The following is a 57671-nucleotide window of genomic DNA, read 5'->3' on the forward strand; positions in this document are numbered from 1 at the left end:
GACGCTCCTCTGGGCTGGAAGTGCAGAAACTGCGGCTACATCCACGAGGGACCGGAAGCTCCGGAAGTATGTCCCTGCTGCGCACATCCGAAAGCTTATTTCGAGCGCAAGGTTGAGAATTACTAAGATCTATATGGGTTGAAAGCCTTTGGGAGGCTGTCCTGAATGTGAATTCGGGGCAGCCTTTTTTTGTTTTCCCCCTCCTCTCATCTTCTCCCCCTGTCCATGTTCTACAAAAATGTCAGTTAAATTAGTTGATTTTACCGGTAGAAATTTGTTTTTATCTTTGCTAGTATATTAGTAGTTAGTAACTAGTATCCAATCAGAAAGGGGATAACATGGGAATATACGACGACATTCTGGACAGCGTCCGGCTTCCCCGCATGTACCGGGTTTCTCAGGAATTCGCCCGCGACCGCGTGACGGATATCGCCGGAACCATCCGGCGGGAAATCTCGCAAATCCCGGACATCGGCCGTGTGAGAGGCAAACAGGTGGCTCTGGCGGTGGGAAGCCGCGGCATCGCGAATTTGCCGGAAATTGTAAAAACCGTGATCGACGTTCTCAGCGAACACGGGGCCTCCCTCTTTATCGTGCCCGCCATGGGCAGCCACGGCGGGGCCATAGCCCAAAACCAGAAGATCATCCTGGAACACCTGGGCATCAGCGAGCAGGCCATGGGCGTCCCAATCCGCGCCACCATGGACACCGACTGCATCGGGCACACGCCGGAGGGCGTGCCCGTCTACTTCGACCACTATGCCAACTGTGCGGATTTCACGGTCAGCATCGCCCGGATCAAACCGCACAGCAGCTTCCGCGGCAAATATGAGAGCGGAATGGTAAAAATGAGCGTAATCGGTCTTGGCAAGCAGAGAGGCGCGGACTACTGCCACATCAAAGGCATGGCGAATATGGGCGCCAATCTGGAGAAAATCGGGCGCGTCCACATGGAACGGTCCAACCTGCTCTTCTGCCTGGGGCTGATGGAAAATGCCTACGACCAGACCTGTATGATCCGCGCCTTCCCGAGAGACAATATCCTGCGGGAGGAACCGGCCCTGCTGGAGAAGGCCAAAACCTACCTCCCCCGCATTCCGTTCGGCAATCTGGACCTCCTTGTGGTGGACGAAATCGGGAAAAACATCACCGGCACCGGCATGGACTGCAATATCGTCCAGCGTTTCACCTCCGAGCACATGATTGCCCGCCCCTTCACCAAACGGCTGGTGGTTCTGGATTTGACAGAGGAGTCCGACGGAAATGGCTCCGGAATCGGCCTGGCCGACATCGCCTGTCGCAGAGCCTTTGAAAAAATGTCCATGTCCAAGACCTATCCCAACGGTCTGACAGCCAGAACGACTCTGGGCTGCAAGATCCCGATCATTATGGACAATGATTTTGACACCATACGGGCCGGAATCAAGACCGCACCGGATGCGGATTATGAAAATCTGCGCATCGTGCGGATCAAAAACACGCTGCGGCTCGATGAAATGGAGATTTCCGAAGCCCTTGTGCGGGAAGCTCAGGCTATGGAACACATTTCCGGCGATTGGTCCGGTTCACCCTGGCGCTTCAGCGCGGACGGCATCTTGCTGGGAAGGGAGGACGAAACCAACGTATGAGCACGCTATTTACCAACTATGAGCGCATCATTGCCAATGGCGATCATAAGCTCAGAGCCGACGCGCTGGAAATTGCGGAAGCCGGAATCCGCAGGGTGATCCCCTATGAGGCGGTCCGCAGGCTGATCTCCTGTGATGATTCCTGTATCCGCGTGGGCAGTCTGACGATTCCCTGGGACCGCGTGAATCATATTTATGTCGTGGGCGCAGGAAAGGGTTCCTTTCCCATCGCACAGGCTCTGGACGAAATCTTCGGGGAGAACATCAAAGCCGGCACCGTCATTGTAAAAGACGGAGAAAAACGCCGTCTCCCCCATATCGAGATTTTCGAGTCCAGCCATCCCATCCCGGATGCCCGCAGCATCGAGGCAGCGGATAAGCTGATGCGCATCCTGTCGGAGGCGGGCGAAGGCGACCTGGTCTTCGCCGCTGTCACCGGTGGCTCCTCCGCCCTGGTCAACAAGCCGGCCGGAGGGATTACCCTGGAAAATCTCAGGCAGGTCAACCTGGACCTGCTCAACAGCGGAGCGGAGATCGGCAAGATCAATATGGTCCGCAAGCACATCTGCCTGATGAAGGGCGGACGTCTGGTCCAGTACGGCCAGCCAGCCATGGTCGTGACGCTGACCTTTGACACGGCCCCGCCGGATATGCCGTGGCCGGATATGTGCCTGCCGGACCCCACCACCTTCGCGGATGCCATCCAGGTGCTGAAGGACTATGAGCTGTGGGATCAGACCCCCCAGCCGGTCCGCAGCTACCTTCTTTACGGTCTGGAACACCCGGAGCTGGAAACCGTCAAAAGCCTGGACGGAATGCGGCAGGAAATATTTTCCGTAGCCGATCCCCAGCTGGCCTGCCAGGCGGCGGCCCAGGCGGCCCAGGCTCTGGGCTACACGCCCCATGTGATCTCTACCACAATGGAGGGCGAAGCCAAGGACGTCGGCATCGTGATGGCGGGCATCACCGACGAGGTTCTCACCTCCAAACGCCCCTTCCAGCCGCCGTGCGCACTGATCTCAGGGGGTGAAACCACCGTAACTATTCAGGAAAGCTGCGGAAGCGGAGGCCCGAATCAGGAAACGGTCCTGGGCTTTGCGGGGAAAATCCGCCATCGGGCGGGCTATGCCTTTGTCAGTCTGGACACGGACGGTACGGACGGTCCCTGCGACCGGGCGGGCGGAATCGTGGACGGTGCCACTGTGCGCCGGATACGGGAACAGAAAATCCACCTTGCCAAGGTACTTCACGACCACAATTCAGGCGAAATGCTGGAACATCTGGGCGACGACCTGATCACCGGGCATACCGGAACCAATGTTATGAACCTGCGGATTGTTTTAATCGGAAAGGAGGAGGGAAATGGATCGGATCGCAGCGATTAAGGGCCGGGAAATCCTAAACGCCAAGGGCCGTCCCACCGTGGAAGCCCAACTGATCACGGAGCGCGGAATCCGCGTTACGGCTTCCGTCCCCAGCGGCACGTCCCGGGGGAAGTACGAGGCCTTTGAGCTGTACGACGGCGAACCCCGCCACAATGGCCGCGGAGCCAGGAAGGCGGCGGAAAATATCTCCACGGAAATCTGCCGCGCACTGGCCGGAATGGACGTGGCGGACCAGGAGGCCATCGACCGGACGCTGTGCCGTCTGGACGGCACGCCGGACAAACACCGGCTTGGCGGAAACGCCCTTTTGGCCGCCTCAGTGGCCGCCGCCAAAGCCGGTGCCGCTTCCACCAATCAACCGGTCTACCGCTATCTGGGTCAAAAAGACATCCGGCCTGCGCTGCCGGATATCCTGGCCACGGTGATAGCGGGCGGCGTATTCTCCACCTCCGGGATGGAGTTTGAGGATTACATGGCGGTCTTTCACGGATTTTCCTCCTTTCCGGAGGAGTTGGACGCCCTGTGCGAGCTGCGCTTCTCCCTGGAAAAGGCGCTGCGCGGGCGTTACGGGGATTTCCCGGAGGACGGAGGCGCTCTGGCCGCTCCCTGCGCCTCCTCCCGTGAAGCCTTCCGCTGGATTCTGGACACCGCTGAGAGTCTGGGATACGCCGGAAACGTCAGTCTGGGACTGGATGTGGCGGCCAGCGAGCTGTGGGAGCCTGACCGGGGCATATACCGGATGGGGGAGGACCGCTGTCTCAGCACTTCCCAAATGATCTCCTACTACAGCGGTCTGTGCGGCGAATTTCCCCTGACTCTGATCGAGGACGGGCTGGATCAGGATGATTTCAACGGATTTGCAGAGCTGTCCGGCGCGCTTCCCGGTGTGCAGATCGTGGGGGACGATCTGTTTGCAACCAATCCGGAGCGCCTGCGCAAGGGGATTGAGCGCCGCAGCGCCAACGCGGTTCTCCTGAAAATCAACCAGATCGGCACGGTGACGGAAGCCATTAAAACCGCCCGTACCGCTTCGGAAAACGGGATGGATGTCATCGTCTCCCTCCGCTCGGGTGAAACCGCAGACGACTTTATCGCGGATCTGGCGGTGGCCGTGGGCGCCCGCCAAATCAAGCTCGGATCTCCGGTACGGATGGAACGAAACGTGAAATATAACCGGCTGCTGGAAATCTGGCAGGAACTCGGTATGTAACCAAATCAAGGGCATAATCGCTTGTGGAATAAAATCCGATATGATAAAGTTGTTATTATCAAATAATAAGTAGGAGAAGCGATCCATGTTGGAGAAAAAGACAATCAGCGATTATGTTTACGATAAGATATTGGAAGGTATTGTTCAGCTAACATACGCCCCCGGTGAGAAGATATCCGAGACGCAGCTGGCAGCTGCCCTGGATGTGAGCCGGGCTCCCATCAAAAGTGCGCTGGCGAAACTGGAAAAAGAGGGATTCGTCAGCATTAAACCACAGTACGGCACATTCGTGAGTAAGATTTCCGTGGAACGTGCCAGAAGTATCTGTGATATCAGGGAAATTCTGGAAGTTGAAGCGGTCCGCAGAGCGGTTGTCTCCATGACGGAGGAACAGCTGGACAAGCTTCAGGACCTGTTCGACCAAATGGACGCGTTCCGGGATGAAAAAGCGGAAAAACGCCAGTTCATCTACGACGCGGATGTGGCGCTCCACAATGAGATCTACCGCGCCAGCGGCAACGTGATCATTGCGGAAATCATGCAGCGGTACATGCCGGAAATCCAGCGGATCCAGCGGGTCAACATGACTTGGGCGGACCGTCAGGTCCCCACCCAGGGCGAGATGAAGAAGATTCTGAAGGCACTGAAAGCACGTGATGAAGAGCAGGCGGCGGCAGCGATGAAAGAGCATATCTCCAATATCCGAAAGACAATTCAGACGATATGATTGGAGGAAGAGTTTATGCGGAACAGAGTGTTATACGGTGTGCTGAGCGTGGTGCTGGCTGCGGGTCTTTTGACCGGATGTGCAGGTGGAAAAAAGGAATTTCCCAATAAAGAGATTACGGTGGTGGTGCCCTGGAATCCAGGAGGAACCAACGATCTGATGGCCCGTGCGCTGCAGCCCGTTTTCAAGGAGAAATTCAATGTAGAGCTGGTCGTGAAAAACTCTCCCGGCGGCGGCAGCGCGGTGGGAATCACGGAAGTTCTCACCGCCAAGCCGGACGGCTACACCGTGGGTCTTGCCTCCAGCTCCTTCCTGGCGCTGGTTGCCCAGGGTAAGGCGGAGGCGGATCTGGACAAGGTGGAGAATATCTGCCTTGTGGCCGAGGAGCCGGTGGTGCTGGTGGCAAAGAGCGGCGGAAAATACGCCGACGCCCAGAGCCTGATCGACGCGGCCAAAGCAAACCCCGGGGAAATCTCCGTCGGCATTCCCGGATCCAATAACGTAAACCAGGCCTACGTCACACTTTTAGGCCAGGCCGCGGGCACGGACTTTTTATTCATGCCTTTTGACGGCGGCTCCCGGGTGATCACGGAAATCCTGGGCGGACATGTGGACGCTGGCGTTTTAAAGCCCAGCGAGGTGATCGCTCAGGTGAAATCCAACGACCTTATGGTACTGGGCGTTTTCAACAAGGACGGACTGGCCGCCATGCCGGATGTTCCCACCTTTGAATCTCTGGGGTATGACGTGTTTACGCTGGGAGATATCCGTCAGGCCTCCTATATTATGGCCCCCGCGGGTCTGGATGCCGGAGCTAAGGAAAAGCTGGCCTCCATGTTCAAGGAAGCGCTGGAAAGCGACGATTTCAAGGCCTTTGCCGAGGAGAGCGGCCTGGTGTCCCGGCCGATTACCGGCGAGGAGCTGGACGTGTTCCTGGATGACGTGTACGTGGGACTTGAAAATGCCAGCAAAGAAATCTGGGCGCAGTAACCGGCCGGACGGAGGAGACACATGAAAAAAGAGGAACGTTTTTTTGAACGGATTGTGTTACTTCTGCTCCTGGCGGGCGCCGCGTTCCTTTACTACACCGCCGGCCTGTCGAAATCCGTAGCTACAGGCGCAGACATGGCATCCATGGATTTCCCCAAGGGTATCCTTCTGGTGCTGATGGTGTTCTGCGCCGGAAAGCTGATGGCCGGCCTGGCGGTGCAGTTAAAACAGAACGGAGGCCGGACCACGCCTGCTCAGGCGGACCAACCGGCTCCGGAGTCCCAAGCGGCGGATTTTTCCTCCGCCGGAAAGCGCGACCCACGGACCGTCCTGACCATGGCAGCAATCGTGATCTATGCATTTTTCTGGAGAATTCTGGGATTCTGTATCAGCAGCTTTCTGTTTTTCTTTGCGGAATCCATTTTGTTGAAACGCGACACCCCAAGGCTGAGGGCGGTTCTCATATCAGCCTTTGTCACCCTGGCAATCTACGTTATTTTCGGCATGGCCTTCGGAGTGGACTTTCCGGAACCGCTGCTGGAACTTGTCATCGGATAACAGGAGGGACCTATGGACACAATTCTTATGATGTTTCAAAGCTCGGCCGCCACATTTTTTAATCCGATGATTCTGCTGATCGTCGCCGCAGGAACCTTCCTTGGCCTGGTGTTCGGAGCGCTGCCGGGACTGTCCGCCACCATGGGTGTGGCGTTATTGATCCCGCTGACCTTTACCATGGACACCACCAGCGCATTCGGCATGATGCTGGGCACCTATATCGGTGGAATGGCCGGGGGAGCCGTATCCGCCACGCTGTTAAATATCCCCGGCACTCCCTCTGCGGTTGTCACCTGCCTGGACGGCTATCCCATGGCCAAACAGGGCCGGGGCGCCGAGGCACTGGGTTGGGCGGCTTTCGCCTCCGGCTTCGGCAGTATTGTGAGCTGGTTTCTGCTGGTGACGCTCTCCCCGGTCCTGGCCGGGCTGTGTACCAGCTTCGGACCGCCGGAGTATGCCGCCCTGGCATTTTTCGGGCTGACCATCATCGCGGCCGTGTCAGGCAAATCCCTGATCAAAGGGCTGATCGCCGGAATCGTGGGCGTGATTCTCTCCTTTGTGGGCACGGATCCGATTTGGGGCGACCTGCGCTTCACCTTCGGCAATATCAACCTGATGACAGGAGTCAGCACCATCCCCGCCATGATCGGGCTTTATTCAATCCCGCAGATTATTATCAGCTGCACGGGGAAAGGAAATCCGCATGTGGACGCCCGGGAATTGAAACTTAAAAATTTTCTTCCAAGTTTTAAAAAGATATGGGAACAGAAGTGGAATATTATCCGTTCCAGCATCATCGGAACGGGTATCGGAATCATCCCCGCAACCGGCGGGAATATCGCTTCTTTTATCGCCTATGACCAGACAAAACGCTTTTCAAAGCACCCGGATGAGTTTGGAAACGGGGCCTACGAGGGAGTCATCGCCTCGGAAGCGGCCAACAACGGCGTCTGCGGCGGCGCCCTGATCCCCATGATGACCCTCGGAATCCCCGGCGACAGCGTTACCGCCGCACTTATGGGCGGGCTGATCATCCACGGCCTGCGGCCCGGCCCGGCTCTGTTTGCGGATTCCCCCCAGGTGGTGTCGGAAATCTTCGCAACGGTGCTTATGGCCACAATTCTTATGGTACTGATTCAGTGCGTTGGAATCAAACTGTTTGTGCGCATTCTCAACGTGCCGGTGCACTACTTAAACGCGGCCCTGGTAATCCTCTCCCTGGTGGGTTCCTTCGCTCTGAGAAGTAATTTCTTCGACGTGATTTTGACCCTGGTGATCGGGTTGTTCGGCTATCTTATGATCCGCGGCGGTTTTCCCACCGCTCCCATCGTGCTGGGCCTGGTATTGGGTTCCATGTTCGAGGGAGAATTCCGCCGGGCCTTAAAGCTCAGCCACGGCAGCATGACAATTTTCTTTAAACGCCCGGTGTCCTGCGTTTTTATTCTCATCGGACTGGCGGTGATCGGAAATGCCTGCTTGAAGGCGTGGAAGAAGAAGCCGGAAACGTGATTTTGAAACAGGCGCTTGATGGCACTCATACTAAAAGCAGCTTACCGGACTGGTGAGCTGCTTTTTCATTAAATGTAATAGGCAGATGACGATTGTTGGCACGTTTTTACGAGCGCGCCAGCCGCTTTGTTGCTGCATTTATTCGCGTAACATGATATAATAAAACGTATCTCTTATGGCCAACCTGCGGTTGCCGACAAAGTATGATCAGGAAAACACCTAAAACCAGGGGGCGCAGCAATGTTATTGGAAAGAATCTTTCATTTACTCGTTTCCGAGGAAAAACTGGAGCGGGCGATCTACAAAATAAACAATGGCGGAGATATGGAGGACATCGACACCATCGTCAACGCCTATTTCCGGCTGGCGAAGAAAATGTACCGCAAAAACCTGCATTTTTTCCGAAAGCCCAAAACCGTGGAGCTGACGGATTCCTCCATGGTGATCCGCATCGACGGGGAAACCTACGACTTTGGCTTCATTCCCCACAATGACCTGAGGGGCACCGGCTGGAAAATGGACATCGAGGTGCTTTACAGCACAGACAAAATGCGCGGGATTGTGCAGGAACGGCTGTCGGATAAGGTTGCACGGGAATGGTAGTCGCCCGCCTTCATCACATGGGCTTTAGATTTTTTTCTAGCCGGTCCGTCATCCAGGCCAGGCGTTTGGCGCGCCCCGCCTCGGTCTTGGCGTCAAAATACGCCCTGGTGTAGGTTTTCCGAACAGAGGGCGGCATCGCAAGAAAATTGGCGTGGGCCTGTTCATTTCCGCTCAGGAGAGCCGCCACGGTTTCAATCTGCTCCGGCGTCACGGCCGGGGAACTGGCCGGGTTGTCCCACTGGCCGTTTTTCTTAGCTTCCCGAATTTTCTCCCTGCCGAAATCCGTCATCAGGCCGCTTTGTTCCAGCTTCTCTGTCAGCGCTTTGTTCTTTTCCGACCACTTGCTGCCGGCTCTGCGCGCGGAGAAGTATTTCATGTAGGACTGGTCGTCGATCCGCTTCATCACCCCGTCGATCCATCCAAAGCAGAGCGCTTCCTCCAGGGCCTCGCCGGCTTTGAGCGTCCTGATTTCCTCCGTCTTGCCAAACAGCAGCCAGACGCCGCCGCTGGACGTGCAGTTGTCCGCCAGCCAGGCGCGGAACTCGCTGCGGGTTTCAAATTGTAATGGATCGTTCATCTCTTGACCTCCATTCCGAATGGGCGGGATCGCGTTTCATCTCCCTGAGTTTCAGAAAAGCAGTTTTGTCTGTGGCTATTTTGCCGCCGGCAAAGCTGCTTTTCCGCGTTTTCCTGTCCTGCAGGTTTATTTCTCGTAATACTTAATCAGTGCCTGTGTTCCTAAGTCTCCAAGCCCTTCCGTTTCCAGATCCCGGTACATGTCCAGCACATAATCCAGCACGCCCAGCTTTGCGCCGGCGGCCTCGGCCTCCTCGGAAGCCAGCTTCATATCTTTGATGAAGTGCTTGATGAAGAACCCGGGGTCGTAATCGTCCTTGAGAATTCTGGAGGCAACGTTGCTCAACTGAGCGCTGCCCGCCGCTCCGGTGCTGATGGAGTCCAACATCACCTGGGGATCCAGGCCCACGGCCTTGGCGTAGGCAATGGCTTCGCAGGCGCCGCTGAGCGCGCCGGCGATGGCGATCTGGTTGCACATCTTGGTGTGCTGCCCGTTGCCCGCCTTACCCTCGTAGCGGATATTTTTACCCATGGCTTCAAACACCGGCAGGCAGGTCTCAAAGGCCTCCTGGTCGCCTCCCACCAGAATGGTCAGGGTGCCCGCTTTCGCTCCGGTATCTCCGCCGGTTACCGGGGCGTCCAGCGCCTTTAAGCCCTTTTTGCGGGCGTTCTCGTAGATACGAACCGCCAGCTTGGGGCTGGTGGTGGTCATGTCGATGACGCAGGTTCCCGGGTCCGCGTGGGCAATGACGCCGCCCTCGCCGAAATAGACTTCCTCCACGTCCTTGGGATATCCCACGATGGAAATCACCACGTCCCGTCCGGCCGCGCACTGGGCCACGGTGTCGCACCACAGCGCGCCCTCCGCCACAACATCCTCGGCCTTGGACTTGGTACGGTTGTAAACCGCCACCTCATATCCCGCTTTCATCAGGTTTCTGACCATGGATTTCCCCATAATGCCGATGCCGATAAATCCAATCTTTTTCATGTATGCCTTCCCCTCTTTCTGAATATTTCTAAGGCGCCGCCGATGCGGCGGCTCCCGGATCGCTTCCCCGCCTGATTGGCGGTTCCTGTATGGTCTCCCCGCTCATATAAACGGTTCCCGCAGGATCAGCGCTTTTCGATCTCCATCACCATATCCACCCGGCGCTGATGGCGTCCGCCCTCAAACGCGGCGTCCAGCCAGGCCTCGGTGATCATCTTGGCAAGCTCGCTGCCCACCACGCGGGAGCCGAAGGCAAGCACGTTGGAGTTGTTGTGCTGCCTGGAGAGCTTGGCTGTGTAGGGCTCGCTGCAAACGCAGGCGCGGATGCCCTTTACCTTGTTGCAGGCCAGGGAAATTCCCACCCCGGTTCCGCAGATGGCGATGCCCAGATCCGCTTCCCCGTCCGCCACGGCCCGGCCTACCTTCTCACCGTAAACCGGATAATCGCAGCTCTCCGACGCGTTGGTTCCCAGGTCAATCACCTCGTAACCCTTGCCTTCCACAAACTCTTTAATGATATTTTTCAGTTCAATTCCTGTGTGATCATTGCCCATCGCAATCTTCATGACACAATCTCCCTTTATCCTTATATGATAGTCTGCCGCGGTCCCGCACAGCCTGTCACGGCTGTCACGCGCGCGGTATGTCCGTGTTTATTATAAAGCATGGGGCGTTTTGAGACAAGCCCTTCTTATTCTACAAATGCCAAAAGCCGCAGATTCGCCGCATTCCGCGGCAGCTCTGCGGCTTATTTCACATTTCAGCTTATTCCAGCTTCGTTACATTCCATATTCCTCGAATACTACTCGGTCATTTCCTTAATCTGACGGTACACCTGGCCCTCGCTCAGTCCGTACTCTTCCAGCAGGTCGGCGGGCTTGCCGGACTGGCCGAAGCGGTCCTGAACGCCGATCTTGCAAAACTTCACCGGGCAGCCGTTTTCCAGAAGCACGCTGCCCACGGCGTCGCCCAGTCCGCCGATCACGCTGTGCTCCTCCACGGTCACGATTTTCCCGCACTTGGCCGCGTACTTTAAAATGCAGTCACGGTCAATGGGTTTGATGGTGTGCATGTTGATCACGGCAACGGAAACGCCCTCGGCCTCCAGCTTTTTCGCGCACTCCAGCGCCGTGTTCACCATGATTCCGCAGGCAAATACCGCCACGCCGTTTCCATCCCGCAGCACGTTGGCCTTTCCGATCTCAAAGGGCATCTCCTCCTCGAATACCGGGGAAGGCAGGCGGGCCAGGCGCAGGTAAGCGGGTCCCTGCATATCGGCCAGAGCCATCACGGCCCGGCGGGTCTCGCTGGCGTCACAGGGCACCACCACGGTCATGCCCGGGATCACACGCATAAGCGCCAGATCCTCGATGGCCTGGTGGCTTCCGCCGTCCTCGCCCAGGGTGACGCCCGCGTGGGTCATGCCGAATTTTACGTTAAAATTCGGGTACGCGCAGCCGTTTCTCACCTGATCGTAAGCCCGGCCCGCGCCGAACACCGCAAAGGTGCTGGCAAAGGGAACGTATCCCATGGTGGACAGACCGGCCGCCATGTCCACCATGTTCGCCTCCGCAATACCCGCGTTGAAAAAACGCTCCGGGAATTTGTCCGCAAATGTAGCTGTCATGGTGGCGTGGGCCAGATCCGCGTCCAGCACCACCACCTTCTGATTCTTCTCTCCCAGTTCCGCCAGCGCCTCACCGTAGGCGACGCGGATTGCTTTCAGTTCGCTCATGACTCTTCCTCCAATTCCTTTAATGCCTGACGGCGCTCCTCCTCGCTGGGAGCTTTGCCGTGCCATCCCACCTGATTCTCCATAAAGGACACGCCCTTGCCCTTTACCGTGTGGGCGATGATGCATTTGGGCTTTCCTTCCTGCGCCGCCGCGTCAAGGGCAACCGAAACCTGTCCCAGATCATTTCCGTCAATTTCCAGAACCTGGAATCCGAACGCTGTGAACTTGGCCTTTAAGTCGCCCAGGCTCATAACCTGGTTGTTGGTGCCGTCGATCTGCAGCCCGTTGTTGTCGATGATCACGGTCAGATTGTCCAGGCCGTAGTGAGCCGCCGCCATGGAAGCCTCCCAAACCTGGCCTTCCTGGAGCTCGCCGTCTCCCAGAAGCGTATATACCTTCACATCGCTGTGATCCAGTTTTTTCGCGCCCAGAGCCATGCCCACTGCAATGGAGATGCCCTGTCCCAGGGAGCCAGTGGAGGCGTCCACGCCCGGGCATTTCTTAGCGTCCGGGTGGCCCTGGAGAAAGCTGTGAAGCTGGCGGAAGTTCTTAAATTCCGCCTTGTCGAAAAATCCCCGCTCGCCTAATACCGCGTAGTAACAGGGCGCCGCGTGGCCCTTGGACAGCACGAAGCGGTCCCGGTCCTCCTTCTTCGGATTCTGCGGGTCAATGTTCATTTTGTCGAAAAATAATGTTGTGATAATCTCCACGGCGGACAGTGAGCCGCCCGGATGGCCGGATGCCGCGTCGGCGGTCATATTGATAATATCACGGCGCACTGTGCGGCAGACTTTTTCCAGACTTGCAATTTCCATCATGATTCCTCCATTATGGTCAGCTAAGATTTTGTGTTTCCATCGTCATCATACAATAATACAATCTGATCACAGGATAGCAGAGCATTGTGCAAATGTCAATGATCAATCCCCATAAAAAGAAAACTTTATTGCAGGTTGACAAAAATCCGCTTTGGTATTAGGATAAAAAACATGATTGGTATGACAAATTGCGAGTATGTATAAAGGGGGATTCCCATGGAGTCAGTAAAGCGGATGCCCATCGTCCAACAGGTTGTGGACAAATTAAAGGAATATCTGTTTTCCGGCGAGATCGCAGTGGGCGACAAGCTGCCGGTGGAAAAAGAGCTCTGTGAGCAGTTGGGTGTGGGAAGAGGCACCGTGCGGGAGGCGTTCCGCATATTGGAAGCCACCGGTTATGTGGAGCTGAGACCGGGCAAGGGCGCGTTTGCCGCCAGAACGTCCGAGATCGAGCTGGGCGACGTCATGCAGTGGTTCACCGAGCACGAGGTGGAGACCAAGGATTTTCTGGAGGTCCGCATGGCCATTGAACCGCTGTCCGTTCGCCTGGCCATCGAGCGCTGTTCCGACGAGGACGTGGCGCAGCTGGAACACATCCACAGAAAGTTTACCGCCGCGGTCAACAGCCACGATGTCCCGGCTATCAGCATCAACGACGAGAAGTTCCACTCCGCTATCGTGGAGTTCAGCCGCAACCAGCTGCTGATCAGCATCAGCAAACAGGTGGAAAAGCATGTAAAGAACTTCCGGAGCAAGACCTTCTACATCCCGCAGAACGCGGCCAACGCCATCGAGCCCCACCAGAATATCCTGGACGCCTTCAAGCGGCGGGATGCGGCAGCAGGCGAGCGCAGCATGGAAGAACATTTAAATCTTGTGGTAAAGGATCTGGAAAAATCCACAATAAGATAACGGAAATCCCGCACATTATTTGTCAAAAAGTAATGTGCGGGATATTTTTTGCCTAAAAATTTTAACACTTTCTTAATACCGTACAAATTATAGGTGCTGTTTTTGTGCATATTGCCCAAATTTTTTATAATTTTCGTGCATGGACATTCAAGGTCAAAATGTTATAATACCTGTAATGCATTAAGACATCATACAATCATACAATACAGCAATGGCTGCACATCGTATGAAACAGGAGGAGAAAAAAATGAAAAAAATGTTATCCATGGTACTGTCCGCCTCTATGGTATTGTCCCTGGCGGCCTGCGGCGGCTCAGGGAAAACGGAGACAACAGCAGCTCCCACCACACCGGCTGCAACCGCAGCAGCACAGGACGAGAGCGCCGGCGAGACCGGTTCCCAGGCAGCTGTCTCCGGTTTGGACGCCCTGGCCCCGGTCACCCTGACCATCTATTCGCCGGGCAACGAGAATTCCGTGCCCACCAAGACGATTCTGGAGTACAAAAAGCTGGTTGAGGAAGCTTCCGGCGGCAAGATCACCCTGGATGCCCACCACTCCGGAGAGCTGGGCAACGATGCCGAGGCCCTTCAGTCAGCTCGTATGGGAACCATCGATATCATCTTTGCGGGAACCTCCGGTTTCACAGAGTTTTACGATAAGGCGAAAATCCTGGATCTGCCCTTCCTGTTTGACAGCGCCGAGCAGGCTTACGAGGTAGTAAACGGCGAGATCGGCGAAAAGATCTTCGCGGATCTGCCCTCCTCCGGACTGATCTATCTCTCCGAGGGCGACAACGGCATGCGCCAAATTTCCACCACCAACCGCGCCGTTCATACGGCCGCCGATGTGGAAGGGTTAAAGCTGCGCGTACCCACCAGCCAGATGTATCTGGACTGCTGGGAAGCCCTGGGCGCCAACCCGGTGGCCCTGGCCCTGAACGAACTGGCCATCGCCCTGTCCAACGGCACCGCTGAGGGCCAGGATAACGCCACCTACCATCTGGTTGCCAACGCCACCTACGACGATATTAAATACTTCAGCTTTATCAACTACATGTGGATGGGCTGCACCATGGCCGCCAATGCAGATTCCTGGGAGAAGCTTCCCGCCGAGTATCAGGCGATCCTGAAAGACCAGGCGAAAATTGCCGCCAAATACTCCTTCGACACCATCGCCGAGGACAACCAGGCGGCTACCGAGACGCTGAAGGCCGCGGGTGTGGAATTTGATGAGAACCCGGATATCCAGAGTTTTAAGGACAAGCTGGGCGGGAACGATTATTACCTGCGCTATGAAAATGAACCGTGGTACAGCCAGGAAATTCTGGATGAAATCTTAGCAAAATAAGGATCTGCCAAGGGATTGAACCGATCCAAACCATCAACCAAAGAGGGCTGCAATCCCGCCAGGATTGCAGCCCACCTAAAGAATAAGGGGAGAATACAGTGAAAATCTACAAACAAATCACAGATATTTTTGTGAAGATTGTGTCTGTCATCCTAATGTGCCTTATTGCGAGCCTTGTGGGCGTCATGCTGTATGAGCTGAGCCTGCGCAACTTTTTGAACAAATCCTTCCGCGCCTCTACGGAACTGTGCGGCTTTCTGTTTATGTGGATGGCGTTTTTGGGCGTGATCGTGCTGTACGATCAGGACCGTCTGATCACCCTGGACATGCTGTACGTGCGCGCCACCCCGAAGGTTCAGACCATCTTCTGGATGATTAACAAAATTTTCAGCCTGGGCTTGGGAATCATTATGATCGTCGCCTATCAGGGCATGTACAAAATCAACAGCACCAGCTACTTTTCAACCATGCAGTTTGTGTCCAAAGCCTGGCATTTCCTGCCCATGGCCATCGCGGGCGGTTTTATCGTCGTTAAGACCGCCTACCAGCTTATGGATCGGATTGTAGTCCCACACGGAACCAACACAAACTAAGGGAGGAAGTGTACAATGGCAATCTTTTTCATCACTTTTGTGATTCTTCTGCTGGTCGGTGTCCCGATCAGTATTTCCATCGGCGCCAGCGCCGTGCTGGGCTGCCTGGTTTTGGACTACCCCATGATGGTCATCGGCCAGAAAATGGTCACCGGCATCGACTCCTATCTTCTGATCGCCATTCCGCTGTTCATCCTGGCCGGCAACCTGATGAACGCAGGCAAGATCACGGACAAAATCTTCAGCTTTGCCAAGGAGCTGGTGGGCTGGATTCCCGGCGGTCTTGGGCACGCCAATGTTGTGGCCAGCATCATTTTTGCGGGCATGTCCGGCAGCGCCGCGGCGGATGCAGGCGGCCTGGGCACCATCGAGATGGAAGCCATGACGAAAAACGGTTATGACGAGGACTTTTCCGGTGCGGTGACGGCGGCCTCCTCGGTCATCGGCCCCATTTTCCCGCCCAGCATCCCCCTGATCATTTACGGTGCGACGGCCAGCGTCAGCGTGGCCAAGCTGTTCATGGGCGGCGTGCTGCCCGGTCTGCTGATGGGTGTAGCCCTGATGGTTCTGGTATTTCTCTTTGCCATCAAATATAAGTTTGAGCGCCATCCCTTCCGGCTGGCGGCTCTGGTCCGGCAGTTTTTCGGCTCCATCTTGTCTCTGATCACGCCGCTCATCATTTTAGCGGGATTCACTACCGGCTGGTTCACACCTACCGAGGCTTCCAGCATCGCGGTGGCTTACTCCCTGATCATTGCGCTGATCGTTTACCGCACCATGGACTGGAAAACCTTCACGGACTGCCTGCTGGAATCCGCCATCACCTCGGCCAACACGCTGTTCATCATCGGCACCTCCACGCTGTTTACATACGTGCTGGTGAAAGAGGGAGCCTCCGCTGAAATTGCCAGCTTTATTCTGGGAATCAGCCAGAATCCGGCGGTGATTCTGTTCATCATCAACGTGGTGCTGCTGATCCTTGGCATGTTTATGGAGCCGGGCGCGATCCTGACCCTGATGCTGCCGGTTCTCCTGCCCATTGTCAAGGACTTAAACATCGACCTGGTGCACTTCGGCGTGGTCATGGTATTAAACCTGATGATCGGCCAGGTGACCCCGCCCTTCGGCGTCTGTCTGTTTATCATCTCCGACGTGGCCAAAATCAAGCTGGACCGGCTGTACAAATCCATCCTGCCGTTTTTGATTCCTCTGGTCGTGGTGCTGCTCATGTGTACCTATATTCCCGGTATTGTCACATGGCTGCCCAACATGCTGGTGAAATGACGTTTTGATCTCAAATTTTAAGGCTTCCATATATTTTTGAGAAGCGCTTCGGCGGCGAAAGCGGACGGCCATCCACGGCGTCCGCTTTTTTTCTGGCCTTTATCCCCAATCCCATCCCCTTCATGTTCCTCCGCAGCCGCGGCGGCAACCCATACCAATTTTAAAAATTCTACAACCCGGTGTGCAAAACTCCCTGCAATTATTATTCAAAACGTTGTAACCAGGATTTTTTTGCCACCTTATGCCCCCATTCTTCTCCCATCTTCCACAAATAACCTCCAGCCTTTTTATGCAATCCTCACAAAATCTTCACAACTTTTTTATACCATTCGTGCATAGACATTGCGGCTTAAAATGTTATAATTGTGTTAACGCAAGACGTCATACAATCATACAATATCACAAATGTAACGTCACTCAGGAGGGTAAAAAATGAAAAAAATGTTATCACTGGCACTGTCCGCTTCCATGGTACTGTCCCTGGCAGCCTGCGGCGGATCCGGCAAAACAGAAACTACCGCAGCTCCCGCTCCCGCGGCTACCGAGGCCGCCAGCGAAGCCGCTACCGAGGCTGGCTCTGAGGCCGCTTCCGAGGCCGGCACCGAGGCCGCCGCTTCCGCACTGGACGCGCTGGACCCCGTAACGCTGACCATCTACTCCCCGGGCAACGAGAATTCCGTTCCCACCAAGACCATTCTGGAATACAAGAAGCTGGTTGAGGAGGCTTCCGGCGGCAAGATCACTCTTGACGCCCACCACTCCGGCGAGCTTGGAAACGACGCCGAGGCTCTGCAGTCCGCCCGTATGGGAACCATCGATATCATCTTTGCCGGAACCTCCGGTTTCACAGAGTTCTACGACAAGGCGAAGATCCTGGATCTGCCCTTCCTGTTCGACAGCGCTGAGCAGGCTTACGAGGTTGTAAACGGCGAGATCGGCGAGAAGATTTTCGCAGACCTGCCCTCCACCGGGCTGATCTATCTGGCGGAAGGCGACAACGGCATGCGCCACATCTCCACCACCAACCGTCCCGTACATACGGCGGCAGACGTGGAAGGCTTAAAGCTGCGCGTTCCCACCAGCCAGATGTACCTGGATTGCTGGGAGGCCCTGGGCGCCAACCCCGTAGCCCTGGCTTTAAACGAGCTGGCAATCGCCCTGTCCAACGGCACCGCTGAGGGCCAGGACAACGCCACCTACCACCTGGTAGCCAACGCCACCTACGACGATATCAAGTATTTCAGCTTTATCAACTACATGTGGATGGGCTGCACCATGGCCGCCAACTCCGATTCCTGGGACAAGCTTCCGGCTGAGTATCAGGAGATCTTAAAAGAGCAGGCCAAGGCTGCCGCGAAGTATTCCTTCGACACCATCGCTGAGGACAACAAGGCCGCTACCGAGACTCTGAAGGCCGCAGGCGTTGAGTTCGACGAGAATCCGGACATCCAGAGCTTCATCGACAAGCTGGGCGGAAACGACTACTACTTACGCTACAAAGACGAGCCTTGGTACAACCAGGAGATCCTGGATGAAATCTTAGCAAAATAAAGAGACTCTTCAAGCAGGGGGCTGCATTCCCGCCGGGATTGCAGCCCCTCTAAACGATAAGGGAGTGATACCGTGAAAGTTTATAAGCAAATCACCGACATCTTTGTAAAAATCGTATCCGCCGCCCTGATGGTCCTGGTGGCCGGTATAGTGGGCATCATGCTCTACGAGCTGTGCCTGCGCAATTTCTTCAACAAGTCCTTCCGCTCCTCCACCGAGCTGTGCGGCTTCCTGTTCATGTGGATGGCGTTTCTGGGCGTCGTGGTACTCTACGACAAGGACCGGCTGATCACCCTGGACATGCTGTACGTGCGGGCCAATCCCAAGGTGCAGACCACCTTCTGGTTCATCAACAAGCTGTTCAGCTTCGGCCTGGGCATCATCATGATCGTAGCTTACAAGGGCATGTACAAGATCAACAGCACCAGCTACTTCTCCACCATGCAGTTTCTGTCCAAAGCCTGGCATTTCCTGCCCATGGCCATCGCGGGCGGATTCATTGTCGTAAAGACCGTCTACCAGGTCCTTGACCGGATTCAGACGCTGCGCGGCAAGGCAGTACATTAAAGGAGGGCCCCAAGTATGGCAATATTTTTTATCACCTTCGTTATATTGCTGCTGATCGGCGTGCCGATCAGTATCTCCATCGGCGCCAGCGCGGTTCTGGGCTGCCTGGTTTTAGACTACCCCATGATGGTCATCGGCCAGAAAATGGTCACCGGTATCGATTCCTACCTGCTCATCGCCATCCCGCTGTTCATCCTGGCCGGCAACCTGATGAACGCAGGTAAGATCACGGACAAAATCTTCAGCTTCGCCAAGGAGCTGGTGGGCTGGATTCCCGGAGGTCTGGGACACGCCAACATCGTGGCCAGCATCATTTTCGCGGGCATGTCCGGCAGCGCCGCGGCGGATGCAGGCGGCCTTGGCACCATCGAGATGGAGGCCATGACCAAAAATGGCTACGACGACGACTTTTCCGGCGCGGTGACGGCGGCCTCCTCGGTCATCGGACCCATTTTCCCGCCCAGCATCCCCCTGATCATTTACGGCGCGACGGCCAGCGTCAGCGTGGCCAAGCTGTTCATGGGCGGCGTGCTGCCCGGTCTGCTGATGGGCGTGGCCCTGATGGTTCTGGTATTTCTCTTTGCCATCAAATATAAGTTCGAGCGTCATCCCTTCCACGTGGCGGCCCTGATCCGGCAGTTTTTCGGCTCCATCCTGTCCCTGATCACGCCGCTCATCATCCTGGCGGGATTCACCACCGGCTGGTTCACCCCCACCGAGGCCTCCAGCATCGCCGTGGCCTACTCCCTGATCATCGCGCTGATCGTTTACCGCACCATGGACTGGAAAACCTTCAAGCACTGCCTGCTGGAATCCGCCATCACCTCAGCCAACACCCTGTTCATCATCGGCACCTCCACGCTGTTTACATACGTGCTGGTGAAGGAGGGCGCTTCCACCGCCATCGCCAACTTTATTCTGGGAATCAGCCAGAATCCGGCGGTGATCCTGTTAATCATCAACGTGGTGTTGCTGATCCTTGGCATGTTTATGGAACCGGGCGCGATCCTGACCCTGATGCTGCCGGTGCTCCTGCCCATTATCAAGAGCCTGAACATCGACCTGGTACATTTCGGCGTGGTCATGGTATTAAACCTGATGATCGGCCAGGTGACGCCGCCCTTCGGCGTGTGCCTGTTCGTGATCTCCGACGTTGCCAAGATCAAGCTGGACAAGCTTTACAAGTCCATCCTGCCCTTCCTGGTCCCCCTGGTTGTGGTGCTGCTCATGTGCACCTACATCCCCGGAATCGTCACCTACCTGCCCTCTGTGCTGGTTAAATAAACACAATTATTTTATTCAATCAATTTAAGGAGAATGTTCATATGAAAATCGCATTAATTAATGAAAACAGCCAGGCCGCCAAGAACGAAATGATCTGCGATAACCTGAAAAAGGTCGTAGAGCCCATGGGCCACACGGTTTACAACTACGGCATGTACACCGCTGAGGACGAGACTCAGCTGACCTACGTGATGAACGGCCTGCTGGCCGCTATCCTGCTCAACTCCAAAGCTGCGGACTATGTGGTTACCGGCTGCGGCACCGGCGAGGGCGCAATGCTGGCCTGCAACGTGTTCCCGGGCGTGCTCTGCGGACACATCGTGGACAGCGAGGACGCCTACATGTTCGCCCAGATCAACGACGGCAACGCCATCGCCCTGCCCTTTGCCAAGGGCTTCGGCTGGGGCGCGGAGCTGCGGCTTCAGTACATTTTTGAGAAACTCTTCGGCTGCGAGAGCGGCGGCGGCTATCCCAAGGAGCGGGTGGTGCCGGAGCAGCGCAACAAGAAGATTCTGGACGGCGTGAAGGAAATCACCCACAAAGACATCATGACCATCTTAAAAACCATTGACCAGGACTTCTTAAAGACTGCCATCAGCGGCGAGAAATTCCAGGAGTATTTCTTCCCCAACTGCCAGGTGCCGGAGATTGCGGAGTATTTGAAGAGTGTTTTAGCGTAAGTAAAAAATTTCCTAAAGCGGACAGCCATCCACGGTGTCCGCTTTTTTTCATGCGTTTATCCCCAAATCCATCAATAAAATCCACCTGAATTGCAAATCCTAATCCCATCAACGGCAAATTCCACCGGCATGGGCGGCCATGTGCCGCATCTGTCCGAACTACCGCAAAATCGCGGAGGTCCATACGATATTTTTTTAACTTATAAAAAACCCTTGACTTTTCTAACTGTAATAATTATAATTACAATTATTAAATGTAACCTTTTTAATTACAGTTTGTTTTGAAAGGACCGCCTATGCAAACGCTGATTGGATATATCGGAACCTATGAATCCCCGGCCAGTCCGGGTATCGATTGTTTTTCTCTGGATTTGGAGACGGGCCGCCTGTCCGCGCCACAGCGCCGTTTTGCGGTCCCGGACTCCAAGTATCTCTCCCTTTTTGACGGCATTCTGGCCGCGCCCGTCCGCAGGGACGGGCGGGCCGGAATCTGCCTGCTCGATATCGATTCACCCGGTGATTCCCCTCTGGGTGAATGCCTGCCGGAACAATCCCCGGCCTGCTTCGTGACACAGGATGAGCGGTATGTTTACACCGCCAACTACCACGAGGGAAATGTGCTGGTTTATGATAAATCAGGCAAAACGCCCCGGCTGGCGCGGACAATCTCCATCGCGCCCGGGGCGGGCTGTCATCAGATTCTGTTCACCGGCGATTACATGCTGGTTCCCTGCCTGCTGCTGGACCGGGTAAACATCTATGATCGCAGCCAAAATTTCGCAGAAGCCGGAGCCATTCCGTTTGAACCGGGCACCGGCCCCCGCCACGGCGTCTTTGACCGGGCGGGCAGGCGGCTGTTTTTGGTCAGCGAGCTGAGCAATGAACTGTTTGTCTATGAGTGGACGGATCCCACATCCGTCCGGCTGCGGGGGAGAACCCCCATACTCCCGCAAAACTTCACCTCGGACCCGGCCCCCGCTTCCGCCGCCATCCGTCTGTCCGCAGACGAACGGTTCCTGTATGTTTCCACCCGATTTGCGGACGTGATCACGGTATTCGCCCTGGACGGATTCCAGGCAACGCCCATCCAACAGGTGGGCAGCGGCGGCGTCCATCCCCGGGATTTCGTCCTGACGCCGGACGGAAACTATCTGCTGGCGGCCAACCGCACCCAGGGCGGCCTGGCCTGCTTCCGCCTGGACCCGGAAAGCGGGAAAATCGGCGCGCTCTGTTCCAGCGTGCCAGCGCCGGAGGCGGTGTCCATTGTGTTATCGCAGGACAAACGGAGTAACGCAACTGGTGCAGTATAGCCGGCGCAATACTACCGGTGCAGGACGAACGGCGCAGCATAATTGGGCAGTACAGCCGGTTCAACGCAGCCAGCGCAGTATAACCCGCCACAATCCACCAACCCCAATCACATAATCATCCGCCGGAGGAGTCAAACCGGGCAAACGCCCGGACCACATTCCCGTTTTCCCCATCCCGGGCATTTCCCTTCCAGAGCCTCCTCCTCCCCGCGGATTCCACCTATAGGAAAGGAGCATCCCCGTATGAACACATCACAGAAATCCGACATCGGAATCATCGGCCTCTCCGTCATGGGCCGCAGCCTGGCCCTGAACATGGCGGACCACGGCTTTAAGGTCAGCGGCTACAACCGCAGCGCCTCCGTGACCGAACAGGTCATGGAGGATCATCCCCACAAAAATCTATTTCCCTTTTATTCCCTGGATGAATTTGTAAATTCTTTAGAGCACCCCAGAAAGGTCATGCTGATGATCCAGGCCGGAGCGCCGGTGGACGCGGTCATCGATCAGCTGATCCCCCTGCTGGAACAGGGCGATATCGTCATGGACGGCGGCAACTCCTTCTTTGAGGACACCCGCAGGCGCTCCAAAACCCTGGCCGATGCGGGCATCCACTACCTGGGCGTGGGTATCTCCGGCGGCGAGGAAGGCGCCCGGTTCGGCCCCTCCATCATGCCCGGCGGCGAGGAGAGCGCCTACCAGGTCGTCCGTCCCATTCTGGATGCCATCGCGGCCAAGGCCATGGGCGCCCCCTGCTGCGCCTACATTGGTCCGGACGGCGCGGGGCATTACGTTAAAATGGTCCACAACGGCATCGAGTACGCGGATATGCAGCTCATTGCAGAAGCTTACCTGCTTCTGAAGTATGTGGGAAACTTTTCCAATTTTGAACTTTCCGACATTTTCCGGGAATGGAATCAGGGCGAATTAAAGAGCTATCTGATCGGCATCACCGCCGGGATCTTCCGGGAAGCCGACGATCTGGACGGTGGGCAGCTCATCGACCGAATCCTGGACAGCGCAAAGCAGAAGGGCACCGGACGCTGGGCCAGCATCGAATCCCTGAAGCAGGGCGTTGACATTTCCATGATCACCTCGGCCTGCGGCGCGCGCATCCTCTCCAACCACCTGGACGAGCGGAAAATGGCCTCGGCGCAGATCGAAGGCCCCGCAATCCGGCAGGCTGACGACCGCGCGGCCTTCGCAGAGACCGTGCGCCGGGCCCTGTACGCCGGAAAAATCATCGCCTACGCCCAGGGCTTCTCCCTGATGCAGGACGCCTCGGAGCGATACGGCTGGAACCTGGACCTTGGGACAATCGCCTCCATCTTCCGGGCCGGATGTATTATCCAGGCCGTGTTCCTGGACGACATCACAAAGGCTTATGAGGCCGATTCAAACGCCGGGAACCTGATGTTTCACCCATTCTTCCGGAGCCGGATCAACGAGTACCAGGACAGCCTGCGCCGCGCCGTCTCCACTGGCGTGTTAAACGGCCTGCCCGTTCCCGCCCTGTCCCAGGCCGCTTCCTATTTGGACGCCTTCCGCTCCCCCGCCTCCGGCGCCAACTTAATCCAGGCCCAGCGGGACTGCTTCGGCGCGCACACCTACGAGCGCAACGACCGGCCCGGAAGCTTCCACCATGAATGGAGGATTACAGATGACAATTAACCCAAACATCACCATATTCGGCGGCACCGGCGACCTGACCTTCCGCAAGCTGCTCCCGGCCCTCTACACCATGCACGTGGCCGGGAAGCTGCCGGAAAACAGCCGCATCCTCATCATCGGACGGCGGGACTACGACAGCGCCGCCTACCGCGAGACGGCAAGGAACTGGGTGGAGAAATTCACCCGCCTTCCCTTCAGACCCGCGGACTTCCAGGCGTTTGCCGGAAAGATCGACTATTACCGCATGGATTTCTCCGACCACGAGGCCTACCGCGGGCTGAACCGGTATTACGCCGGTAACCGCATCGGCTCCCATATCTTCTACTTTGCCGTGGCTCCCCGCTTTTTCAGCGTGATCACGGAAGGCCTGAAGCTGGTGGACGGCGCAAAAAACGGCAAGGTAATCATCGAAAAACCCTTTGGCGAGGACTTAGCCGCCGCCAAAACGCTGAACGGGGAGCTGGAGGACTACTTTGGGCCGGAGCAGATCTACCGCATCGACCATTACCTGGGCAAGGAGATGGTGCGCAACATCCAGGCCATCCGCTTCACCAACCCCATTTTCACCGATATCTGGAACTCCGGGCACATTGAATCCGTACAGATTTCCGCTCTGGAGGACATGGGTGTGGAAACCCGGGGCGGCTACTACGACGCCAGCGGCGCGCTAAAGGACATGGTGCAGAACCATCTGTTCCAGATTCTGTCCATCATGGCCATGGAACAGCCTGAATCCTTCACCCCCAAGGGGCTTCACGACGCCCAGCTGGGCGTGTTCCGGGACTTGCGGCCCGCCGGCTCCGAGACCATCGGGGACACGCTGGTGCTGGGGCAGTACGAGGGCTACCGGAAGGAGCCCCTGGTGGCCCCGGACTCCTCCACGGAGACCTTCGCCGGATTGCGCCTCTTTATCGACAATGAGCGCTGGCGCGGCACGCCCTTCTACATCCGCACCGGAAAAAAGACGGGAACCCGCCAGATCGAGCTCTCCGTCATTTTCCGCCGCCCCTACCCGGAGGTGGAGCCCAACGTGCTGATCATCAAAATCCAGCCCACCGAGGGCGTTTACCTCCAGTTCAACATCAAACGGCCGGGCGACACCGACGATATCATCCCGGCCAAAATGGATTTCTGCCAAAACTGCAACCTGGTCCATCAGCTGAACACCCCTGAGGCCTACGAACGGCTGCTGACCGCCTGCATCCTGGGAGAGCGCTCCTGGTTTTCCCAGTGGGACCAGATCGAGTACGGTTGGAATTTCATCGGCCGCCTGAAAGAACTGTACCGGCATGCAGGGCTTCCGGTATACCCCTACCGCCCGGGCGAACGCGGTCCGGCGCAGGCGGAGGAACTTCTGAGCCGCCACGGTCACAGCTGGTTTGAGGAAGGGTAACCCACAAACCGCATACACCCGCTGACATTCCCCAGCCGGAAAGGCCGTCCTGATCACGCATCCGGACGGCCTTTCCGGTCGGGTCCGGTCAATATTTTTTCCATCCGCCCGGTCCAGTACGCCCCCCGTTCCCGGTCTAAGGGAACCGGACCTCTGCCGGTGCGGCACCAATGGGCCAGCAGCCCGATCTGCTCCGCAAAATCTTCCCGGCCAAGGTTCCTGCAATACGCCTGGAAAATGCCGTCGCAGTCCGTTCCCGCCGCGGCCTCTCCCTGCTCCTCCGCCTTGTTGAACCAGTAAAGGGCCGCCAGATCATTCCGTTCCAGGCCGATGCCTCGGTTGTACAGCACCCCCATCCGGTTCTGGGACTCTGCGTCCTTCCCGTATTCGGCCAACGCCCGGACGATTTTTACCTCATTTTCAAAATCTTCCTTCTCAATGCAGAAATTAACCATCTGCTTCAGACAGGAAATGGATGCGGCCCGCGTCTCCTGTTCCCCGAAAACCCGCTCTGAAAAGGCCACCGCCTTTTTCCACAACAATTCCGGAGTCAGCCGGTCCAGATCCTGCCTGAAATAATCCAGGGTACTCTTGGCAAGCAGCCGGCCGGCCTCCTCTTTCCCCTGGTTCTGCGCCTGAAAAAACCAGTAAGCCGCCTCCAAAAAATCCTGTTTCGTCCCCTTTCCCATGGCGCAGAGCGCTCCCATCTGGTACGCCGCAAGCCCGGAATCCGTCAGATCGAGAATTTCCCTGTAAATCTGGACAGCATATTCATAGTCGGAATGTTTTAATGCCATTTCCGCCAGAAAACATTTGGCTTCAATCACGGTCTGGGAAAGCCGCTCCCCTTTTTCCGTCGTGCTCATACACATTTCCTCCCTGTTTTTGATGAGCCCAGTTTACCACATCCCCTTGATAAATAATTAAACCTTTTTCCGCTCTCCTGTCATTCCCGCCGGATCATTCCCCCCACAGCGAAGAGAACAAGGCCTATGCCGATGAACATAAGTCCGCCCTCCCGGTCAGGCAGCGAGTAAATGGTATCATAGACAATCACAAACACTCCGACCAGAATAAAAAAAATTCCAAAGCCCTTCAGCCATCTGCGAACCTTCCTCCAATCCGTCTCCATCCGTCTCTCCTTCCTCTCAGCGTTTCACTAATTTCCCTCAATCCGAAAGGACTCCCCCTTGGACCCCAGGTAAAACACATCCCCTGTTTTCAACAGATAGCCCTTTTTGGGCGGCAGCTGCACGCCGTTTAAATAGGTCCCGTAGGTGGAACCCAGATCCGCCAGATACATGTGCCCGTTCTGCACCAGAATTTCGCAGTGCTTTTCATTGATTCCCGCGGTACCCATGGGATAACAGAGATTGCAGCTGGAGTCCGTTCCAAAGAACACCTGCGTGTTTTTTATCCCAAACGCACGGTTGGCAAAGGTCCCGCTGATCCCCGCCACCTTCATATTGGGAAGCAGATTGTCTCTGGGATTGGAAGCCGCGGCGGCAGCCAGCTGCGCAAAACATTTTCTGAGCACATAGCGGGCGCTGAACCACAAAATGGCGATGGTGAGCGCTAGCTTCATCACAAAAAAGGCGTTGTAGGACTCCGTCCTTGTGTTCCATATAAAATGCGCGATAAAGGAAGCGGCGAAGGTCAGGTAGAAATCCCGGTTTTGAAAGCATCTTTTTGTTATCCGGTTGCCGTTCATATGCAGAGCAACCGCTGCGGCATAGGGCGCGCAGAACAACGTGTGCCCGCAGACCGCAAACACCCCTCTGAGCGCCTCGTTCATCACAATGGCTTCAAAGGCTTCCTCCCAGATGTAGAAACCGCCCACCTGCACCCAGTCCACCATATTGTAGGCGTACTGGGCTGACTCAAAACCGCCGAATCCGGCTCCCACCGCCGCCCCGATCACCAGCCCCGTGATGCCGTACACCTTCCGGTTTTTGCCGGACCCGAACATTTTAATCAGAAGCACCGCCACAATCAGTTTTCCCGGCTCCTCGCTGAACGGGGCCAGCGACGCGGCCCCCTGGGGCGCCACGATATCGACGATCAGCGTGGCCAGAATCGACAGCATGCCGCCCACCATGAAATAGCCCAAAAGCTGGTAGATCGAAATATTCCTGGGCACGTTCAGCTCCCAGAAAAACACCATCAGCGCAAAGGGCACAACGATGGGCGGAACGATCACGAACAGCAGGTTCAGCGCAGCGATGTGGGAAATCTCAAATAGCTGGATGCAGGCATACACAATCGCAAAAATAATAAACGAAATTGCGATTCCGCCGATCAAAATCGCCCGGAACAGCCATGGTTTCCTCCACTTCTGCAGCATGTTGGACTCTGTGGCGGAATCCATGGAGGTACCGGCGATCATAGCGTACTCCATGTCCTGCCTGCTGTGCTTTTTCAAACTGTCGGAAAACATATCCAACCAGGTTATTTTATAGGGATTCCGCAAAATCTTATCATAAATGCTTGTGTATGCCATTGTGCCATCCTCCGTAAAACAGCTTTTTCATCTTCTGTATTTGCATCTCACGTCAATTCACCCGGAAGTTCACCACCAGTGGACCGCAGCTGTGGAACATGCCGCAGGCGCAGGTCTTGCTGTAAGAATCTGCCTTCTGGGCTTTCAGTTTTTTCGGTGCTTTATACTTTTTCATCCGTCTCACCTCCTTTCACGTGATTCAGATAAACCTCATGGCTGGCGCGGCTGATCATGCAGGTGTCGGAGCAGGGTTTCAGGGAACCGTTCTCGCGCAGCGCATTTCCAAGGCAGATTCCGCACCAGTTTTTATCCGCGCAGCCGCTGCAGTTTCCGCTGATCTGATGGAATTTTAACTCCCTGATCCCGCGCAGCGCCTCAGAGGTATTCCATACGCTCTTGATGCCATCGCCTCCGACCGTGCCCAGCAGAATGGGGTTGGCGTTGCAGGCGTAGATTTCCCCCCAGGGATTCACGGACAGAGCGTCCAGACCGCTGGCGCACACGTAGTCCCCCCGCTCCCCTTCCATCGGCTCCGTGCCGTGAAGCCCATACTGGTATTCCAGCTCCAGGATCCGTCTGTATTCTTCCGGATCCATCAGGCGGTACGCCCCGGCCGGCTTCCCCCGATGGGTGGGCATGACTGTCAAACTGGACATGACGCGGATATCCAGGCGTTTTCCCAGCTTCAAAAGCTCCTCATACCCCCGGACGTTCTGCTTTATCACAACCGTTTTGATAAAGGTATCGATCCCGGCGCACTTGCAGGTCATCATGGTTCTCAGGCTTTTCTCAAAGGATCCGGGCACACCGGTGACGGCGTCGTGGTCCTCAGCCTTCCCGCCGTAAAAGCTGAAGGAAATACTGTTGGGCCTCAGCATAATCAACCGGTCCATCATGCGATCGTCCACATACAGGCCGTTGGTATAGATATCCACCATAAGCCCGATCCGCTTGGCGTAAAACGCGATCTCAAAAAAGTCCCTGTGCAGGGTGGGTTCTCCCCCGGTCAGCAAAACGCCCATGCAGCCCAACTCCCGGATGTCGTCTAAAAGCGTCCGATAGTCCGAAAAAGACAGTTCCCCGTCCCCGCTCTCCCGGTCATCCACATAGCAGTGGATGCACTTCTCATTGCAGCGGTAGGTTAACTCCAGGCAGACCGTAAGAAGCCGGCGTTCCCGGTAACACACCTCCCGGATCAAATCCCGGATGCGGTCCGGCGGCTCCGCCGCGCGGCTCTCCTCCGGTTCCTCCGCCGACACAATGCGATCTCCCGCAAGCTCTTCCAAAAACTGCTCCATGTCGGAGCGCAGGGTATCCACGAAATCCGCCTGGTCCCCGGAATCCGCCTCGCAGACGGTGCAAAGGTATCCCGCCAGCTGCTGCGGCGTGCAGCCGCCCTCAGCGCTCAAAGCCTCCAGAACGTCATAGCATATCTCATTGTACAGGTAATCCATCCTGTCCCGGACATTGCGGACATAGGTGTATTCACCGTAACGTCCATAGTAGATATCCGGGTTAATCGTGTACTTCATCCTTCTTCCCCCTGTCCCCTACGATTTTGGACCGCTCAATCAGGCGGCGTCCCAGGCTCTCATCTTTCGGCAAAATGGTTCCGGCGCCCTTCAACATCAGCGTTCCAAGCGTAGACAGGGCCTGGCCGCAGTCCTTGCGGGCTGCTTCCTTTAAAAGCTGGAGCCCCGCCAGATCATTTTTCCCGATTCCATGCGCTCCGTTAATATAACAGCGCCCCAGATAATCCTGGGCCGGACCGTAACCGCAGCTTGCGGCGGCGTACAGCAGAATCATCGCGCGCTCTGGATCCGTTTGGAAGAGCGCCGCCGATTCCTGGTAAAAGCGTTTTCCCCGATCCGCGGGATTTAGAGCGCTTGTTCCTGCCCAGGCAGCCGTCTCCCCCATACCCCCACAGTACAGGGAACGGCTGAACTGCCTGCACGGTTGTGAGCACAGCCACTCCCTCAGCTTCTCCAGCCGGAGAACCCCGAATGGATCCGGAATATCCTCCGCCAGAAGCTGATAAACCATCCGCTCCGCCTTTGACATGGACTCCACCGGACGGCGGCAATCTTCCCTCGGCCAGCCGTGAAACACGGCGGACGTGCCCATGGATTTGCTCAAATAGCCAAATACCGCCTGGGCGTCCCCCGCGGCCACGGCGGCTCCCCGGTCGGCCGTAAATTCTGCGTATTTGCGCCACTGGACGAGAAGGGCCTTGACCATCATGGCGGCCGCGCTTCCCACAAGCGGGATACTGAGGAACAGCTCGTCCGCCAGATTCCCCATGTTCAGATATTTCACATGCCCGTGCTGTATATGGGAAATGGCGCTTCCGAACATCGCCGTCAGCTCCGGATCCGTCAGCGTTTCCAGGCAGGTGCTGCTCAAAACCACCGCACATTTGCCGTCCGTGCCATAAATCTTCGGCGCAAACTGGTGGGAGAGCTCCAGATACATCGGAACCTCCTCCCGGAATTCCAGCCGCCTGGCCGCAAGCCGGTACAGGTAATGGAGCCGCGGCTGCGCGGCTTTGGTGACTCTGAAATTCCTTCCCTGAAGCCGGGCAAAATCCGTGGCGTCCGCGTAAATCTTCTCAAACAGCTTAAGCGCGGCCTGAAATTCCTTTCTCCGGACCAGTTCATGCAGCGCGGCCTTTTCCTCTGGGTAACGGTAATCAATCATCGGCTCTCCTCGCTTCAATCTGTCCTGACGTTTGATAGAATTTTTCCAGCTCCTGATAACGCAGCGGCAGCCAGCTCTGATCAGACGTCGCAGAATTGTAAATATTCACCAAACTGTCCAGCCCGTCCGCATGGGTAAAGCGTTCCATCTGTTCCCGGTACAAATCCCCCGGCGCGCCAAACCGAAAGCCGTCCAGAATCTCCCTTGGAAGCCGATTGAGGAAAATGCTTCGGATCGACAGAGGATAATCCCCGGTCAGAACCAAAAACGCACGGTCGCAGGTGTACATCCTGCAGCGCTTCCAGTCGTTCAGCAGGCCCGCCAGGGCCGCCACCGCCGCTTTGGGCAGACTCATCTGCTGTAAAACCGCATCGAGCGCCCAGATGAGCAGCAGCCCCCTGTGGTGTCCGACGCGGATTGCGGCGGCCTGCGCCCCCAGAATACCGGCCATCATCCGCTCCCCCTCCCGCTTCAGGGTCTTTAAATAGAAGGAGGAAACCAGAAGGAAGGGCCTGCCGATTCCGCAAATCTCGATGGTCCGGTCATAATCGTGAATGAGATAGATTTCCGGAACCTCCGCGCAGCCGAGCCGGGCGCAGGCGCGCTCCAGGGCCCGGATCACATCCGAAGCGTTTTCACGGGACAGACGGACGCAGGATTCCCGGTACACGTACGTGTAAATATCATCGATGTTTTGATCCCGGAGCCACTGGAATACCTTTTCCGTCATGGGATGGCCCATAATCTCCGAAATCAGTTTTTGATCCTTTTCATGCTGATACAGCCCGGGCTGTATCTGGCGTTCTGCCGGTACCATATGATCCTCCTCCCGCCCCTTAAGTCCCGCGGTATTTTTGAAGCAGCGCAGGGTATTCCGTTTGATACCAGTCCAAAAGATCCTTTAACATCTCCTCCCCCGGCGCTTCAATATAGTTGGCCCTGATCCATTTTGCCGCCAAATCCGTCATCAGATTGTTTTTTTGACCGCCGGACTCCGCCTCCTTTATATACTGTGTAACAAACGCGGCCGCCTGCTCATCCGTGGAAAACAGTTTCCGGCTCTCGGCGGGCGGAAGCCCCAGTTCAAAGAGATGGCAGCGCGCGGCGGCTGCGAAGGACTGGCAGGCCAGCAGCCCGCCCCGGTCCGAGGTGGCGTCCGCATAGTGCAGATACCGCTTGAATTCCAGCTGCGGCAGCAGTAACAGCCTGCTGGCCCCCATATAGGCCGCAGCCGTGGTCATTTTCACATGACCGGCCAGAATCATGGTCACCGCGTTGCCAAGTATGTAGTAGAGCATATCCTCATCGTAGGAGTGCAGCACATAATCCGCCATCACAATGTAGGTGTGATCCGCGCTGCATGGCCGCACCGTGTGATCCATGGCGTGGTACACATAAATCTCCGGCAGCTGCGCCTCCCGGTAGTCCAGTATCCGGCACACATCCTTTAAAATTCTGAAAAGCGAGGGGGCCGCCTGGGGCTGAAGCCGGACATAGGTGCCCTCGGTAATGATCTTGTAAAGTTTTAAATTCAAATCCCCGAAGTTTTTGACAAACTTCTTACCCGCCGGCGAGTTTACCAGGGAATCCCTGGCGGCCAATTCCTGCGAATGGATAAAATCCGATACCTGCAGTCCCCGAAACGCCATTTTCCGATTCATCATTCTCACCAAAACTGATCCCCGTCCAGGGGTCTGGTTTTACTGCCGCAATGCGGACAGAAACGGTAGGAATTCCCCCTGGTCATTTCGTACCTTCTCCCGCATTTGGGACAGTAACACATCTTCGGCTCCTCCAGCGGCTCCCAGAGAAACTCAGCCAGGCTGTCCAGCGTTTTCTTGGCTGACACGTAAAACACATCGATTACGCCGCCCTGATCTTTATCATTCCTGCGTTCCCCGCGGCCAGTCCGCTGGTCCCGCCCCTGATCGGCATGACGGCCTGTCCGCTGGTCCCTCCCCTGGTCCGTATGGCGGCCTGCTTTCGGGTCCTGCCACGGGTCCGTATGACGGCCTGTCCCCTGATCCTGCCTCTGGTCGGTCTGACGGCCTGTCCGCTGATTCTGCCTTTGGTCCGTCTGACGGCCTGCCCTCTGGTCCTGCCACGAGTCCGCTTTTTTGCCCGTCTGAGGTTTTGCAGGCCTGCTCTGGCCCACCGGCTCGCCCGTGTAGAGCTTCTTTTGGATTTCCCGGCGGTATTCTTCCTCCTCCGCCTTCCAGTCCTCCACTGAAAATGCCGGATGCACCGCGTTTTGAAGCCGTTTTGTGTTGACCGCCGCCAGCACCGTGATATCATCCGTAACTTTGCTTCGGTACTCCGGCTGATCCAGCATAAACCGCATGCCCTCAAAGGCTTCCTGCACAATTTTCTCCCCGGATTTTCCCTCCTGCCCGGCCATGGAGTAAAGCGCATTTTCGAGAAATGGGTAAAATATCCGGTTATTCCGCTGCTTATTCGCCACATACTGGTCCAACACCCCGTCCGTGGACATGAGAAAGCCCACTACCGGCTCCGAAACCCGGCCGAACTGCCACAGTTGATCCGGCGCCCCCGCCTGAAGTGGATTGACGGAGTTCGCCTCCTCGCCCTTATGGCGCGTTGTGACCAGTTGATACGTCCCGTTCTCCAACTGTACCACGATGCCGTCGTCTCCCACATGGCCGTAGTAGAGTATACTTCCGTCATAGATAGCGGCCGTCAAAGTGGAATAAAAGTTCGGCAGGGGCTGCGTCAGATGGTCCGCCAGGTCCTCCACCGCGTCTTTGCTCTCCAAAAATGCCTTTCTGAGGATAGCTCCGATGGTTTTCCCCTCTATTTCCGTAAATCTTTTTGTCTGAAGCTCCGCCTTCAATTCCGTCTCCAGCACGTTCAAAACCGTGGTCACAACCGTGTAGGAGCCCCAGTGGGACAGCGCACAGCTTCCCACGCCGTCTGAGATGGCGCTGATCAGCAAACCTGCCTCCGGGATAAAGCGGAAATCACTGTAATCCTGGCATGGCTGGCAGCGTTCAACATGGGAACTTCCCTGCAAGGACATCCCATACACGCTGATATCCGCCAGCGCTTCATAATGTTTCTCAGGTGACGGCGGCGTTCCAAAATCTTCCTTAACCTCCGCCGTACTCTCTTCCTGTAACCCTTCGCTGCGATCAAACTTCATAAACACTCCTTAACTTAGAAGAACAGGCGCATCCACCACGGCCGTCTGGGACTCCCGCCGGTGTTCGCCGCAGCGCTCTGCGCCACAGCGGCCATCTGATTTGAATTGCCTGAATTACCTGTGTTTCCCGAGGCCCCGGGCCCTTTGCTCTTTGCCTGGGCGGCGGTCAGCTGCGCTATGAACCGCTCGTAGCGCTGTTTTGCCCTGCAGAACTCGCAGCCCCGGCCCTTCAGGTAGAAATGCTCCGGATTGGCCTGGCACTGGATCAGATCTCCCCCCTGCATGACGGCTCTCTGATAGAACATGTACAGAAGCTGCCGCCACATATCCGCGGATATCCTCCGGGAACTGACCGCAGCAGCGTTGGTTGCGTTATAACCGAACACCTGCTTAAACGCCGTCTGCATTTTGGCCGGAAGCATGGTGAGATAGGGCGCTCCCGGCGGAGTAGTGATCCCATCAATGGCCTTTACCCAAGGGCAGTTTCCATTGACAATGTTCATTTCCAGCTTATTTTCCGGCAGGGACTGCTTGACGCTGTCCACCACCTTTACGTTGAACGGATGGGCGTTCCCCATAAGCAGCTGGAAAATGTGAACCGCCAGGGCAAATTCATCGGTATGCTTTGTAAATTTTGCCTTGCGCAGATCCCTTCCCTGCAGCTCCGGAGCCAGGAACTCGGAGATTCCCACCGTGCACTCAAACCGCTCTCCGGTGTCCGGATCGGTAATATCAAAGCTGTCAACATCCAGAATTGTGATGCTCCCGTCGCTGTGAATCATGATATTGTTGGAATTCATGTCCCCCACAATGTATCCGTGCTGATGAATGTAATTCACCGCCCACGCCAGGTGGTACGCCACCGCGATTGAGTTGGTCCAGTTGTAATTCGGAAATACCTCGTGGCAGTCGTGGGTGTGGGATTCATTGTTCCGGCACAAGACATAGATGGGGTAGGTATCCTTTACAAAGGGCATCACGTATCCCACAAACGTCCCGTTTTCGTACACCACGTCCAGGGGCCAGGCGATCAGCAGATGCACGCCGTCCGCATATGGATTTAAGGGATGGCGCACCATGCATTTTAATTTTCTCTCGGTCCAGGCATCCGGACGATGGTAAACCTTCACAACCACAGAGGGATCACCGGTGACGAACACGGTCCCTTCCCCGCCCTTTGCTTTTTCAGACTGAAGCTGGTATTTTTTTCCTTTAAGTCCAATGAGTGTAGATCCCGCACCGGCCATTGTGTTCCTCCATCATCCGTGTGGATGTTTGCTCGTTTTCCATGTCTTCCTGCGGCCGGCGCAGTCAGCGCGCCGGCCTTTTAAACAGTTCCGTCAGATCAGTTCGATGGTCATGGGCGTGGGCTCCAGCGTAACGTTTCCAAGGCTGGGATCGGAATTGCTGATCACGCTCATACTGCTGGACAGCCAGACGAAGGCCTCCTTGAACTGGCTTGCGCTCGCCTTTAACACAGCCCCGTTTCCCTCCTTGGTGTAGGATTTCAGATGGGCGTAATTGGCGCCTGCCCCGATGCCCATTGGGAAGAAATTCACCTTTTTGTCGTTCAGCGCCTGCTGCAATCTGTTTTTCGCCTCTCCCTCCATGTTCTGGTCCGTCGGTTCTCCGTCCGTCAAAAGGAACATCCATGGGCGGTAGTAGGAGCAACCCAGCTGTCTGTAGAGCTGTTTTCTCTCCTCAATCGCGTCCAGACCCGCGATAACCGCCTCGTTCATACTGGTCAGCCCGCCGGCGGACAGCGTGGGGGCGCTGTAATTGGCGGCCGGACAGAACGGCACTACCGTCTCCACGTTGGAATTGAAGGAGATGACGCAAACGTCCGCCACGCCCCTGGCATGTTCGTCCTGATCCAGCGCGTTTCCAAATTCCAGCAATCCCTGGTTCAGCTCGTTGATGGAAGCTCCCGCCATGGAGCCGGAGGTATCCACCAGCAGCACGCACGCGATGTGACGCTCTCCCACATTGTCCACAACATTTCCCATTTCCTTAAATCCGCTTAAAACTTCACTCATCTTCACACTCTCCTTTGTAATCTTTTATGAAACAGGGGCTTCCCCGCCGTCCGTATGCGCGGGTTTTCCCTATCTATCACATGTTAGTTTTTCCCCGCGTCCGAGGCGCTGGCCGTTCCCGCCTGGGAGGCGCTGGCCGTTCTTGCCCGGGAGGCGCTGGCCGGTCCTACCGGCTTGTCCCCGTCGGGAGTTTCCCGGCCTGCGGACGGCTCCGCCGTGGTAACCGGGAATGACTCCTCCGCCACGACCGGCTCTGTCCCCTGCCTTCCGGACGCCACCCCGCCGCCGGTAAAAAAGGCGATTGTTCCGGCTATGACCGCACCGGCCAGCAATCCGGCTAAAAAGCATACCGCCCTTGAAACGCGGCGTTTGGGAGTTTTTTCCTCCTGCTCCCGGGCAGCTGTTTTCAGATATTCCGTCCTCGCCGGTCTTTCACACTGCGCCGCCTCCGTTTTCTCCGGAACCGCAGGAGAATTCTCCCCGCCATCAATCGTTTTGCCCTCCAGCCGCATCCTGACCGCCTTGGCGTGCTCCTCATAAACAGACTTCCAAATATTTACATTAAATCGTGGTTGACCGGACTGGCGCAAAAGCTGCGGCGAGACCACGGCCACAACGGTCAGATCGTCCGTCACCCTTTTGCGGTAATCCGGACTGTTCAGAAACTCCTTATAATACGCCAGAGTTTTCTCTGCGGCCAAACCGTCGGAATCCCCCAGCCCGTCCATAGCCGGTTTCATAAACGGATAGTAGATTCCCTGGCAGTAATTCACGCCGTAATAATCCTCAAAAACCGGGACAAAGGCGTCCAACACCCCATCCGTAGCCATAACAAAGCCCGCTGCCGGATTTTTAGTCCCCGTGATCTGCCATTTCGATGGCCCGCTCTGAAGGGGATAAACGCTGCTGGCCTCCTCCCCCTTGAGCCGTTTTGTGACCATCTTGACAACGCCGTCCTGCTCCTGCACGACCACGCCGTCGTCCCCGCAGTGGCAGCAGTACACATGGACTCCGTCGTAGAGCGCCACGGTCAGTGTGGACTGAAAATTAAATACCGCCTGCTGCGCCTCATCGGCCTTCTGCTCCACCTCGTCCTGAGCCGCGTGAAACGCTCCGGTAAGTATTTCCTGAACCTCCGCCAGATTTGTCAGCTCATAAGGCCCCCGTCCGCCCTTCTCCCGCACGGCCTTCTCGATATACACCAGCGCCGCCGTCACTGCAAAATACGAACCCCAGTGGGACAGCGCGCAGCTTCCCACGCCGTCCGCGATGGCTGCAATCAAAATCTGCTCCGTTTCCAGCCAACGGATATCGCTGTAATCCTGGCACGGAACGCCTCCCCCCGCAATATGGGATGCGCCCTGCAGAGAAACAGCGAATGCGCATATTTTCCCGTTCTGCAAGGTCTTTCCCTCCTGTTTCGGGGGAAATTCCGACAGAACATCCAAAGGTTTATTTTCTTTCGTATTCATCCTGACCTCCCATGCAAATGCTACTTTATAATCTTTATGCTTTTCTCACCCAGCAACTCTTTATTTTCATCATAGATGCGGCAGTACGCCGTGGTGCTTCTCTCCAGGGTGAAACCGGCCCGAATCCACCCGGTCGAATTGTTGGAATAGGCTTCGTTGAACTTATCGAGTTCCGCCTTCTCCCCCGTCACAAATACCTGATAGTACAAATCAGCCTCAGCCCCAGGGGTACCGCCGGTAACTTTGAAATGCCAGTAAACCTTGTCCTGCGCGCTGGCCGATGAGAGATTCGTGGTCTTGTCATCCGCCTCCGTATTCACGGCCAAAAACTCTACCCTCCACTGGTACAGGGTATCATAAACCTCCCGATAGCCCTCAGAGAGGTCCTTCAGTTCCCTCAGATACCAATAGGTCCGCGTGTCCTCACGATCCAGATGTTCGTTCACATAACCCGCCTTCGCAAGCAGTAAGTAATCCTGGCTGTCCTCGTAATCCGCCAGCTCCTCAAAGATATCGATGGCCTCCACATACTCCCCGCTGTTCATCAACGTCACAGCCCGCTCATATCTGGACTGTTCAGAACCGGATTCCTTGGCGTACCAGACCCCCAGCAGAGTTGCCAGAATTCCGGCGATCAGGAGAAATTTGTAAAAACCCCCCGATTTTTTACGCGGCTTGGGCTGCGGCTGCGGGTTGGGCTGTGGCTGCGGCGCCTTCGCCGCCATATTCGTCGCCGCTGTCTGCCGGTTTGCGGCCTGACGATTCTGGGCCCCTCCCTTTTGCTGCGCCATCCAGGCGTCCAGCCGCGCCTGCGCCTTGCACAGTTCGCAGGGCTGGTCCGCTCTGCGGTAATGCTCCGGATTCTTCCCGCAGGGAACCATCAGCGTTCCCAAGCTGCCATACAACGCTTTCAAATGTTCATACCAGGTCTTTGCGCTGGTCCGCTGAGCACTTTTCGTGATACTGTCCAGGGCCGTGTACCCAAACGTTCGCTTGAAATCCTCCTGGAGAAACGGCGGAAGCAGACTCAGCTCCGGAGCGCCCACCGGCAGGGCCACATTGTTGACCGGCCTTACAAAGGGACAAACTCCATTGGCGATATTCTGGTCAATCTGGTTCACATCCGAGGACTGCACGTAAGTCTTAAGGGACCTGGCGAGAAACGGATGGTAGTGAAACAGGAGCAGGAATATATGAACGGCCAGCGAAAATTCATCGGTGTGCTTCGTAAACCTGCTGGACTCATCTTTCAGGCTCCTCCTGTGCTGAAGCTCCGGCGCCAGGTAATCCGGGATTCCGACCCCGCATTTAAAGTGTTCTCCCGTGGCTGGGTCTGTGATATCAAAGCTGTCCACATCCAGGATGCTGACCAGTCCATTAGGATGAACAATTATATTTCCCGGGTTCATGTCCCCAATCACGCAATCACAGTTGTGGATGATGTCCACCAGATGGGCCAGGTTCATGGCGACGCACAGAGATTTTGTCCAGTTGTAATCGTTGAAGAACTCGCGGGTGGATTTGTCGTGATATAACGTAAATATAGGCTTTCCCGCCTCGATAAGAGGCATTGTATAACCCGCAAAGGCTCCATTTTGATAAAGTATATCCTTGGGCCACGCAATCAGGGAGGTTCCGTTCGGCGCTTTTGTTGCGATTTTCTTATTTAACATACAGCGGAGCTTCCGCTCCTGCACCGCTGTTGGATTGTGGTAGATTTTGGCCACAATTCCCGGCTGGTCCGTCAGATAGACGGTCCCCTCTCCACCAGCCCCCTTCCGTTCCCTGATCCTGTATGCCTGTCCCTGAAAACCGTATATTGTCTCACCTGTCTGTACCATACAGCGCTCTCCTCTCCCCGGCCGTTTCTCTCACTTGAAAATGAAGCCAAATATTGCCACATTTCTCTATGATTATATCGTTTTTTCGTTTTATAATCAACGTATTTTCGTTCTATTGGAAAAATTCTACTCTCGCCGTCTGCCCCTTCTGCCTGTCTGTTTTCTTTATGACCGTATTATACAAAACCGGTTTATCATTTTATGAAAGGTTTGTCCGTCCCGGTTTTAAGACGTTTTTTCGTCTATATTAAAACGTTTTTTAGTATCTATGCGATTGTTTCATAATCAGATATGATGAATTTGCACATACTGACGACAGTGAGGTTTTACATGAACGAATTGAATCCCCTGGACCGGATCCGGGAACTGTGCGAGCAGCGCAAATGGTCCTATTACCAACTCTCCAAGGCTTCCGGTATCCCGTACTCCACCCTGAATACTATGCTGAACAAGGAGAACATGCCCTCCCTTCCCACGCTGCAGAAGCTGTGCCAGGGATTCGGCATCTCCATAGTGGAATTTTTTGAACCCGACCGAAACCTGCAAGGGCTGACCAAGGACCAGGCTCTGTGCCTCTCTCTCTTCACCTCCCTCAGCCAGGAGGAACAGCAGCTGGCCCTGGCCTACTTAAAGGGGTTAAGCCGGACTTTATAGCGGTTTTTGGGGGATGGCTGCGCCTGCGGCCCATTGCATCCAACAAAAAGAAGGAGCCTTCGCTCCTTCTTCTCAGCAATCCATTTATTCTCCCTCTATTCAGAGAGCAGTTCCATTTGATACAGCTCTTCCTGGCTTCTGCCGATGTGTTCCTCCAACCGGTACTGTAACTCTTCCATCTGGTCCAGGTACAGATTCATTTTTTGTTCCACCGCCTCGCGGCTGTCCTCCCAGACGGGATTCTCCGCCCCATAGGATTTCAGGTTTTTGATCACCTTCTCCTCCACATACGCCTTCTGATCCCCCTCCCAGCCCGCAAACCAGTAATTGATGCTGTAATAGTAAAATCCTTTCTCGCAGGTCTGGCTGTCCCGCTGAAACCCGTAAAGGAACTCCAGAGTGTCCCGCAGCAGGTCCCGCTCCTCTTGAGACTCCAGCTCCAGATAATACTGCAGCGTTTTCAGGTTCTCAATATAGTCGGACAGATATGCGGAACGCATATTGGCGTTGATCGTATACTCCTCCTGATCCACTCCGTACCCGGCGAGAACGGTGGCCAACTCCTCGCTCAGCTCGTAGGAAACCGCCTGTCCCGCGTCCTCTTCCATCCGGCCGATGGTATCCGATACCGCGCTCCTGGCCTTTTCCAGGGAATCTCCATCGTCGTTTTCCAGGTAAATCCCCACCGCCTCCAGCGCCTTGTCGTAGGCGGCGCTGTCTCCATCCTGCTCCAGGGTGAACACCGCATAATCATCCACGATCTGCCGGTAATTCTCCCGGGCGTCCGCTTTATTCCCACAACCGGCCAGCAGCGCTCCTGCCAGTAGGGCCAACAGCGCTCCGCCAAATCCTGTTTTTCTCATCATTCTTCCCATCTCACTCCCCTGCATTTCCATTTGATTGTCACCAGCCCACAGCCGTCATGGGAAAATTCTGCTGCCGCAGCTCCCCGCGGGCGTCCTTCAGCTGGCTTTCCGCGGCGTCCTGCTGGCGGCTCAGTTCCTCCTGCGTATTACTCAGAGGATATTTTAACACATACTGCTTAAACGTGCTCATGCCCGCCGCCGCATCCAACACCGTCTTGGCCGATTCCGGGTCCATCCGGTCCATCACCTGAAGCAGCTCCAGATAACAGACCTGCGCGTAGGCGTCCAGATAGGCCTCATAGGCTTTCACCAGCGGCTCTCTTCTGGAACGATCCCGGTAAGGGCTGTCGCTGTCGCAGAGACACCGCTCCAGATAGCCCAGCGCCTCCTCCATGATCCCGCTCATCTCCTGGTTTTTCATATACAGCCGTCCCAGGACGTCCAGAGGAATCTCCGTGCCCTGGCGTTCCAGCTCCTCCAGCCAGTTGACCCCGTCCGTTGCCACCGCCCCCTGGCGGGCCTCCTGATCCAGGGCGCGGCCGATCCGTTCCCTCAGATAGCCCGTCTCCCGGGTATTCCCATCCAGAACTCCCTCTCCGCCCGCTTCCCGAAGAACGCCCCGCTGGAGCACCATCTGGGTGTCCAGAAGCTGCAGGTTGATCATCAGGCGCTGCGCCGCGTTCCGGATGCTGTATTTTTCCGCCTCCGTCAGTTCCCGGGGCCTTACCGACCGGTAAACCGCCGCAGCCCCGCCTGCCAGCAGGGCCGCCGCAAGGATTCCCGCGGCCAGGCGCAGTCCAAGGACTTTTTTCCGGTATTGCCCCAGTCTGTGCCGATTCACTCCCGCGGCGTTCACCAGATAATCCATAAAATTGTCGTGGATCAGCCGGTAATATCCGTTTCCACTTTTTTCCAAAAGATTCAGCCGTTCCATCAACTGCTCAGACACCGCGTAGTCAAACCATTCGTTCTCATTGGCGATATCCTTTAACATCAGTCTGGATTTTCCCGCATACTCGGGAAATGACAGGGAAAACGCCTTTTGCAGCAGGTCCCGGTAGCTCGCACCCGCGGCGCGGTGGACCTCCTCAAAGGTCAGAATGGTCCGCTTGCGGCGTTTCATCTCCCAGGCGATGAGCGGGAGCAGATGCCGCAGCACATACCCCTGGCGCAGCTGTTCCGCCTGGTCGCCGGAATCCGCGCGCAGCTGGCGGATGTACAGGCTCTCCAGATAGCATCCCACCATCTCCTCCATATCCCCTGGGACATTTCCGCCCTCCTGGTCCGGCCGGGCTGTCTTCCGGTACAGGGAGAGCATCATGGGATTGCGCAGCAGGTCCCTCAGCTCCCCCTCCTGCGGGCAGGCAAGACCGTCCTCTTCCAGCTCCCGGAGCACCTGTTCTCCGGTCAGCGGGAGAAGACTGGCTGTACAAAAGGCGCGAAGCCCGTATTCCTTCACCGAATCGGAGCGGTCCGTAACCAGGATTCCCACGCCCGGTTTATTTCCCAGTTCCTCCACCTCCTGGAGCAGGGCACGCCGTTTCCGCCCCGCCTCGTTGAGTCCGTCCAGAAGCAGCACGACCCCGCCGCCTTCCTCTCTCCCCTGATCCAGCAGGCGGTCCAACTCGTGTAGGGCTTCGTCCATACCACCAGACTGACCGGAATAGCGCAGCCCCCGCAGAATCCATTTGCGAATATAATACGGCTCTTCCCCGGCCTCCTGGTAGTCCACCAGCGGGATGTACACAACCGCCGGGCCCGCCGGCCGGTAGGACTGCATATTCCGCCCCAGAAGTTCCTGCAAAAACCGGGTCTTTCCCATACCGCCCGGCCCGGTGAGAAGGATACGGCCTCCCTCTGCCAAAGCCTGAAAGCACGTCTGGCCGTCCATAATTTCCCCCTCTATCCACAGGCTGCGGGGCAGATAAGGGCCGTCCTGCTTGCGAAGGCGCTTCAGGCTCCTGCGGCTGCTCTCCCAGACCGCACTGTGGGAGATTCCCTTTCCGTCGATTCTGCGGATCAGCTCCTCAAATTCCAGGCGCAGCTGGTCCACGGACTGCCAGCGCTTCCGAGCCAGTACGTGAAGCCCTCTCACCACGATCCGAACCGCCTGCCAGACCGCGGGCAGCGGCTCCTCCGCGAAGATCTCCAGGTCCCGCGAGAGACTTTTCCCAGGCCCCCGGCCCATGATCTCCTGCTCCGACGGCCGCCTTCCGGTCAAAACGCGGAAAAATACCGCGCACACCGAGTACAGGTCCGAGGCCGGGCCGATCTGGGAAATCTGCCGCAGACGGATCTCCGGCGCGGTGTAACCTTCCTTTTCACTGAAAAAGAAACGCTCCGCTCCCTCCGCCCCCATCTGCCACACACTGTTGTAGTCGATCAGCAGCGCCCGGTTTTTCAGCATCAGAATATTGTCCAGGCTTATATCCAGGTGGAGAGCCCGATGGCGGTGGAAGCATTCCAGCCCGTCCAGAATCCACATCATCCACTCCGCAGCCTCCTTAAGGCCGTGGGGGCCGCCCTCCTCCAGCATTTCCTCCAATGTTCTGCCCCCGTGGACCGAGAGCACCGAATAAAAGGTGCCGTATGCCTCATACGAATTTAAATTCCCGGAAATCTCCTCCGGCAGCCGGGCCAAAAGTTCCAGATTCACCTGATTCCCCTGAAGAAACAGGCGGCGGCAGACCTCCATCCGCTCCTCCGCCCCGGGGCGGCAGCAGATTTCCCCCGCCTCCCCGCGGTAAATCATACCCCTGGGGTCATAGGGAAACAGCTCTTTCACCAAAACCCGGTGGAAACAGCCCCGGTTCAGCTCATCCTCATAAACGGCCCGGTAGACTACCGCGCTTCCCCCGCGGCCCTCCACGGACTCCAGACGGTAATCCACCCCTCCCAGCCGCAGAATCTCTCCCGCCGCCCTCAATTTCCGCCCGCTCTCCATTTGATTTCCTCCATTTTGGCCCGGCAGTCACAGCTGCCGGTTCTCTGATACGGGATTATGCATCACCCTTATCATACCCTCTCCCCGTTTCAGATTCTTCAACCTTTTTCCGTCTCCCCTGTCCCATAAACAGGGCGTCCAGTACCTCCGCCATACGCTCCCCCGATTCCTGGGCCTTCATGGAGTAAAGGACCAGCAGATCAAAGGCATTTCCGGGATCCAGCAGATTCATGCCGTATGTATTCAGAAACAGGTTCATTTTCTCGAACCGGATCTCCAGGCGGGTGTCCGCGTCCTCATCCTCCAGATCATCCGGATAATTTTCCTCCTCATCCTCCGTCTCCTCGTCAAAAGCCTCTGTAATCAGGTAGAGAAGGATCATCACCTTTCTCGAGACGTCCTCCTTCCGGTTGCGCATATTAAAAAGGCTGCTCTCATTCGGCCAGAACCGTTTCACCAGACGCTGAAGCGGCGTCATCCCCGCCAGATTTCTCGCCTCCGGCACGTTCATGCCCAAATACTCCACAATCACGTCCCGCATGGAGTACTCCCGCTCCTCGTCCTCCCGGTCCAGCTTCTCCTGCACCCGGCGGTCCCGCTCTCCCACCGGCTTCTGCAGCAGGTCAAGGAGCTCGTGAAACTTCTCATAGGCAGTCTCATGGAGACGCCCCAGCTCGCCCGCGTGTTCCCGGAAAAATGCCTCAAGCTCCTCCTCCGTCTGTACCTGACCGAAGGCGTCCCGCAGCTGGCGGGTATAAATGGAAGGCGTCTCGCCCCGCGCCTTTTCGTTCCCGCCGCCCATCCGGCCGTCGCAGATCGCGTGCGCCATGTCCTTTAACTCCAGGGCCTTCTCATAGGAAGCTCCGGTCCGCAGAGCAAAGGCGTAGGCCAGCTCCTCGGGGTTGCGGTAATGAATCCCCGTCTCCGCGGCTGCGCCCAATAGTCTGGAGGCCCCCGTCTCGTCCAGTCCCAGGGCAAAGCTGATCTGGAACAGAGCTTCCCGGTTCTGGGGCATATTCTGGCCCTTCAGCCAGTTGCGCACCTTTTTGGCCAGACTGTCCCGGCTGTCCCCGGTGATCTCCCCCAGCCCGCCTGTCAGCCGGGCCGCCAGGTCCTCATGGGGGTAGACCTGCCGCAGCACGTCCCCAAAACTGCGCAGCCGCGCCCCTTCCTTTAAAAACTCCACCATCTGCCGCGGAGACCGTTCATCTCCCATCAAAAATCCCAAGTTGTTCCCGGAAATCTCCGTCATCGTACCTCGATCCATTGCGGCTGCCTCCTGTCTATATAAAATCAATTATTGCCGTGAAGGTTGAATATGGTTTGATTTTAACATAATTGGTGGGATTTTGATATATAAAACTTGGGTGGGTGGGAGGAAGGAATAGCGTAACATTACTTTCGGGTAATTAGTTGATGGAAAATTATGTAAACTAATAAAAACAAAAAAAGAAAGCACCGCTTTGTGGTATGATTGGATTTGCGAAAAACGATCACAACAAAGGACGGTGCTTTCTATGTATAATAGTATACTACATTTTATCGAAAATGACATCAAGGAAATTGAAAATCTCGTAGCGGCCATGCTGAAAGGTAATAAAGAGCCTCATGACCTGTCACAGGATATCCATGACCGGATGCTGGGGCTCGGGGCCAGGCTGATTGCAGAACTGTATGAAAAAATAGATGATGAGATTAGAGAAAGTCTGATACGAAAGAAAAAATGGAACATTGAACAGCGCAATGAATCGAAGGAACTGTTGGATATCCTGGGACCGATCCGGTTCCGCAGGACTGGCTACAGGGATAAGAAAACCGGGAAATTCGTCTACCTCCTGGATGAAATCCTTGGAATTGAAGGACATCAGAGGATCACGCTTGGGGCAGCCGCATGCATTCTGGAAGAGGCGGTACAGACCAGTTACGCTAAGGGAGGTCAGACCATCCCCCTTATGGGGCAGGTCAGTAAACAGACTGTAAAACGTCTGGTTCATGACACAGAGGCCCAGCTCCCTGTCGCACCACCGGCAGAAAAGAAGCGGTTGGAATACCTGCATATCGTAGCGGACGAGGACCATGTGGCGGCCCAGTTCTGGAACCAAAAGGGGGACCTGGGGAAGGACAGCCGCGGGAATAAGATCAACACCATCATGCCGAAACTCATCTGCCTGTATGAGGATGTGGTAGATGAGGCGGGGGAAACCTCAAAGAGCCCAAGACACAAACTAACCGGGAAACACTACTTCTGCGGTATCTACAAGGGACAGGAAGCAAACAAAAGGTTATGGGAGGAGGTAAGGGACTATATAGACACCTATTATGATACCGAATACCTGAAATGCGTTTACATAGCAGGAGACGGTGCTGGCTGGATTCGCGCGGGCTGTGAAGTGCTGGGGAAGGGGAGGTTTGTGCTGGACAAGTTCCATATGATGAAATATGTGAATATCTCCGTATCCCATCTGCTGGACAGCGCGCAAGAAGTAAAGAGTGAGATTTGGGAATGCTTGAACGGCCGCTACAAGAAACGGCTGCAGAAGGTCTATGCTGAAATACTGAAGATAACAGAGGAAGGCGGGAAGTATCGGGATGTAGAGGGTGCCCTTGGCTATTTTCTGAACCAATGGGATGGGATTCAGATCCGGACGGAAGAGGCAGGGGCCAACTGGAAATGCTGTGCGGAAGGCCAGGTGAGTCATGTGCTAAGCGCGAGGATGAGCAGTCGTCCGATGGGCTGGAGCGAGCAGGGGTGTGGCCGGATGTCAAGGCTACGGGCATATACGAAAAATGGTGGTAAAATCATAGATCTTCTGGCATATCAGAAAGAACGCCGGAGAGAGAAGCCGCTGTCGGAGGAAGAAATAGAGATGAAAAAGGAGGTGTGTAAAAAGCAGGCCGGATGGAGATATCAGGAGCGTCTCCGGGGGCGTCTCCCCGGACTTGAGCAGCATAGTATGAAATGGATGCGCGTATGGATTAACCAGGAACTGGGCGCCTAGAATGCGGCTTTTTTCTGCTTGACTACAATCGTACAGGGAAGCAAACACACAAGTCAAGGGCAGAAAGCTGAAAGGAACCCTTGAGTTGTGTGTTTGCTGAACGTAAAATCAAAAAGCAGAAAAGAGGCGGTAGAAAAAATGGGCAAGATATGATAACCTAGAAAGAACAAATCTAAGTTCTGCCATATGGGTGAATTCTATCCTTTTGTTTCCGAAAGTAAAGTGACGCTATCGGAGGAAGGAGAACAACTTGTATTCTGATTTAGACTGTGCTATAATGCTCACAATAGCTTCTAAAACCATGCAATACGATGGATTGTGGATTTTTCTGAATTTACCAGATGGAAATTCATTTTTCGCCACACAATTACGCCCCCGTAATTGTGTGGTTTTTTTGCGCCAAAAACATTTATCAATCACAGAGGTGTTACGATGAACCAGGCTTACATGAAAGAAAAACCGGTATTCCCCCTGCTGACGTCCATGGCGTTGCCCATGATGCTCTCAATGCTGGTGGGCTCTCTTTACAACATTATCGACAGCTACTTTGTGGCAAAGATCAGCGAGGCTTCCATGACGGCGCTGTCGCTGGTATTCCCGGTCCAGAATCTGATCAACGCGGTTTCCGTGGGATTCGCCATCGGCATCAATTCCGCGGTGGCCTTCTATTTAGGCGCTGGAAAACAGGACAGCGCCGACACCGCCGCTACCGTTGGGATTCTGCTCAGCGGCGTCCACGGCTTTCTCCTAACGGCGGCCGGACTTTGGCTCATGCCGGGTTTTCTCCGCCTGTTCACCGCCGATGAAGCCATACTGGAGATGGGGCTTCAATACTCCAATATCGTCCTGCTTTTCACGCTGCCCAACGTCATCGCCATCTCATTTGAAAAGATCTTCCAGGCCGTGGGGAAGATGACCGTATCCATGGTCAGCATGATGTGCGGCTGTGTGACCAACATTATTCTGGACCCGTTTCTGATCTTCGGCATCGGTTTCTTTCCCGCGCTGGGAATAAAGGGGGCGGCCATCGCCACCGGCATCGGCCAGACCACCTCCCTGGCCATCTACCTGTTGTTCTATTTTGGCCGCCCGATTTCCGTAACGTTCTGCCGCCTCCCGGGCGCCGTAAGCTCTGCCCTGATCCGGCGGCTCTACGCTGTGGGCGTGCCCGCCACCCTGAACCTGGCCCTGCCCTCCCTCTTAGTATCGGTCTTAAACTCCGTGCTGAGCGCATACGGCAGCGCCTACGTCCTTGTGTTGGGCGCTTATTACAAGCTGCAAACCTTCCTGTACCTGTCCGCAAATGGAATCATACAGGGGATGCGCCCTCTGGTGGGCTATAATTTCGGCGCGGGCGAATACCGGAGAGTCCGCAGAATCCACAGCACGGGCCTTACCATGATCCTGACGATCATGCTGCTTGGCACGGCGCTCTGCCTGGCGGTCCCGTCCCGGCTGATCGGGCTGTTTACCACCAACCGGGAAACCATCGCCCTGGGCGTTACGGCCATCCGCTTAATCAGCATCGGCTTTTTTGTCTCCGGAATCTCGGTTACGGTTTCCGGTACCCTGGAAGGGCTTGGGATGGGCGCTCCCTCCCTTGTCATTTCCCTCTGCCGGTACGTGCTTTTTATCATTCCTCTGGCCGTGCTGTTCAGCAGAAACCTGGGCGCAAACGGCGTATGGCTCGCGTTCGGAGCCAGCGAAGGACTGACCGCGGTGGTCTCCTGGGGGATCTATCGTTATGTGGGCCGGAGGCGGCTGACGCGGGATTTGGCGGGTGAGTGTTGAACCGGGATACGGCGGGCGGGAGTTGAACCGGAACTTCGCTGGCAGCCGCTAAACCAAGACTTGCCACACAGCGTTTTCCAACGCCTCACCTTCATTCCCCAAAAAAGCCAACCGCACCCGGTTGGCTTTTTTCTCGCTAAAATTCAATTTTCCCCTGAAACCATCCTCTGCTCAGGAATGCCGCAGCGGCCCGAATCCCATTCCCATCCGCGCAGCCGGCTCCGGCCTCCGTTTGATCAAGCTCCCGATCAGGCAGCAGAGCGGGAGCAAATAGAGGTAACAGGCCGCAAACAGACTGGCCGTGGACGCCCCGATGGAGGCCAGCGGGGCCGCGGCTGCGATGGACCAGGGGATCAGAGGCGCCACAACGACAGCCGTATTTTCCAGGTTCACGGCCATCTCGCCGCGCTCCCGCTCCTGCCCGCAAAAGAGCTGGTGAACCAAAATAATCGTCAGGGTCTGATTGCAGGCAATCGCCGCCACCACCACGGTGGCGAACAGCATTCCGCCGTAGAGCGTAAAACTTCTGCCCATCTCCTCCATATGCAGCTTCAGCTGATCCAGAAGATGGGTCCCCTCAAACAGCCCGGCATAGGACGAGGAAATCGTAATGATCACCGCCAGCCTCACCATGGACATCATCCCGCCGCCGTTCATCATCGCAGCCAGCTCCGGGTCTGCGGCCCGGTATCCGTACACCGCCGTCTTAAGCAGCTCCAGGGGACCGGTGTGCTGGAGAAACATGCCGGTCAGAAACGCCACGGCGATGCTGACGGACAAGGTCATCCGCACCTTGACCTTAAACACGGACAGGATCAGGATAACGGCGGCCGGCAGAACCGCCAGCCAGTGGATCACAAACCCCCGCTCAAATATGGGCCGCACATTGAGCGTCACGCCTCCGTTGGTTCCTGCAATTCCCATCAGATAGTATAAAAGACAGGTCAGCCCCAGCGGCAGAACCGAGCTGGCCGCCATCCTGCGGATATTGTCGTAAATGTCCGTGCCCGTCAGCTCGCACACCAGCAGCGCGCTGGTAGAAACCGGCGAACAGCGGTCGCCGAAATAAGCGCCTGAGATCACCGCGCCCCCGGTGATCACCGGGCTCATCCTCATGGCGGACCCGATGGCCATGCAGATCACTCCCATGGTCGCCGCCGTCCCCAGCGAAGTGCCTGTGAGAACGGACACCAGGCAGTTGAGAAGAAATACGAACATAAAAAATGCGGAGGGCCTTATGAGCTGGGACGAATAGCTCACAACGGCTGGTATGGTCCCCGCCGCCCGCCAGAGCGCGGTCAGCATGCCGATGAGCCCGAAGGTAATCAGAATATTTCTGACCTTCCTCACGCCCGAGCCGGACATCCGCAGCAGCTCCGCCACGCCGTGCCCCCTGATAAGCCCGTACCCAAAGAAAATCAGGTACCCCGCCATCAGCGCGTACACAAGGGAAATTCCAGAGAGCAGGCACACAAAAAGGCCGATCATAAAAGCGGCCAGCGAGACAGTCTCCAACATGTTCAGTTTCCTCCACCATTCCGGGACGGCGCAATTCCTGCCCGTCTGTATTCAACTCTTATCATACCCTTTAACTTGAAGTTATTCAAGCATAACCCGAGCTGATTTTACGCTTAATACCGCTAATTTTCCAGAACCTTTCCCCGGCCTGTTTCAATCCCCTTGTATTTGTAGTAAAATAATTTCTGGACATGTCCGCGCCGGCATTTGTCTGCAGGCTGCGCCAGCGGCCCACTGTATCCATTAAAACCCGGAGAGAAACAGCCATGAAAACCGTGAAAAATTCCGCGGCCCTGATGACAGAGGGGCCGATCTGGAAAAAAATCATTGCCTTTGCCCTTCCCCTGTTTCTGGGCAACCTGTTCCAGCAGCTTTACACTACCGCCGACTCCCTGATCGTGGGGAATTTCCTGGGCAGCAGCTCTCTGGCTGCGGTCAGCTCCTCCGGCCCCCCGATTTTTCTGCTGGTGGGCTTCTTCAACGGCATCGCCGTGGGCGCGGGCGTCGTCACCGCGCGCTATTACGGCGCCCGGCAGAGTGAAAGCGTGTCCCAGGCAGTCCACACCACCGTAGCCTTTGGCATCGTGGCCGGAGTCCTTCTGACCGCGCTGGGGCTGATCTATACCCCGGTGATCCTGCGCCTGATGGGCACCCCCGGGGATGTTTTGCCGGAATCGGTGGTCTACTTCCGAATCTACTTTTCCGGCTCCCTGGCATTTGTCCTCTACAATATATTTGTGGGTATTCTGCAATCGGTGGGCGACAGCCGCCACCCGCTGATCTACCTGATCATCTCCTCCGCGGTCAACGTGGCGCTGGATCTCCTCCTGATCGCGGTCCTGGGCTTTGGAGTCGGAGCCGCCGCCCTGGCCACTGTGATCTCTCAGTTTCTCAGCGCCTTCCTGTGCCTGGTTCGCCTCACCAGGACAAGAGCGGAATACCAGATCATCCCCCGGCGGATCCGCTTCGACGGCCCCATGCCGCGCCAGATCGCCGCTAACGGCCTGCCCGCCGGTTTCCAGAATTCCATCATCGCCCTGGCCAATGTGGTGGTGCAGTCCAATATCAACAAGTTCGGGAAAATGGCAGTGGCAGGCTGCGGGGCATACTCCACCATCGAGGGGTTCGGTTTTCTCCCCATCACCTGCTTCGCCCTGGCCATGACCACCTTTATCAGCCAGAACCTGGGCGCCAGGCAGTACGGCCGGGCCAAACAGGGCGCCCGCTTCGGCATACTCTGCTCCATCATTTTCGCAGAGCTTGTGGGCCTTTTCATCTACCACTTTTCACCTGTCCTGGTGGCTGCCTTTAACCGCGACCCCCAGGTAATCGCCATCGGCACTGCCCAGGCCCACACCATCACGTTGTTTTACTTCCTGCTGGCCTTCTCCCACTGCGTCGCGGGTATCCTGCGGGGCGCGGGAAAATCCACGGTGCCCATGGTGGTAATGATGGTTTTCTGGTGTATTGTGCGGGTCACCTATATTACCATCGGAATCCATTTCCTTCCGGATATCCGCATTGTATTCTGGGCTTATCCGCTCACCTGGAGTTTGAGCTCGCTGGTATTTCTGGTATATTTTTTGCAGGGAAAATGGGTGCATGGGTTTGAGGCGACAGATACTTCTGCGTGATGGGTGCGCAGTTGTCAGGACGCAGCGTGGTTTTTGGGAACATAACGCCCATATCCCGCCGGAGCCAGGATCACGCCGTCCTCATACACAAGCCGTCCCCGTACCCAGGTCTGCTTGACCCGGCCCTTCATTTTCCTGCCGTGATACAGGTTGTTGGGCGTCTTCATCTTGGACAGGCTCTTCTCTCCGTCAAAGATCCATTCCTCGTTTAAATCCACCACCAGCACGTCCGCGTCGGCTCCCGGCAGCAGGCTTCCCTTCACCGGTGCCAGCCCCATGATCCGGGCCGTATTTCCGGCCGTGATGGCGGCCAATGTCGTAAGAGGTAAGCCCCGCCTGTGCACACCCTCAGTGATCATACCGGCCAGCATGGCATCAAATCCGCCGAAACCGCTGTATTCCAGGAAAAAATTTCCATTTTTTATTTTTTCCTTGTCCGAGTAAGGCCCATGGTCCGACCCCAACACGTCGATGGTTCCGTCAAACACGTAATCCCACAGCTTTTCCACATTCTCACGACTGCGGATCGGCGGGTTGCATTTGGCGTAAGACCGCTTTTCATTCATAATCTCTTTGTCGAACAGCAGATAATGAGGGCAGGTTTCCACATACACCTTGGTCCCCCTGCTTCTCTCCCGCTTCAGGAACTCCGCTCCCTCTACGATGGTCATATGGCAGATATAGAGCCTGGCATCCGTGGCTCTCGCGAACAACACCGCCCGCTGGATGGCCTCCAGCTCCACCCACCAGGGGCGCGCCTCGTCGTGCATGCTGCAGGGAGCACCCTGACGCCTGGCCATATCCTGAGTGCCGAACTCCGCCGCCTCCGCATTCTCCGCGTGTACCCCGATGAGGCCGTCGAACTCCGCCGCGTTTCTCATCCCCTGAACCAGATAACCGTCCGTAATCTGAGGATAATCCGGGTTGGCAAAGCTCATAAATCCTTTGTAGGCCACGCAGCCCAGCCGGTCCAGCTCCTTTAAGTTTCCCACGCACCCAGGCGTCAGACCGCCCCAAAAGGCGAAATCCACGCAGGAATCCCGGTCCGCAACCTCATATTTAATCTGAAAGCCCCTCTCATCCACCACCGGCGGCACGCTGAGCGGCATATCAATAATCGTCGTGATTCCCCCCGAGGCGGCGCACTGGGACCCGCATTTCCAATCCTCCCGGTAATTCTGAGGAGAGGGATCCCACATGTGCACATGAGAGTCAATCACGCCGGGCATCAGCACCTTCCCGGCGACGTCAATCACCTCATATTCGGCGCCCAACTCCGTCCCCGGGTGCAAAAGCCCGGCAATTTTCTCTCCCTCCACCACCAGGGAAGCCTCCAACACACGGTCCGGCAAAACCACCTTGCCGCCCCTGAAAATCTTTTTATCCATTGTTCCTACCTCGCTTTATAAATTTCTGACCCCGGCAATGTTGCCCCCGTCGATCACCAGCTCCGTCCCGGTCATGAAGGCCGCCTCGTTGCTGAGCACATAGACCGCGCCCGAAGCAATCTGCTCCGCCATCCCAATCATATTCAAGGGATTGGAGGCCGCCACACTGGCCCTGGCCGCCTGCGGATCCCTCTGATTGTCCATATCCTCCCGGAACATCTGCGTGTCCGTGGGGCCCGGACACACGCAGTTCACCCGGATTCCCGCGGGCCCCAGCTCCAGCGCCATGCTGCGCGCCATAACTACCATGCCACCCTTTGAGGCATTGTAAGCCAGGCTTCCCGTAGAACCGCACAGCCCTTTCTGGGAGGCCACGAACACAATGCATCCGCCCCGCCCCATCTGCTCTGCGGCCTTCCTGGCGCAGTAAAACGCGCCGCGCAGATTGACCGCAATTACCCGGTCAAAATGCGCCAGGGACGTATCCATAAATCCACAGGAGGACCCGATGCCTGAGCTGTACAGAAAACCGTCTAAACCTCCCAGACGAACTTTTACCTGCTCAAAGAAGCGGTCCACGGATTCCTCATCCGTCACATCCACCGGCATTTCAAACACTTCCGGCCTGTCCTGCCAGCCTGTCCCCAGATCCGCGGCCGCCACCACAGCCCCTTCCGCCAATAGACGCTCCACACAGGCCCTTCCAATTCCTCCTCCGGCGCCTATCACCAAGATGCGCCTGCCGTCCATTCTCCGTTTCAGATCAACCATCCTTGTCTCTCCTCCACTGTCATACCACCTTATTCTGATGTACCTTCCACTTCATGCGCAACTCCTTCAGGCGTTCCGGCTGAAGCACCAGAATCAGGATCACCGCAGCATAGGGGATCATCAGGATTAGATAAGACGAAATATTGGTCAACTGCAGCAGGTTTGCGTAAGCCTCCGCAAACCCGAACAGGATCGCGGTGCAGCACACACCCCAGGGTGTGGCCCGGGACAGAATCACGGCCGCCAAGGCGATAAAGCCTCTGCCACCCACCATGTCCTCGGAAAACTGCGTCAGATTGCCCAGCGCCATCTGCGCCCCACCCAGTCCGCAGAGCACGCCTGTGATGATAATGCACATCCACCGGGTTTTGTTCACATCCACGCCCACGGCCGCCGCAGCCATCGGATTTTCCCCGCAGGCCCGTATATTCATACCGAACTTGGTCCGCTTTAAAATGATACTGGTCAGGATCACCAGGATAAAGGTCAGATACACCAGCAAAGTCTGGTTCACAAAGAAATATTTGATCACCGGAATGTCCTTCAGGACGGGCACCCGCACCTTATAAAGCCCCTGGATTCTGGGATCGGACAGGGTACCGCTGGTTTTGAACACGGTTCGCAGCAGGTAGGTGGTCGCGCCCACGCAGAAGGAATTGACCGCGAAGCCGCAGACCACGTTGTCTCCGCCCATTTTCAGGCGCAGCATCCCGTAGAATACATTGACAAACACACCTCCCAGGATGGCGCAGAGCACGCCCACCAGCGCGCTGCCGCTGAAATAGCTTCCCACAACGCCTGTGAAGGTTCCCATCAGCATACTTCCCTCGTAAGTGATGTTTCCCGTCCCGGATCGTTCGCTGTAGACGCCGCCTAAGGCGCACAGCAGTATGGGGGTAGTCACCCGCAGGATCGGGGATATAATACTCGCACTAATCATGCCTGCGTACTCCTTTCCTTCTTTTTGTTTCCCAGATGGTTAAACGACAGATTCAGCGACTTCACGGAGATGAAGCAGATGATCAGCGCCTGAATCACAACCGCCAGCGCTCTGGAAACACCTGCGCTGCGCTCCAGGGTCAGGGAACCGGCCTTCAGTATTCCCATAAAAAGGGAAGAGACAAAAATTCCGATTCCGCTGCTATTCCCCAGAAGAGCCACCAGCATTCCGCTGGTTCCGAAGTCCGGCGAAAAACCCGACAGGAACCGTCCCTGCACGCCCATGATCTCAGCCGCCCCGGCCAGTCCCGCGATGGCCCCGCTCATGAGCATAACGGAAATGCGCACCTTGTTAACGCTGATCCCGCTGTATCTGGCAAATTCCGGATTGTAACCGGAAACGCGGATCTCAAATCCCTTTTTCGTCTTGTTGAAAAAAATGATAAACAGCACCACCAGCACGATCCCGATCAGGAATCCAAAGGAAATGGGACTGGTGCCAAACACGGGAAACCGCGCGCTGGGCAGCAGCTCGTCCGTGGTCAGGGAATCCCCGAAAATGCCGCTGGTCAGAAAATATTCCTTCACCAGGAAATTGGTTAGATTGATGGCAATATAGTTCATCATCAGCGTCACCACAATTTCATTGGTGTTCCAGTAAACCCGCAGTACCGCCGGAACCGAGGCAAACAGCGCCCCCGCCGCCATCCCGGTCAAGAGGCAGAGCGGAATGTGCACGATGGGCGGAAGCCCCTTAGCGTAAACGCCCACCAGTGTGGCGGAAAACGCTCCCATGTACAGCTGACCCTCCGTACCCATGTTGAACATGCCGCCCTTAAAGGCGATGCCCGAGGCCACGCCGCAGAGCAGAAAAATGGTGGACCAACGGATCGTGGAGGTCAGAGCGGAAACGCTTCCCAGAGATCCCTTAATCAGGTAGGAATACACCGTAGCCACATTGTATCCACCCATCAGTACAAATATAGTCCCCAGCACCAGTCCGGTGCAGATGGACAGGGCGATAATGGAAGGTTTTATCTTTCTCTGTCTGAACTCAAAATTCATTGTCTTCCCTCCTTGTCCTCAGTCAGCCGGATTCCGGCCATCAGCATGCCGATTTTTTCCTCCGTAGCCTCCCCGCGGCTCAGCTCTCCAATCAGCTCGCCCTTGTAGATCACCAGAATCCGGTCGCTCAAGGCCAGTATCTCCGACAGTTCGTTGGAAATCAGCAGCACCCCGTTCCCGGCATCCCGGTGTTTCACGATCTGCTGGTAAATGAATTCCGTAGCGCCGATGTCCACGCCTCTGGTGGGCTGGCTGGCAATCAGCAGACGGGGCTTTAAATACATTTCCCTGGCAATGATCAGTTTCTGCATGTTACCGCCGGAAAGAGAGCTGATATCATCCGCGATCTTTCCAACCTTCACGCTGAACTTTTCCACACTCTCCTCCACCACCTGATCCGCCTTCCGATAATCCAGGAAGAGCCCTTTTTTCAGCTCCGGACGGCGGTAGATGGCTGCCAGGAAATTGTCCCGTATGGACATATCCCCTGCCGATCCCACATGGATCCGGTCATCGTGCACATGACCCATTCCGGCCTCTCTGCACTGGAGCGGCAGGTTTTTCCCCGCGATGCGTGTTCCGTTTACCCGGATCTCCCCTGACATCAGCGGAAGCAGGCCGGAGATGGCGTCCGCCAGCTCAGACTGCCCGTTTCCCTGCACGCCAGCAATGCCGACCACCTCGCCGCGGTGCACCTTGAGGGAAACATTTTTCACCGCAGGCAGCCCCATTTTATCGCAACAGGAGATATTTTCCGCGTCCAGGATCACATCTCCAGGGTTGAATTCGTCCTTATTGACCTCCAGTATAACTTCCCGGCCCACCATCATCATGGCGATTTTCTTCTCATCCGTATCTTTGGTGTCAACCTTGGCGGTCACCACACCGGCCCGCATCACGGTGATCCGGTCCGTTACCAGTTTGACCTCAGCCAACTTATGGGTGATCAAAATGATGCACTTCCCCTTTTTCTTCAAATTCATCAGCGTATCCATCAGCTGCAGGATCTCCTGGGGTGTAAGAACCGCCGTGGGCTCGTCCATAATCAGGATCTCCGCGCCCAGATACAGCGCTTTCAAAATCTCAACTCTCTGCTGAAGCCCCACGGTCAGGTCGCTGACCCTGGCTCGTGGATTGATCTCCAGTCCATAGGTTTCGCTCAGTTCCTGTACGATCTCCTGGCTTCTCACCAGATCAATCAGTCCCTTTTTATACGGCGGTTTCCCGATCACCACATTCTCCGCCACCGTCATACTGGGGACCAGGCTGAAGTGCTGATGGACCATGCCGATCCCCTTGGCGATCGCGTCCTTAGGCGAGGCGAACCTGGTTTTCACACCGTCAATGTACATCTCCCCCTCGTGATGGGTGTACATCCCATAGAGAACCCTCATCAGCGTTGTCTTTCCCGCTCCGTTTTCTCCGACCAGACCGTGAACCTCCCCCCATCTCGCCTGAAAATCCACTTCCTGGTTTGCAACCACTTTGTCAAAACGAACGGTAATTTTTCGCATGTCGACTGCATCTGCCACCGGACATCTCTCCTTTCCGCAAAAAGGGCACCTGGAAAGCCGCTGTATTCCAGATGCCCAAACGATACCAAACCTACTGAACAGCAGTCGGAGCTACAATTTCCCCGCTCAGGATCTTTTCCTTTGCCTCCGCCACTGCTGCGGCAATATCATCCGGGGTTTTGTACACAGATTCCTCCGGCAGCAGCAGATCCAGGCCGTCATTCTCCAGGCCGTACTTGTAAGCGCCGAACTTCAACCCGCCGTCCTCGCGCTCCTGGAACGCCTGATAAACCCAGTTGCCATAGTTGATCACCATGGAGCCGATGACCTGTCCGGGTACGATTCCGTTCTGGTCAACATCGCATCCAACTACCATACCTCCGGTCTCCTTGGCCGCGTCAAACACTCCGGTGGAAGAAGCCGCTGCCGCCACATAGATAATGTCGGCTCCCTGGTCGTAGAGCATAAGCGCCAGCTCTTTCCCTTTGGCCGGGTCGTCGAAGCTTCCCACCCAGGTCACATCAATCTTGATATCCGGGTTGACCGCCTTGGCTCCTGC

52 protein-coding genes (2 of these 52 cut by a window edge) are annotated in these 57671 nt (G+C 56.1%); 24 read left to right on the top strand and 28 right to left on the bottom strand.

Features of this window, described 5'->3' with window-relative positions; all coding sequences use genetic code 11:
• The 9 genes from rbr to ACK2JC_RS11485 form a co-directional block, all read left to right on the top strand.
• On the top strand, window positions 1–126 hold the 3' portion of the coding sequence (gene rbr / locus ACK2JC_RS11445; protein ID WP_007719492.1) for a rubrerythrin. Its footprint begins 417 nt before the window's first position; 126 of the gene's 543 nt are visible here — the last part of the coding sequence; the start codon falls outside the window, past its left edge; it ends in the stop codon at window positions 124–126.
• Window positions 127–338: 212 nt separating this feature from the next.
• On the top strand, window positions 339–1628 hold the full coding sequence (locus ACK2JC_RS11450) for a lactate racemase domain-containing protein (RefSeq protein ID WP_320937256.1): 1290 nt from the start codon (window positions 339–341) through the stop codon (window positions 1626–1628).
• Window positions 1625–3013 (top strand): glycerate kinase, encoded by a 1389-nt coding sequence (locus ACK2JC_RS11455; protein ID WP_368270967.1) that lies wholly within the window; start codon window positions 1625–1627, stop codon window positions 3011–3013. The genes ACK2JC_RS11450 and ACK2JC_RS11455 overlap by 4 nt, the downstream gene beginning before the upstream one ends.
• On the top strand, window positions 2991–4223 hold the full coding sequence (gene eno / locus ACK2JC_RS11460; protein ID WP_320937254.1) for a phosphopyruvate hydratase: 1233 nt from the start codon (window positions 2991–2993) through the stop codon (window positions 4221–4223). Before ACK2JC_RS11455 ends, eno begins: the two co-directional genes overlap by 23 nt.
• 85 nt (window positions 4224–4308) lie before the next feature.
• Entirely contained in the window at window positions 4309–4950 is a 642-nt protein-coding gene (locus ACK2JC_RS11465) for a GntR family transcriptional regulator (protein ID WP_024737594.1), read from the top strand.
• Between the two features lie 15 nt (window positions 4951–4965).
• Window positions 4966–5940 carry a tripartite tricarboxylate transporter substrate binding protein gene (locus ACK2JC_RS11470; RefSeq protein ID WP_368270968.1) on the top strand — a complete coding sequence of 325 codons (975 nt, stop codon included), beginning with the start codon at window positions 4966–4968 and terminating at the stop codon, window positions 5938–5940.
• Window positions 5941–5961: 21 nt separating this feature from the next.
• Entirely contained in the window at window positions 5962–6498 is a 537-nt protein-coding gene (locus ACK2JC_RS11475) for a tripartite tricarboxylate transporter TctB family protein (RefSeq protein WP_302327165.1), read from the top strand.
• A 12-nt stretch (window positions 6499–6510) separates the two neighbouring features.
• Entirely contained in the window at window positions 6511–8007 is a 1497-nt protein-coding gene (locus ACK2JC_RS11480; RefSeq protein ID WP_227167728.1) for a tripartite tricarboxylate transporter permease, read from the top strand.
• Window positions 8008–8247: 240 nt separating this feature from the next.
• Window positions 8248–8610: a hypothetical protein gene (locus ACK2JC_RS11485; RefSeq protein WP_320937253.1), complete on the top strand. Its 363-nt coding sequence runs from the start codon at window positions 8248–8250 to the stop codon at window positions 8608–8610.
• Window positions 8611–8623: 13 nt separating this feature from the next.
• Here ACK2JC_RS11485 and ACK2JC_RS11490 read toward each other — a convergent pair whose 3' ends face one another.
• From ACK2JC_RS11490 to ACK2JC_RS11510, 5 genes are all read right to left on the bottom strand, one after another.
• A complete protein-coding gene (locus ACK2JC_RS11490) occupies window positions 8624–9187 on the bottom strand; it encodes a YdeI/OmpD-associated family protein (protein WP_320937252.1) in 564 nt (187 codons plus the stop codon).
• A gap of 126 nt (window positions 9188–9313) precedes the next feature.
• On the bottom strand, window positions 9314–10177 hold the full coding sequence (locus ACK2JC_RS11495; protein ID WP_227167725.1) for an NAD(P)-dependent oxidoreductase: 864 nt from the start codon (window positions 10175–10177) through the stop codon (window positions 9314–9316).
• 125 nt (window positions 10178–10302) lie between these two features.
• Window positions 10303–10743 carry a ribose 5-phosphate isomerase B gene (gene rpiB, locus ACK2JC_RS11500; protein ID WP_320937251.1) on the bottom strand — a complete coding sequence of 147 codons (441 nt, stop codon included), beginning with the start codon at window positions 10741–10743 and terminating at the stop codon, window positions 10303–10305.
• A gap of 236 nt (window positions 10744–10979) precedes the next feature.
• Entirely contained in the window at window positions 10980–11912 is a 933-nt protein-coding gene (locus ACK2JC_RS11505) for a transketolase family protein (protein WP_092369997.1), read from the bottom strand.
• Window positions 11909–12727 carry a transketolase gene (locus tag ACK2JC_RS11510; protein ID WP_092369999.1) on the bottom strand — a complete coding sequence of 273 codons (819 nt, stop codon included), beginning with the start codon at window positions 12725–12727 and terminating at the stop codon, window positions 11909–11911. The genes ACK2JC_RS11505 and ACK2JC_RS11510 overlap by 4 nt, the downstream gene beginning before the upstream one ends.
• A gap of 219 nt (window positions 12728–12946) precedes the next feature.
• On the opposite strand from ACK2JC_RS11510, the gene ACK2JC_RS11515 reads away from it, so the two are divergent.
• The 11 genes from ACK2JC_RS11515 to zwf all read left to right on the top strand — a co-directional run bounded on the left by ACK2JC_RS11515 (window position 12947) and on the right by zwf (window position 25323).
• Entirely contained in the window at window positions 12947–13642 is a 696-nt protein-coding gene (locus ACK2JC_RS11515; protein WP_007719509.1) for a FadR/GntR family transcriptional regulator, read from the top strand.
• Window positions 13643–13889: 247 nt separating this feature from the next.
• Entirely contained in the window at window positions 13890–14990 is a 1101-nt protein-coding gene (locus ACK2JC_RS11520) for a TRAP transporter substrate-binding protein (RefSeq protein WP_320937250.1), read from the top strand.
• A gap of 98 nt (window positions 14991–15088) precedes the next feature.
• Window positions 15089–15583 (top strand): TRAP transporter small permease, encoded by a 495-nt coding sequence (locus tag ACK2JC_RS11525; protein WP_118755053.1) that lies wholly within the window; start codon window positions 15089–15091, stop codon window positions 15581–15583.
• 15 nt (window positions 15584–15598) lie between these two features.
• On the top strand, window positions 15599–16867 hold the full coding sequence (locus ACK2JC_RS11530; protein WP_118755052.1) for a TRAP transporter large permease: 1269 nt from the start codon (window positions 15599–15601) through the stop codon (window positions 16865–16867).
• A 432-nt stretch (window positions 16868–17299) separates the two neighbouring features.
• A complete protein-coding gene (locus ACK2JC_RS11535; protein ID WP_118755051.1) occupies window positions 17300–18418 on the top strand; it encodes a TRAP transporter substrate-binding protein in 1119 nt (372 codons plus the stop codon).
• Window positions 18419–18490: 72 nt separating this feature from the next.
• Window positions 18491–18985, top strand: coding sequence for a TRAP transporter small permease (locus ACK2JC_RS11540; protein ID WP_024737584.1), 495 nt, complete (start codon window positions 18491–18493; stop codon window positions 18983–18985).
• Between the two features lie 15 nt (window positions 18986–19000).
• Window positions 19001–20269, top strand: a complete 1269-nt coding sequence (locus tag ACK2JC_RS11545) for a TRAP transporter large permease (RefSeq protein WP_092370013.1) — start codon at window positions 19001–19003, stop codon at window positions 20267–20269.
• A gap of 41 nt (window positions 20270–20310) precedes the next feature.
• Complete coding sequence (locus ACK2JC_RS11550) at window positions 20311–20949, top strand: RpiB/LacA/LacB family sugar-phosphate isomerase (protein WP_024737582.1); 639 nt, start codon at window positions 20311–20313, stop codon at window positions 20947–20949.
• A 296-nt stretch (window positions 20950–21245) separates the two neighbouring features.
• Window positions 21246–22259, top strand: a complete 1014-nt coding sequence (locus tag ACK2JC_RS11555) for a beta-propeller fold lactonase family protein (protein ID WP_320937248.1) — start codon at window positions 21246–21248, stop codon at window positions 22257–22259.
• 243 nt (window positions 22260–22502) lie between these two features.
• On the top strand, window positions 22503–23930 hold the full coding sequence (gndA, locus tag ACK2JC_RS11560) for an NADP-dependent phosphogluconate dehydrogenase (RefSeq protein WP_320937247.1): 1428 nt from the start codon (window positions 22503–22505) through the stop codon (window positions 23928–23930).
• Window positions 23920–25323: a glucose-6-phosphate dehydrogenase gene (zwf, locus tag ACK2JC_RS11565; protein ID WP_320937246.1), complete on the top strand. Its 1404-nt coding sequence runs from the start codon at window positions 23920–23922 to the stop codon at window positions 25321–25323. The genes gndA and zwf overlap by 11 nt, the downstream gene beginning before the upstream one ends.
• A 53-nt stretch (window positions 25324–25376) precedes the next feature.
• On the opposite strand, the gene ACK2JC_RS11570 is transcribed toward zwf, so the two are convergent.
• The 13 genes from ACK2JC_RS11570 to ACK2JC_RS11630 form a co-directional block, all read right to left on the bottom strand.
• Complete coding sequence (locus ACK2JC_RS11570) at window positions 25377–26189, bottom strand: tetratricopeptide repeat protein (protein WP_227167719.1); 813 nt, start codon at window positions 26187–26189, stop codon at window positions 25377–25379.
• An 80-nt stretch (window positions 26190–26269) separates the two neighbouring features.
• Window positions 26270–26455 carry a hypothetical protein gene (locus tag ACK2JC_RS11575; RefSeq protein ID WP_309471859.1) on the bottom strand — a complete coding sequence of 62 codons (186 nt, stop codon included), beginning with the start codon at window positions 26453–26455 and terminating at the stop codon, window positions 26270–26272.
• Window positions 26456–26482: 27 nt separating this feature from the next.
• Complete coding sequence (locus tag ACK2JC_RS11580; RefSeq protein ID WP_320937245.1) at window positions 26483–27823, bottom strand: FHA domain-containing protein; 1341 nt, start codon at window positions 27821–27823, stop codon at window positions 26483–26485.
• Window positions 27824–27875: 52 nt separating this feature from the next.
• Window positions 27876–27998, bottom strand: a complete 123-nt coding sequence (locus ACK2JC_RS11585) for a hypothetical protein (protein ID WP_007719554.1) — start codon at window positions 27996–27998, stop codon at window positions 27876–27878.
• Entirely contained in the window at window positions 27985–29355 is a 1371-nt protein-coding gene (locus ACK2JC_RS11590) for a radical SAM protein (RefSeq protein ID WP_320937244.1), read from the bottom strand. Before ACK2JC_RS11590 ends, ACK2JC_RS11585 begins: the two co-directional genes overlap by 14 nt.
• On the bottom strand, window positions 29339–30520 hold the full coding sequence (locus ACK2JC_RS11595; protein WP_320937243.1) for a M48 family metalloprotease: 1182 nt from the start codon (window positions 30518–30520) through the stop codon (window positions 29339–29341). The genes ACK2JC_RS11590 and ACK2JC_RS11595 overlap by 17 nt, the downstream gene beginning before the upstream one ends.
• Window positions 30513–31337 (bottom strand): hypothetical protein, encoded by an 825-nt coding sequence (locus ACK2JC_RS11600; RefSeq protein ID WP_320937242.1) that lies wholly within the window; start codon window positions 31335–31337, stop codon window positions 30513–30515. The genes ACK2JC_RS11595 and ACK2JC_RS11600 overlap by 8 nt, the downstream gene beginning before the upstream one ends.
• A 19-nt stretch (window positions 31338–31356) precedes the next feature.
• Window positions 31357–32190, bottom strand: coding sequence for a hypothetical protein (locus ACK2JC_RS11605; RefSeq protein WP_320937241.1), 834 nt, complete (start codon window positions 32188–32190; stop codon window positions 31357–31359).
• Window positions 32187–33680, bottom strand: coding sequence for a protein phosphatase 2C domain-containing protein (locus tag ACK2JC_RS11610; protein ID WP_368270970.1), 1494 nt, complete (start codon window positions 33678–33680; stop codon window positions 32187–32189). The genes ACK2JC_RS11605 and ACK2JC_RS11610 overlap by 4 nt, the downstream gene beginning before the upstream one ends.
• Window positions 33681–33694: 14 nt before the next feature.
• Window positions 33695–34927, bottom strand: a complete 1233-nt coding sequence (locus ACK2JC_RS11615; protein WP_092370049.1) for a protein kinase domain-containing protein — start codon at window positions 34925–34927, stop codon at window positions 33695–33697.
• A 93-nt stretch (window positions 34928–35020) separates the two neighbouring features.
• A complete protein-coding gene (locus tag ACK2JC_RS11620) occupies window positions 35021–35716 on the bottom strand; it encodes a vWA domain-containing protein (protein ID WP_320937239.1) in 696 nt (231 codons plus the stop codon).
• 83 nt (window positions 35717–35799) lie between these two features.
• Complete coding sequence (locus ACK2JC_RS11625) at window positions 35800–37188, bottom strand: protein phosphatase 2C domain-containing protein (protein WP_320937238.1); 1389 nt, start codon at window positions 37186–37188, stop codon at window positions 35800–35802.
• Window positions 37189–37208: 20 nt separating this feature from the next.
• Window positions 37209–39029 (bottom strand): hypothetical protein, encoded by a 1821-nt coding sequence (locus tag ACK2JC_RS11630; protein WP_368270971.1) that lies wholly within the window; start codon window positions 39027–39029, stop codon window positions 37209–37211.
• 330 nt (window positions 39030–39359) lie between these two features.
• Between ACK2JC_RS11630 and ACK2JC_RS11635 the strand changes: the two genes are divergently transcribed.
• The gene (locus tag ACK2JC_RS11635) at window positions 39360–39683 is read left to right on the top strand and encodes a helix-turn-helix domain-containing protein (protein WP_024737568.1); all 324 of its coding nucleotides are present in this window, start codon (window positions 39360–39362) and stop codon (window positions 39681–39683) included.
• A gap of 95 nt (window positions 39684–39778) precedes the next feature.
• Here ACK2JC_RS11635 and ACK2JC_RS11640 read toward each other — a convergent pair whose 3' ends face one another.
• From ACK2JC_RS11640 to ACK2JC_RS11650, 3 genes are read right to left on the bottom strand one after another with little or no spacing between them, the layout of a single operon-like run.
• On the bottom strand, window positions 39779–40549 hold the full coding sequence (locus ACK2JC_RS11640; protein ID WP_320937236.1) for a hypothetical protein: 771 nt from the start codon (window positions 40547–40549) through the stop codon (window positions 39779–39781).
• Between the two features lie 37 nt (window positions 40550–40586).
• The gene (locus ACK2JC_RS11645) at window positions 40587–43493 is read right to left on the bottom strand and encodes a protein kinase domain-containing protein (protein ID WP_320937235.1); all 2907 of its coding nucleotides are present in this window, start codon (window positions 43491–43493) and stop codon (window positions 40587–40589) included.
• Between the two features lie 55 nt (window positions 43494–43548).
• Entirely contained in the window at window positions 43549–44760 is a 1212-nt protein-coding gene (locus ACK2JC_RS11650; protein WP_320937234.1) for a hypothetical protein, read from the bottom strand.
• 250 nt (window positions 44761–45010) lie between these two features.
• Between ACK2JC_RS11650 and ACK2JC_RS11655 the strand changes: the two genes are divergently transcribed.
• Entirely contained in the window at window positions 45011–46492 is a 1482-nt protein-coding gene (locus ACK2JC_RS11655; protein WP_411337599.1) for an ISLre2 family transposase, read from the top strand.
• Window positions 46493–46924: 432 nt separating this feature from the next.
• Window positions 46925–48283, top strand: a complete 1359-nt coding sequence (locus ACK2JC_RS11660) for an MATE family efflux transporter (protein ID WP_092370070.1) — start codon at window positions 46925–46927, stop codon at window positions 48281–48283.
• A gap of 171 nt (window positions 48284–48454) precedes the next feature.
• On the opposite strand, the gene ACK2JC_RS11665 is transcribed toward ACK2JC_RS11660, so the two are convergent.
• On the bottom strand, window positions 48455–49801 hold the full coding sequence (locus tag ACK2JC_RS11665) for a Na+/H+ antiporter NhaC family protein (RefSeq protein WP_320937233.1): 1347 nt from the start codon (window positions 49799–49801) through the stop codon (window positions 48455–48457).
• 266 nt (window positions 49802–50067) lie between these two features.
• Between ACK2JC_RS11665 and ACK2JC_RS11670 the strand changes: the two genes are divergently transcribed.
• Complete coding sequence (locus ACK2JC_RS11670) at window positions 50068–51435, top strand: MATE family efflux transporter (protein ID WP_368272200.1); 1368 nt, start codon at window positions 50068–50070, stop codon at window positions 51433–51435.
• A gap of 14 nt (window positions 51436–51449) precedes the next feature.
• Here ACK2JC_RS11670 and allB read toward each other — a convergent pair whose 3' ends face one another.
• From allB to ACK2JC_RS11700, 6 genes are all read right to left on the bottom strand, one after another.
• Window positions 51450–52823, bottom strand: a complete 1374-nt coding sequence (gene allB, locus ACK2JC_RS11675) for an allantoinase AllB (protein ID WP_320937231.1) — start codon at window positions 52821–52823, stop codon at window positions 51450–51452.
• 15 nt (window positions 52824–52838) lie between these two features.
• On the bottom strand, window positions 52839–53594 hold the full coding sequence (locus ACK2JC_RS11680) for an SDR family NAD(P)-dependent oxidoreductase (protein ID WP_227167687.1): 756 nt from the start codon (window positions 53592–53594) through the stop codon (window positions 52839–52841).
• A gap of 19 nt (window positions 53595–53613) precedes the next feature.
• Window positions 53614–54534 (bottom strand): ABC transporter permease, encoded by a 921-nt coding sequence (locus ACK2JC_RS11685; protein ID WP_227167686.1) that lies wholly within the window; start codon window positions 54532–54534, stop codon window positions 53614–53616.
• A complete protein-coding gene (locus tag ACK2JC_RS11690) occupies window positions 54531–55598 on the bottom strand; it encodes an ABC transporter permease (protein ID WP_320937230.1) in 1068 nt (355 codons plus the stop codon). Before ACK2JC_RS11690 ends, ACK2JC_RS11685 begins: the two co-directional genes overlap by 4 nt.
• Window positions 55595–57130 carry an ABC transporter ATP-binding protein gene (locus ACK2JC_RS11695; protein WP_276855798.1) on the bottom strand — a complete coding sequence of 512 codons (1536 nt, stop codon included), beginning with the start codon at window positions 57128–57130 and terminating at the stop codon, window positions 55595–55597. The genes ACK2JC_RS11690 and ACK2JC_RS11695 overlap by 4 nt, the downstream gene beginning before the upstream one ends.
• Window positions 57131–57203: 73 nt before the next feature.
• On the bottom strand, window positions 57204–57671 hold the end of the coding sequence (locus ACK2JC_RS11700) for a BMP family ABC transporter substrate-binding protein (RefSeq protein ID WP_276855799.1). 615 nt of this gene lie beyond the right edge of the window; only the last 468 of its 1083 coding nucleotides appear in the window; its start codon lies off the right edge, out of view — the gene reads right to left on this strand; it ends in the stop codon at window positions 57204–57206.

Origin of the sequence: Enterocloster lavalensis (genome assembly GCF_046603895.1) — a bacterium.
GTDB lineage: Bacteria > Bacillota > Clostridia > Lachnospirales > Lachnospiraceae > Enterocloster > Enterocloster lavalensis.

Excerpts from the sequence above, each read along its gene's own strand:
- ACK2JC_RS11475 (WP_302327165.1), top strand. The coding sequence starts at position 5,962 with ATGAAAAAAGAGGAACGTTTTTTTGAACGGATTGTGTTACTTCTGCTC.
- ACK2JC_RS11505 (WP_092369997.1), bottom strand. The coding sequence starts at position 11,912 with ATGAGCGAACTGAAAGCAATCCGCGTCGCCTACGGTGAGGCGCTGGCG.
- ACK2JC_RS11685 (WP_227167686.1), bottom strand. The coding sequence starts at position 54,534 with ATGATTAGTGCGAGTATTATATCCCCGATCCTGCGGGTGACTACCCCC.
- ACK2JC_RS11690 (WP_320937230.1), bottom strand. The coding sequence starts at position 55,598 with ATGAATTTTGAGTTCAGACAGAGAAAGATAAAACCTTCCATTATCGCC.
- ACK2JC_RS11490 (WP_320937252.1), bottom strand. The coding sequence starts at position 9,187 with ATGAACGATCCATTACAATTTGAAACCCGCAGCGAGTTCCGCGCCTGG.
- allB (WP_320937231.1), bottom strand. The coding sequence starts at position 52,823 with ATGGATAAAAAGATTTTCAGGGGCGGCAAGGTGGTTTTGCCGGACCGT.
- ACK2JC_RS11630 (WP_368270971.1), bottom strand. The coding sequence starts at position 39,029 with ATGGTACAGACAGGTGAGACAATATACGGTTTTCAGGGACAGGCATAC.
- ACK2JC_RS11615 (WP_092370049.1), bottom strand. The coding sequence starts at position 34,927 with ATGGCCGGTGCGGGATCTACACTCATTGGACTTAAAGGAAAAAAATAC.
- ACK2JC_RS11650 (WP_320937234.1), bottom strand. The coding sequence starts at position 44,760 with ATGGATCGAGGTACGATGACGGAGATTTCCGGGAACAACTTGGGATTT.
- ACK2JC_RS11610 (WP_368270970.1), bottom strand. The coding sequence starts at position 33,680 with ATGAAGTTTGATCGCAGCGAAGGGTTACAGGAAGAGAGTACGGCGGAG.
- ACK2JC_RS11510 (WP_092369999.1), bottom strand. The coding sequence starts at position 12,727 with ATGGAAATTGCAAGTCTGGAAAAAGTCTGCCGCACAGTGCGCCGTGAT.
- ACK2JC_RS11455 (WP_368270967.1), top strand. The coding sequence starts at position 1,625 with ATGAGCACGCTATTTACCAACTATGAGCGCATCATTGCCAATGGCGAT.
- ACK2JC_RS11670 (WP_368272200.1), top strand. The coding sequence starts at position 50,068 with ATGAAAACCGTGAAAAATTCCGCGGCCCTGATGACAGAGGGGCCGATC.
- ACK2JC_RS11545 (WP_092370013.1), top strand. The coding sequence starts at position 19,001 with ATGGCAATATTTTTTATCACCTTCGTTATATTGCTGCTGATCGGCGTG.
- ACK2JC_RS11645 (WP_320937235.1), bottom strand. The coding sequence starts at position 43,493 with ATGGAGAGCGGGCGGAAATTGAGGGCGGCGGGAGAGATTCTGCGGCTG.
- ACK2JC_RS11660 (WP_092370070.1), top strand. The coding sequence starts at position 46,925 with ATGAACCAGGCTTACATGAAAGAAAAACCGGTATTCCCCCTGCTGACG.
- ACK2JC_RS11515 (WP_007719509.1), top strand. The coding sequence starts at position 12,947 with ATGGAGTCAGTAAAGCGGATGCCCATCGTCCAACAGGTTGTGGACAAA.
- gndA (WP_320937247.1), top strand. The coding sequence starts at position 22,503 with ATGAACACATCACAGAAATCCGACATCGGAATCATCGGCCTCTCCGTC.
- ACK2JC_RS11470 (WP_368270968.1), top strand. The coding sequence starts at position 4,966 with ATGCGGAACAGAGTGTTATACGGTGTGCTGAGCGTGGTGCTGGCTGCG.
- zwf (WP_320937246.1), top strand. The coding sequence starts at position 23,920 with ATGACAATTAACCCAAACATCACCATATTCGGCGGCACCGGCGACCTG.
- ACK2JC_RS11495 (WP_227167725.1), bottom strand. The coding sequence starts at position 10,177 with ATGAAAAAGATTGGATTTATCGGCATCGGCATTATGGGGAAATCCATG.
- ACK2JC_RS11520 (WP_320937250.1), top strand. The coding sequence starts at position 13,890 with ATGAAAAAAATGTTATCCATGGTACTGTCCGCCTCTATGGTATTGTCC.
- ACK2JC_RS11640 (WP_320937236.1), bottom strand. The coding sequence starts at position 40,549 with ATGATGAGAAAAACAGGATTTGGCGGAGCGCTGTTGGCCCTACTGGCA.
- ACK2JC_RS11550 (WP_024737582.1), top strand. The coding sequence starts at position 20,311 with ATGAAAATCGCATTAATTAATGAAAACAGCCAGGCCGCCAAGAACGAA.
- ACK2JC_RS11585 (WP_007719554.1), bottom strand. The coding sequence starts at position 27,998 with ATGAAAAAGTATAAAGCACCGAAAAAACTGAAAGCCCAGAAGGCAGAT.
- ACK2JC_RS11620 (WP_320937239.1), bottom strand. The coding sequence starts at position 35,716 with ATGAGTGAAGTTTTAAGCGGATTTAAGGAAATGGGAAATGTTGTGGAC.
- ACK2JC_RS11625 (WP_320937238.1), bottom strand. The coding sequence starts at position 37,188 with ATGAATACGAAAGAAAATAAACCTTTGGATGTTCTGTCGGAATTTCCC.
- ACK2JC_RS11590 (WP_320937244.1), bottom strand. The coding sequence starts at position 29,355 with ATGAAGTACACGATTAACCCGGATATCTACTATGGACGTTACGGTGAA.
- ACK2JC_RS11530 (WP_118755052.1), top strand. The coding sequence starts at position 15,599 with ATGGCAATCTTTTTCATCACTTTTGTGATTCTTCTGCTGGTCGGTGTC.
- ACK2JC_RS11480 (WP_227167728.1), top strand. The coding sequence starts at position 6,511 with ATGGACACAATTCTTATGATGTTTCAAAGCTCGGCCGCCACATTTTTT.
- eno (WP_320937254.1), top strand. The coding sequence starts at position 2,991 with ATGGATCGGATCGCAGCGATTAAGGGCCGGGAAATCCTAAACGCCAAG.
- ACK2JC_RS11580 (WP_320937245.1), bottom strand. The coding sequence starts at position 27,823 with ATGGCATACACAAGCATTTATGATAAGATTTTGCGGAATCCCTATAAA.
- ACK2JC_RS11575 (WP_309471859.1), bottom strand. The coding sequence starts at position 26,455 with ATGGAGACGGATTGGAGGAAGGTTCGCAGATGGCTGAAGGGCTTTGGA.
- ACK2JC_RS11665 (WP_320937233.1), bottom strand. The coding sequence starts at position 49,801 with ATGTTGGAGACTGTCTCGCTGGCCGCTTTTATGATCGGCCTTTTTGTG.
- ACK2JC_RS11655 (WP_411337599.1), top strand. The coding sequence starts at position 45,011 with ATGTATAATAGTATACTACATTTTATCGAAAATGACATCAAGGAAATT.
- ACK2JC_RS11635 (WP_024737568.1), top strand. The coding sequence starts at position 39,360 with ATGAACGAATTGAATCCCCTGGACCGGATCCGGGAACTGTGCGAGCAG.
- ACK2JC_RS11555 (WP_320937248.1), top strand. The coding sequence starts at position 21,246 with ATGCAAACGCTGATTGGATATATCGGAACCTATGAATCCCCGGCCAGT.
- ACK2JC_RS11485 (WP_320937253.1), top strand. The coding sequence starts at position 8,248 with ATGTTATTGGAAAGAATCTTTCATTTACTCGTTTCCGAGGAAAAACTG.
- ACK2JC_RS11600 (WP_320937242.1), bottom strand. The coding sequence starts at position 31,337 with ATGGTACCGGCAGAACGCCAGATACAGCCCGGGCTGTATCAGCATGAA.
- rpiB (WP_320937251.1), bottom strand. The coding sequence starts at position 10,743 with ATGAAGATTGCGATGGGCAATGATCACACAGGAATTGAACTGAAAAAT.
- ACK2JC_RS11680 (WP_227167687.1), bottom strand. The coding sequence starts at position 53,594 with ATGGTTGATCTGAAACGGAGAATGGACGGCAGGCGCATCTTGGTGATA.
- ACK2JC_RS11570 (WP_227167719.1), bottom strand. The coding sequence starts at position 26,189 with ATGAGCACGACGGAAAAAGGGGAGCGGCTTTCCCAGACCGTGATTGAA.
- ACK2JC_RS11595 (WP_320937243.1), bottom strand. The coding sequence starts at position 30,520 with ATGATTGATTACCGTTACCCAGAGGAAAAGGCCGCGCTGCATGAACTG.
- ACK2JC_RS11535 (WP_118755051.1), top strand. The coding sequence starts at position 17,300 with ATGAAAAAAATGTTATCACTGGCACTGTCCGCTTCCATGGTACTGTCC.
- ACK2JC_RS11465 (WP_024737594.1), top strand. The coding sequence starts at position 4,309 with ATGTTGGAGAAAAAGACAATCAGCGATTATGTTTACGATAAGATATTG.
- ACK2JC_RS11450 (WP_320937256.1), top strand. The coding sequence starts at position 339 with ATGGGAATATACGACGACATTCTGGACAGCGTCCGGCTTCCCCGCATG.